The sequence below is a fragment of the Colwellia sp. E2M01 genome, assembly GCF_018860585.1.
Taxonomy (GTDB): domain Bacteria; phylum Pseudomonadota; class Gammaproteobacteria; order Enterobacterales; family Alteromonadaceae; genus Colwellia.
This window is the reverse complement of record NZ_JAHKPR010000022.1, coordinates 50,747-108,417: the sequence shown is the minus strand read 5'-3', so window position 1 is coordinate 108,417 and position 57,671 is coordinate 50,747. Positions and strand designations below refer to the sequence as shown.

Genomic DNA, 57,671 nt, shown 5'->3' with positions numbered 1-57,671 from the left:
TTCTCTTCACTACAAGAAGAAGAGAATGCATTGCAAGCACTCGCCGATAATATGTCTTTATTGGCATCTAGTGATGAAGATTTAATTATTCGCTATCAAGATAATTTAAGTGCATTCAAAGAATACCACCCTGAAATATTTGAGTTTTTTGAAAATTACACGCCTACAAAATATATAGTAGATGCTAGTGATGGTTTTGTTAATGCACTAGATGTTGAAACGGGAGAAATGTTTTATACATACCCATCTTTTTTAAGTACTAAATTACAGTTTGATAAATTTAGTGTTTCACCTAATATTAAAAAATTTAACTTTAACGCTGAAGAAGGCAATGAGGCTAACTTTATTCATGTAGATTATGTTGATGCAATGTTAGGTTTATTACCAAGTAAAGCAGAAGATCAAAAAAGCGTACTTAACTCAAACAACCTTAGTTCATTAATATTGTTTGGTGTTGGTGCTGGTTATCATATTGAATTATTTGCCCAACATTATGATGTGTCTTGTTTATATATTATTGAACCTGATCTCGATCTGTTTTTCTTATCTTTATTTAGTATTAATTGGGCATTTGTTTTAACTACTTTTGATAAAAAAGGTAGCCAAGTACATATTTCGTTAGGCGAGCAAAAAGACAGTTTTTTTGATGATCTTATGCAAAAATCTGCTTTTAATGGACGTTATCAAATGGCACATGTTGCCGGTTATATCCATTATCAGTCAGCAGCTATATCAGCATTATTAACTGAGTTTAATCTTCGTTATTTAGAAATGGGGCAAGGTTGGGGATTTTTTGATGATGCAGTGATGTCTATAGCTCATACTATTGAGAATATTGAACATCAAGTGCCTATTATACGTAAAGATGCTGTTCATAGTTCGGATCTTTTAGAATACCCAGTGTTTATTGTTGGCAATGGACCGTCGCTTGATAGTTTAATTGACGTAATTAAAGCACAACAAAATAAAGCCATCGTTATTAGTTGCGGCACGGCATTAAGTGCATTATATCAATATGGTATTATTCCTGACTTTCACTGTGAGCAAGAACGTACTTTCCCGGTAGCTGAAAAGGTTGAGCATTGTTGCCCTATTGAAACCTTAGAAGAAATGGTGCTGTTAGCTCCAACTACGGTACATCCTGCTGTATTTTCAATGTTTAAACGTTCAATTATGGCACCAAAAGCTAATGAACCTTCTTCTTCGTTATTATTAAGAGACGAAATAGGGAAAGATCTTTTTTCAGCTTATCACTTTATTAACCCTACAGTAGCTAACACTGCATTAGTCATGGGCTATAATTTAGGCTTTAAAAACTTTTATTTAATGGGGATTGACTTAGGTCATAAAAAAGGTGGCAACCACCACAGTAAAAAAAGTTTGTATTATAGCGAAGATGAGCAAGACCTTGATCTATATCGAATTAATAATGATTCTTTGGTGGAGTTAGATGGCAATTTTGGAGGTAAGTTTCTATGTGATTCTTTCTTTAATCAATCTAACGCAAACTTAAGAAAACAGATATTAGGCTTTGATGATTTACATTGTTTTAATTTAAGTGATGGCTCATTAATAAAAGGTAGCGTGCCAACGACGATTGCATCATTTAATGAAATATTTGCCTGTAAACCTATAATAGATAAAAAAAAGCTAACAAAAACCTCACTTGATAAAAAACTTTATGCAGATGAGGGACAATTATTAGCGCGGTTAACGACAGATTTAGATTTTCAATACTTTGATGAAGTTTGTGAGAATTTATTAACGTTAAATAGTCGAAAAGTAGAGTCATTTAAAGAAGCTAGCGTACTTTTATTGAATAATACTATTTTGTTAAACACCTTAACAGAACATGTACATGCTTTATTGCAAGGAACTGTTATGCATATACAGGTTGTTTTGACGCAGATACTCTATAGTTCTAAAACTGAGGCGGCAGCAATAGATAACTTTAATAAAGGTTTAAATTTTTATTGCCAATTTATCAAACATGCAGCGGTTTATTATCGGGAGAATGCAGAAAAGGCACATTATATTGAAGACAGTAAATGGATTGTTAAGTTAAGAAATAAGTCATAAAGAGGGAAGGTGAATAACGTGGATTTACTTCTTGAGCAGAGTGAGATTATAAAAAAGAGATGGCCTCAAATATTTGTTCAGTTATCAAAGGTAGTTGATAATGAACTAGCATTTGAGTTGATTGAAGGTCATCAATTATCACTGATTTTTAATAACATACAAATTGCAAGTAGTTATGACCAAACAACTGAAGCGCATGTACAATTACAGACGTTATCATCTCACGAGAAATCAGTTACTCTCTATGGTAGTGGTATTGGAACTTTAGCTAATTTACTTGTTCTAAATAATCAATTACAGACAATTAAGGTTGTTATATTAAATATTGCTTTATTCAAAGTATGCTTACATCAATTCCCTCATCAATGGTTGCAAGATAAAAGAGTAGAACTGTGCTTGCCAACGCTTGATGATAAGGTCAGTTTTCCCTTTATTGCATTACCCGCTGAACTATCTTTAGCTGAAGATGACAGCTCCCCTTTAAGAGATAGAATATGCTTAGCACTTGATCATCCTTTTATAGAAGCTAAAAAAGGCATAAAAAATGAAGATATATTACAAGCAATAAACAATAATATTCCATTTATTGAACGCGATAACAATGTTTCTGATTTGTTCTTAACCGGTAATAATAAACAATATATTGTTTGTGGTGCAGGCCCTACGTTAGAAGATCATTATCAATTATTAACGCAACAAAACATTAGGCAGCAATATATATTGATTGCTGTTGACGCTGCAGTTTTACCTTTGCTTAATCAAGGTATTACACCCGACATTATTGTTTCAATTGACCCTATCGCTAAGAAGTTGTTTGATGATATAGATATGGGAATATTAAAAAACATTCCCTTAATATATTTTCCTGTCGTTAAACCCTCGTTATTATCTCGTTGGCAAGGACCTAGATATACGGCATATTCTACCAGTAAACTTTATCACGATATTAATAATAAACATGCTAAAGGGCGGTTATATTGTGGCGGTAGTGTAATTCATCCTGCGATTGATCTTGCGGTAAAAATGGGGGCTAAAAATATCACCTTTTTAGGAGCTGATTTCTCTTTTCCGGGAGGTAAAACCCACACCCATTGGGTAGAAGATAAATCAACTAAAGCTGCACATGTTTCCTCTGAAAAATCACCTTATTGGGTCTTAAATAGCTTAAATGAACGAGTCCCCACATTGTTAAATTATCGTGGTTATTTACGAGACTTAGAAGATTATATTGCTTTGGTAACACACGTAACTTTTTATAATGGCAGTCAACGTGGAGCGTTAATTAAAGGCACTCAACTTTGGCCGCTTGTATCTTCAAAATAACAACGTAGAAATAAGATGATGAAATATAAAAAACTTTTTGACAGTATTGATCAAGCATCTACCGCACTGCTACAAGCAAAAGAAGGTCAAGGAAATGAATTGTTGAGCCAAGTTTTTGACGAATTATTAACGCTTTCCTCAACTTTTAATCAAGAAACACTTCACGTATTAGTACAACTAATAGAAATTATGCATGACGCACAGCAACGACGTGACTATGTATATTTAGTTGATATTCTACAATATGAGTTACCTAAACATATCTCTTTAACATAAGTTAAATGATTATTTATATTTTTTAATAGTAACCCCTTTAAAGTATTATTTATCTTATCCTTTGGCGCAATTTATGCTTTAATTTTAAAACATTACTCGGCGCGATGAATATATATGAAATATTTTGATTTTTATAAAGAAAAAGCAGTAGATAATAGCTTAACGACCACAGAAAAGTGCGGTCGCTATTTAAAACAAAGTGATGACGAACTGAATATTTTTGATGATGTATGTTCAAAACTTCCAGCGTTAACACAAGAAAATGCACTTATTATTGATATTGGTTGTGGCTGCTCTGATCCTGTTAAAAAGTTGATTAATAATAGCCAAACTTATAAAAACAACTTGGTATTGGTTGATAGTAAAGAAATGTTATCTTTACTGCCTGACGCTGATAATATTACGAAAGTGGATGTACAATTTCCAGATAACTCATTTGTCGACACCTATCAAAATAAAGCGGATGCTATTATTGTTTATAGTGTCTTTCATTGTGTTTATCTTGAAAATGATTTTATTATGTTTGTCGATTCTTTAGTTAAATTGTTAAAAAGTGGTGGTACTTTATTACTTGCTGATTTACCTAATGCGACCAAAAAGAAGCGGTTTTTATCGTCAGATGAAGGTAAGACCTTCCATAAAAATTGGAGTGGTGAAGAAAATGATCCCGAAGTAAATTGGAATCAATTTGAAGCGGGAAGTCTCGATGATTCATTAGTCTTAATGTTACTGATGAGATATCGTCAGATGGGCTATGAAACCTACCTTGTCCCACAAAATAAACAACTTCCCTTTTCAAATACTCGTGAAGATATTCTTGTCAGGAAGTGGTAATGAAAAATATTTGGATGTGGCCGCAAACAGAGATTAATAGTAAAACAATTACTGATAACATGACAAGGCTAGAAGAAATAGAACAATATTTCGCTAGTTTGTATGCACCATATAAAGTTGTCTATTTTTCACGCGCTAGAGTTGGCATGATGGCAATTTCCGCGGTAAAAGAGCTTGCAAGGCCACAGTTAACTTTTGTGCAGCCTTTTTCATCTCACTGTGTATTGTCTGCTATATCTCATTTAAGTACACCAACTACAACGGCTTTGTCACAATCTTCTCAGCAAGTTATTTACCACCAGTGGGGAGAAAAAACACAAATAAATCAGCAGATATATAATAAAGTATTGATTGAGGATGCTGTTGATTCACTTATATTAACTAACGATAAAAGTGAATTGTTCCCTAATAATGCACCTTTTTGTCTTATTTCTTTACCAAAAGTTATTCCTGTCTCTATAGGGGCGATAGTTGTTTGTCAGTTTGATGCAGACTACCATAAGTTAACAGCACAACGAATGTTGATGGAACAAAATATTGACAAAGTTTTGGAGCAAATTAATATAGCGCCTTTTAAAGAAGCTACATTGCAAGCCAAACCAATGCTTACGCCAGTGATGGAAAAAAGTATTAAAGAATTGGTTGAATTATCAGCAGAAAAAATAAAAGCTAACTTAGTAAGAATTCATCAAATATTTCCACAGATATTAAATAATGTTGACCAGTTTAATAAAAGACTACCGTCAAATGTTGTGATTTCTCAATCAACAATATCGCAATTAGCATTAACAGAAGAAAGCTTAGCTAAATTAATACCTTTTACTATTATTGAACAGCAAAGAAGTTATTTTGATTATCAGCGTCAGCAATGTGAAAAAGTATGGTTATTGCCTTGTCATGTCCAGGCTAATTGGACGGAATGAGCATGTGTGATCAGAGTGCTTTATTACAGAAAATAGTTGAAGATACATTTACAAAAGTATCGTATTTAAAAGATAACGTATTAGATTGGCAAGCAGTATTAGCCACAAGTCATAGTGCTACTTCAGAATATGTAGCTTCTACAATTCACTACCATAAAGCTTATTTATCCACAGCAACAGATCTGTCTATTACCATTTTTGAAAACAACATACCTGTAGCAATATGGCCATTAACGTTATATCAAATAGGCGATATCTATACATTACAAAGTAATTGTAAGCATATAATCCCTCCTGTTTTTGTTGTGAATACAAGTAAAAAAACAATAAAAAAAATATATCAGCAATGTTTTAATTCATTAAAAGCATTTAGCGCTAGTACAAATAACAATATTTTTTTGACTTATTGTCCGCTTACAGATGTTTTATGGCAGCGTATCTTTTCACCTGCGATTGAAGCGGTGAATTACCAACAATTTCTAATTGCTGATTTAAGTGATGATATTGTCAACATTAAAAAATCATTTAGAAAGAGCTATCGATCGCTCATTAATAAAGGTATGAAATTATGGCAGCCGCAACTACATACCCATATGTCTGATGATTTACTGAATCAATTCAGAGATTTTCATATACAAGTATCAGGTAAGGAAACGAGATCGTTTACAACTTGGAAATTACAACAGAAGATGGTTAATAACCAAGAAGCTTTTTGTATTTCTATACACGATGATAATAGTAAATTAATAGCAATAGGGCTTTTTAACATCAGTCCTCTGCAAGCTTCATACAGCGTTGGGGTTTATGATAGAGAGCTTTTTGATTTGCCACTGGGTCATATCATTCAATTTGAAGCAATTACCTATATGAAAAAATTGGGTGTACAACGATATTTTCTTGGACATCGCTCTCATTTATTTGAGCAACCAAAACCGACAGAAAAAGAACATTCTATCGGCTTTTTTAAGGAAGGTTTCAGTAACGAAATACATATAGAAGCCAACGTCACTTTAGTCTTTAGCTAATATTTAGATGATTTTTTATATATTGGTTAAGTATTAATATACTATTTTACTTACTTTAAAAGTTAAATTATGTCTGTTTACAACTGTTATATGCATCAATTAATAACTCAGACATAAAAAAACCTTTAGACGAACTACGACCTAATAACTTAATTTTAGGATAGCGAGTTTCTATTTCTCCATTTAACAGTTTCAATAGTTTATCGTTTTCTTTAGTTATAATGGGGAAACCTTCACTAATAAGTCTATATTGACGAAATATACATGTGTTGGTTGGTGCTATTAGTCCCATCTCGTTTAATTCTTCTGATACTTGCGCAACTAATTCGTTGTTATCTTTTGATTCATCAACAAGTACTTCTACGGTGACCGCATAAAATTTATTATTTGGTAACAAGTTTTGATAACAGGTCAATCTAGTTGAGACCTGGGTTGAGGAGTAATTATTAATATATTTACAATCAGAAAGAACCGGAAACTCGTAAACAAAATCAAGTAACACTGTTTTTCTAAATGTTGGTTTTTTAGTTTGACTTTTAAGTGGAATAAAACGAGGAAGTATCGCTGAAGATATAGTCCACACTATTTCGTCAAAGCTATGTTCGTTATCATCATAAGTAACTGTTATTTCTTCATTATTGTAATCTATTGAAGTGACAGTGGTATTAACTAGTACTTTGACACCTAATGAAAGTACTTGTTGGTAAAGATCTTGTGTCCAATTTGCAATACCGCCTTTTTTGGGGTAATACTTTTCAACGCCGGCAGTTGCTTTGTGAAAACCTATTTTATCGTTTATATAATCAACATTTTTTAATGCGCAACTTGTTGCTTCGTCAAAAGCAACAACACGATACATATCAAAAAAATGTATGTAATAGGCTGGGAGATCTGCTGGAGAAACACCAAATGTTTGATGAATAAATGGTAGAAAAGCTTTTTGGTAGACTGTTTCGCCGTAACGTACTCTTAATGCGCTTTCTAAATCATCAAAGTCGGTAAGTTGCTGTGCTGTGATTAATTCATAACTTGCATTTATTTTATCTTGCTCATTTAAAGAGTTGAAGTTTAAAAAAGGTGAGAACTCGGTAAGCTCTTGATTAAAAAAGCTTCCCGCTTGTTGAGTGTTAAAGGAATGTAAATGCTCATTGTTTGAGCCAAATAAAAAATTATCAAGTTCAGTTTGACCTGTACGACTAGCAATGTGAACACCATAGTCAAAGTAACCAAATGCAGACTTACTACTTTTAAGTAAGCCACCTATTTCATTTGATGCTTCAAGCAGAGTGACGTTGAAACCTTGTAATGCTTTAAAATAGGCAGCTGTAATCCCAACAACGCCACCACCAACCACTAACACACGTTTACTCATTTAACTTATCCTACTTAATTTGGCCTAAGATTTATATACAATCTCAGGTTAATACTTTAGTGATATCACCACTCGAATCTTTATTAGATATTTAAAATTAATTATTATTTTAAGAGTGAGAATATAGCCGCATCACTTTCGCTTCCAGCACTTTTTAATTGCTCTTCAATCCCTTCAATGAAATTGATTCTGTGTTGGCTACGTCTAGAGTAAGACTGAAATAATTGTGCTAACCATTCGTCAGTTAATTCACCTAAATTTACGGCAATACCCGATAAATAACTGGTTAACATAAAATAATCTACAAGCATAATACGATAAAATTGAAATGGTGTTTTATGCTCCTTTAGTAAAAACTGATGGTGGTATAGATAATACAAAATATAATTGACTAATATATGTGGATTCTTATCGAAATACTCTGGCAATAGGCTATTGTTTGCCTGCGCTAACATTTTATCGAACATCTCACCTGTATTATTGTCGTCGGTTTTACTGTGTTTTTTATTGTTTTTTTCATCTTTGTCATCACGCAAGGCGCTAAGTAGGTGTTCTCGGCAAGCTAAAAAGCGTAAATCAGAATTAGAGACCGTATAGTTTTTATTGTCTTTTTCATCCGTTATTAATTTAACTCCTGTGGTCGCTACAAACTTATTATCTTGATGTTGGAAGATATGCCATTTTAACGCGGGAATAGCGGGTAAGTTTTTATACATATTCTGTAAAGTATTATCTTCTGACATCGATATGTAGCTATTAATCATTTGTGCTAATTTTGCAGGGTTATTCAAATGGGGTTCAGCTTGCTTTAAATACATACCCATAATAAATAGTCTTTCATTAAAGCTTAACCCTTCACTTAACATAATATTGAAACAAAAATCTCGAATAGTAGGAAACCATACTGGTAAATTGTCTTCAGGTAAGCCTCCTATTTTACCATTATTAAGGTCTGTTATTAGCTTGGAGGATGATTCGAACATAAAAGCTTCAGTATTAAATAATACTTCATTGGTTACTGTTGGACATGACATTATCATGCTGGCTTCAACTTGGTCACCAAAAAAGTTAAAAGCTCTAGGGTACTCTTGACAGGTGTGCGGTAACGCCTGATGCCCGCAGTTTTTATGAATGTTACATAAGGTATTTTCATCAAGAAAAGGACAGTTATTATTGTCATCCATTTTTATATGCGCGTAATTCTCTACACTGGTACGTGTTAGCTCCATATTATCATTGGCTAGTTGACGAATAATGATGTTGCTGCTTTTTTTTAACTCTTTATAAGACTTTTTATTAACAGTTACTTTCCAAGAGTGACAACAATGATCTGGGCATGTTTCACCTGCACACTTAAAGCTTCTAACAAACGACGGTTCCATAACCTTGACTGAATTATTTAACATGCTTACTCTCCTGTGAAATGAATCGAGAAATTTTATTTTTAGTTATTGTTATGCTTCTGTATTTAGTTCAAGTATCAAATCGCTTGCTACGGGGGTGCCTCGTTTAATCGCTTGACTTGTTGTTTTACCGATAATGTCATTATAGTATTTGGGCGACAAACCAAAACCTGGTCTTATTCTGCGAATGTGTTGTGATGTTATTATTGTGTTTTTGGCAATATCTTCGACAAAATAAAGTGATCTACGAAAATTTTTATTTTGTTGCTCAGCAGGCTTTAATTCGTAGCCAGCACAGCCAATAGCTTGCCAAGCAGTTTTAGTTTCAGTACATAGTGAATTTAACTCGTTTGGCTCAAGTGAAAACTCACTGTCTGGTCCTTTATTTTTTCGTGATAACGTAACGTGTTTTTCAATAACACTGGCGCCAAGCGCCGTTGCGGTTATGGCTGCTGTATTACTTATTGTGTGATCAGACAGGCCAACAATCACATTAAACCTTTTGGCTAAATCTTGTATGGTTGCTAAGTTACACTCTTCAGCAGGCGCAGGGTAAGCGCTAATACAATGTAATATAATTAATTCTTTACAACCTGCTTCTTGGGCACAAATAATTGCTTGCTCTATCTCTTGTAAATTTGCCATCCCTGTAGACATAATCATAGGTTTTAATGTTTTTGCTACGTATTGAATTAAAGGAAGATCGGTTAACTCAAAAGATGCTATTTTATAGGCTGGCGCATCAAGTGACTCTAATAAATCAACAGCACTTTCATCGAATGGACTACTGAACAGGGTAATCCCAACTTCTTTTGCGTAAGAAAATAGTTTCTCGTGCCATTCAAAAGGAGTGTGTGCTTCTTTATAAAGTTGGTAAAGTGTATAACCGTCCCATAAACCACCACTGATTTTAAAATCTTCTTTATCGCAATCAATGGTCATAGTATCAGCGGTGTAAGTTTGAATTTTAACTGCATCGGCACCCATTTCTTTTGCCATTTTTATGGTTTGTAAGGCAAGTTCAATTGAGCCATTATGATTAGCTGATAATTCGGCAATGATATAAGGCTTGTGCTTTGCACCTATTTTAATGCCATCAATACTAACTTCTAAAGTATGCATAAAGTGATAATCCTATTGAGTTGGTGGCGTGTAAGCTGGTCTCAGGTAACTGTTAGAAGTTAACTTAATAAAGTTCGCCTGGGTAAATAAATGTTGCGAGGCTATATTGTCAGGGTGCACATGCGCATAAATTTCACAATGATCAAACGTTTTGGGAATGTTATGAATAGCACTAAGTGCTAGTTTTCTGCCTTGTGCTTCGGGTGCAATTAAAATAGATATTTCATAGCGAGTTATTTTTTGTGTATTTATTTGTTTGTCTAATCGTAGTATTCCCAATTTATTATTTTCACAACAAATTATATATAGATGTCTGTTTTTCATGGTTAAACTAGATAAAAACCATTGTTTATGCTCGTCGTATTGTATTGGCTGGGTATTACGAGAGTAACGTCTAATTTCGCTATTTGATTGCCATTTAAAGGTTGTTTTTAAATCATTAGTTTTCGCCAATTCTAACGTTACCCTAGGTAGCGTTAATCGAGCTAATAATTGTTGTACTCCTAATCCATCACAACTCTTAAAACAGTTACTTACTAAGTCTTTATATTTACTTGGCTCACTTTCAAGTAAGGCTATGGCATTGGCAATATTGTTGAAATTAAGTGTTTGATACGCACCCAAATTAACAATAGCTTGTTGATTTGTTAAGTTTTTATTTACCAACTGTTGATTATCAGCAAGAACAATAGCTAAGGTTGGTAATCCCAAGCTACAACGCTCCCAAGCCGTGGCACCTGAAGCGCCAATAGCTAAATCAGCCTTAAGCATTTTATTGGCCATATCGTTACAATCAGTTGTTAGTGTTAGCCAGTTATGCTTCGCGGTAAATGCTTGTATTTGTGAAGCATGTGGTGAATGACTAGCCATCACAATATCAGCGGTTAAATTATGGTTATTTTTTTTATATTCTATTAATGCATATATGATAGTTTCAGTGAAGTTGGTGTTATCTAAACCACCAAGGTTTACTAAAATGTTCTTTATTTCAATAACGTTATTTACGACTTTGACTTGTGCTCGTTTTTTTTTCGCACAGGGAATAAGTTGCGTAAACTCATCCCGTAAAAGCATAAACTTTTGTCCCAATAAGAGCTGACAAGATGGTGGTACTAATAAAGCGTAGTCATTGCCTTGACGGTTAAGTGTTTGATCAAGTAAAAAATCTGCAAGGTGTTTTCTGTTAGCCAAGTCATCAATAACGAGTAATTGATGACAACATGCCTTTACCTCTGCTTGCCACTGCCAATCAATAAGGTAGTGATCAACTATTAATAAGTCTATTTTTTTATTATTTGTTAATGTTTTAATATTTAAGGAGGTTATTGCTTCAATAGTTGCTTTAGCATCCTTAGCTTGTTGCCAATTTTCACTGTCAATATCAAAGGGCAATAAAATAACTTTTATTTTCGACTGTGTTAACCTCATCATTAAATTTTGTGGTAATTTATTTGTGATGAAAATAATATCGACATTAGGAAATTGTACTTTCAATGCGTGTGCTAACGTTAAGCAACGCATTATGTGTCCAGTGGCAAGTATTGGAGAAGCGTCAGCTCTAACAACAATATTTCTCATTAGCGTACTCTAAATACCGGCTCTAGTAATTTACCATGAAATACCATTGCAAAGCTTTTCTGTTCGATGGTTTCGATAAGCAATTTTATTGTTTGTTCATAAATGCGTAATAAGTTTTCAATATCTTGTTTTTTATGCGCATAATTTAAATTATGACTGGCATTAATCAAAATACCATTTTCTAACATATTTTGCAGAAATAATGATTTCAGTTCAATCGCAGAATAGTCTCCTTTATCTTTAATCATAAAAAATGACCAGCTTGCGTGCCCGCATACGCTGAGCCAATCATGTGCCTGATATTGTTCAATTAATGAATCTAGACCATCAATTAATAACTGGCCCATACTATGGATATGTTCAAGGATTGGTTTGTTCTGTAGTTCTGCTAATACAGATTTTGTAGCAACTAGCGATAAGGTTTCACCAGCAAAGGTGCCTGAGAAAAAGATATCTTCCATGAGCATCATAATATCTTTGCGGCCAACAACTGCTGATATAGGGTAACCATTTGCCATCCCCTTGCCAAAAGTTGCTAAGTCGGGAGTTACATCAAATAATGCTTGGGCGCCGCCTAAATCAAAACGAAAACCTGTGATTGTTTCATCAAAGATGAAAAGGGCACCATGGTGATGACATATTGCTTTTGCTCCTTCAAGAAAACCAGGCTCAGGGTAGGTTGTATTCATCGGCTCCATGATCACTGCAGCTATTTTATCTGGGTGTTCGGTAAATAATCTTTCTAATGAAGCTAAATCATTATAAGTAAAAGTATGAGTAAGTTGTTTGGTGCTCTCCGGTACGCCTAAGTCTCGTGTAGTTGAACCTATATACCAGTCTTGCCAACCATGATACCCACAAACAGCAATATGTTCCTTGTGAGTATAAGCGCGAGCTAGGCGAATGGCTGCAGAGGTGGCGTCACTACCATTTTTTCCAAAGCGTACCATTTCTGCACACGGAATTAATTCAACCAACTTTTCAGCAACTTCCATTTCAAGTTGGTGAGGCAAGGAGAAGGTTACTCCTGATTTTATTTGTTCAATCACTGCATCATCTACCGATGGTTCACAGTATCCTAAAGAAACAGAGAGTAAGCCGCTTACAAAATCTGTGTATTGATTGTCGTCGGCATCCCACACTTGGCAACCTAGCCCTCGTTTAATGAATAAAGGAGAGACACCTTTAGGGTATGCTATATGACTTTTACTGAAAGTTTGTGAGCCTAAAGGAATCGTTTTTTGAGCGCGTTCAAGCCATTGATTTGATGCTTGGTATGATTTAGTCATTAATATTATCCTTTTTTGTGCTGATATTACCTGATCTATTTTCTCTGACTTGAGTAAACCTTCATTGCGAATGATGTTTTTATTAATTTGTGCTAATGACGGGTTTTTCGTCATTAATGTTAATATATTTGTTAAGTTAAAAGTTGGATTATCAGGGTATAAGTACTGATAAACTTGGCAAACTAACTCAAAATCCTCAGGCTCATCTACCGTCCAGCGTAAATGTGATAAATCAACGGGATACATATAATTAGCTTGACTAAATAATTGCGGGTTATTACGAATAAATGGCGTAACATGCTCACGCTCAGAAGATTTACTAGCTTGCTCAAACGCTGTTTGTAAGGCTGCTAAGCTAAAAATTTCAACATCCAAGCCATCGGGTAATGTTGGCGGCGCGCAATTTGAGCAATAATCGACTTGTTCCGCTAAATAGTAAGTAATAACATTGTCAATAATTTCAGCGTCAATCAATGGGCAATCGCCGGTTACACGCACTATGTGCTTTATTTTCTTGTCTTGATTAACACTTTGTGCAGCGTGGTAATAACGTGAAAGTACATCGTTTAAATCCCCTCGGTAACAACTCACCTTAAGTTGCTCGCATAACCCTGCAATTGCGTCATCATCACTTTGTTCACTGGTCGCCACCAATAAATGATGAGCTGTTTTTATTTGTGATAAGCGCGCTAATTGATGTTCAAGCATAGGTTTGCCCAGTATTTTTTTTAATACTTTGCCGGGTAACCTTGAGGAAGACATTCGCGCTTGTAAAATAATTAATAGTTCAGCCACTATGTTGACCTTTTATTGTTTTTTTTTGCTGTATCGTTTTAAATTATGTATAAGTATTAATTTATTCAACTTGCCATAAACTTGGATTAATCAGTTCTAGTCGGTTATCGGCAAGCAAATTTATTTCTTCTATTGATATAGATAACTTTTTTGCTTGTTGATAAGCGTTAACCATTTCAATTAATTGTTCTGTATTACATACACCAACAACTATTTTATCTATGACGCTATTTATCGGTATACACTTATTATGCGAATCTTGTGCCAATACCGAAAGAGCAAGTGTTAGCTTTGAGCAAGAGAGATATTTTGCTAATTTATCAAAGGCAGATAGCTCTTCCTTGAAAGGATAAAAATAAGGTGGTAGTTTCTCAGCTTCAATAAGTAACAAACCTTGTAAAAATAACGATCGTGCATGTATTAATAGGGATGATTTTTGATATAGACTCAACATATCTGTTGAGATAAAGCGCTGATCAAATATATTAATAGGTGCTTGTACAATATCTAATGTGAATTGTTTACTTATTGCCTTTAATTGTTCAGGGCTGTAAACGGATATACCAATACGTTTAACTAAATTTTGTGCTTTTAACTGACTTATCTCACTGAAAATTTGCTCTTTATTTGGGTGGTTTAGTAAATTATCTGCTTGGTGGAATAGCAATGTATCGAGTTTATTACGATTTAAGTCTACTAAACTTTGTTCAAAAAAGGGCAGAATTGATATTTGCTGTGGCGTTAATGCAGGAATTTTACTTACAAGGTTAAAGTGCTCACTCTCTTGTAATTCACCGAGTACTTTCTCACTATTACCATAAGCACCGGCACAATCTAATGTGTTAATGCCTAAAGACTTTGCATGAAGTAATATTTGGGCAACCTCACTTTTAGGCACTTGGCCTTGCTGATTACTGATGCCGTAATCTAAACCAAATTGAACTGTGCCTAATGCTAGCTCCATATTTAGTTTTCTACAGAAATAAGGTTTTTCTCTATTGTCTGTATTTCAGCTAATAAAGTGTCAATAATGTATTGCTGTGCTTCGTTGCTTAAGTTTGGATACAAAGGTAGTGATATAGCGCGTTGGTAATAGTTTTCAGCAATGGGGTAATCGCCAGCCTTAAAACCAAGATTTTGATAATATGGCTGTAAATGTATAGGAATATAATGCACATGGGCAAAAACGTTTTTTGCTCTTAATTTACTTATAACCTCTTTATGGAAGTCTTGATAAGGTTGTGCCAATAATACGATATACAGATGATAACTAGAGTGAGTCTCGCTATTGGGTCTTAAATAGGTTAAGGAGCTATTCTTAAACGCTTGATCATATCTTTGGGCGAGAGCATTTCGTTGCTGCACAAAATCATCTAGGCGTTTAGCTTGACTAAGTCCTAATGCTGCCTGTAGTTCTGTCATGCGATAGTTAAAACCTAGCTCAATTTGTTGGTAATACCAAGGACCATGACTTGTTTCTGTCATCACCTTTGGATCATTAGTAATACCATGATTTCTGAGTAATTGTATTTTTTCAGCAAGCTCTGCCTCATTAGTTAATGCCATACCACCTTCTGCAGAAGTAATAATTTTGACAGGATGAAAACTGAAAATAGTTATATCGCTGTAGCGACAACTGCCAACTTTATGGCTGTTATAGCTGGCGCCGATAGCATGGGAAGCATCTTCGATAATTGAAAAACCATATTGCAGAGATAGTTGATAAATAGCCGACATTTCACAGCAATTGCCTGCAAGGTGTACAACAATTAGTGCTTTAGGTAATATATTGTTCAGTTTAGCGTGATGTAATTTATTAGTTAAGGCTAAAAGAGAAAGGTTACCGCTTTGTATATCGATATCAACAAAATCAACGTTTGCCCCGCAATAAAGTGCACAATTACTTGAGGCAACAAATGATATAGGAGAAGTCCACACTATATCCTCTTGACCTACACCTAAAGCTAAACAAGCAATATGCAGAGCAGAGGTTGCGCTATTGGTTGCTGTAGCAAATTGTGCTCCACAGTAGCTAGCAATAGCTTGCTCAAATTCAGGAACTTTAGGTCCTTGTGTTAAATAATCCGATTTTAATACATCAACGATAGCGGCAATATCATCTTCATTGAGATCTTGTTTACCATAAGGGATCATCGTTTTGGGATTATATGAGGTCATCACTTAACCTATAAAAAAGCGGTAATATTAAGCGATTGTATTTGCTTTATGCTTAAAAATTCATCATTATTTAAAGAGTCGTATTCAAATCCTTCGGGCACTAGCTTACCTTTTTCATCGAGAGCATTGACAGTAAAGTCATTACTACGACTACTGAATTTAATTGCTGGAGCAATGACAAAATGATCATTAAATTCATACGTCGTATAACAGATCTCAGCAGGGCACATTACTTCATGAAGTTTTTCGCCCGGGCGAATACCTACAATTTTTTGAGTTAGGTTTGGAGCCATTGCTGTGGCTAAATCAGTGATTTTAATCGATGGTATTTTAGGAACAAAAATTTCGCCGCCATACATTCTTGCGAAGTTTTTTAATACAAAATCAACCCCCTGTTGTAAGGTTATCCAAAAGCGAGTCATATCTGTATGGGTTATCGGTAAATGATCACTGCCATTGTCGATTAGTTTTTGAAAGAAAGGCACAACTGAGCCACGAGAGCCAACAACATTCCCATACCGAACGACAGAGAAGGTTGTACGATGACCGCCGCTAATATTATTGGCGGCAACAAATATTTTATCTGAAGCTAATTTAGTTGCGCCATATAAGTTTATTGGATTTGCTGCTTTATCTGTAGATAAAGCGATAACTTTCTCAACGTTATTATCTAACGCTGCATCAATCACATTTTCTGCGCCATTGATGTTGGTTTTGACACATTCCATTGGATTGTATTCTGCGGCAGGAACATGCTTTAATGCTGCAGCATGGATTACAAAATCAACGCCGCGCATAGCACGTGTTAAACGCTCTTTATCACGCACATCACCAATAAAATAACGCATACAAGGTTCATTGAAAATCTGCTCCATTTCATATTGTTTTAATTCATCACGCGAATAAATAATAATTTTTTTAGGGGAATACTGCTCAAGTAGTGTTTTAACGTACTTTTTCCCAAAAGAGCCTGTGCCACCAGTGATGAGAATGCTTTTATTGTTGAACATTTCTTGAGTACCTTTTGGGTTAATCACTATTATATTAGTTAATAATATCACAATATCATTAACTTACATTAAATTTGATTATGAAGTTACTAGCATAATTAAAAGTTTAACGTGTGAATTAAAAAACGCTTAATAAATTAGCTGGATTATCCAATAAGTTACTTTACAAAATAACAATGAGTAGTCATTTAACTACACAGAAAATCACAGTAGCATAAACCTATGCTGAGCTAATCTTTTATTGCTGTGTTGTTAACTACCGCACAAATCCCTTCAACTTGTGCTTTTTTGAATGCTTCGATTAACACAGAATGGCTGATTTCTTCAATATTTTCAATTAAGCCATTATCTGTGATCTCAATATTATCCCAACCTTTACCTACAAGATACTTTTCTATGTTGTCTAATTGGGCGTTTAAATCATCATTTTTGACAAACATATTAAAAGAATGTCTATCACCTTGAGTATATTGATCCGTAGTTAACATATATTCTGCACTTCCGTTTAATATTAGCATTTTCTTCTCCAGTTATTTGAAATATTTAAGTATTTAGCAATAATTAGCATTATATCTATATAGGTAAATATATAGTGATTCACAAATTATGCCATTAATTTTTTTGACAGCAATACTCACTGCAATTTAAGAGAGTGATATTTGCAAAATGAATAGTTATATAGGCTTCATGGGAAATGTTCATTTTAATAAAATCTATTTTGAAATCATTAGTTGAGTAGGCTTATATGTAGAATTTTTATCGGTGACAAATAAATGACAGCCAAACGTCAATTTTTTGTTGATAAATATTGGTTAAGGACTAAAATTGTCGTAATGCTATAAAAAATAGCCACTTTTCCAAAAGATGTTAAAAGCAGTAAAGAGTTTAATATGAGTGATGAATTAAAAGTAACGCCAGAAAATGTATCAGCAGTAAACTCCATAACCCCGTCGGTGTTAAGTGGTCAAAAGAATATAGTCATTATTGATAACAATACCGACAGAAGCCAACAAATTAGTACGGTACTGGCTTTTGTTGGTGAACACTTCATTCATTGCTCAGCAGAAAGCGCAGCACAAGTCTTAGCTGATAATAGTCGAGTTTTAACAGTGATCCTCGCTGGAAATGTCAGTGATAATTGCGCTGATTTAGTTAAAACGAACCCGAGTATTCCGTTTCTATTACATGATGTTGTTGATGGCAAAGCGTTAATAAGTAAAGTAAATGTTATTGGTACGCTAACAACGCCGCTTAATTATGCACAGCTCACTGAGCTTATTCATCACTGTCATCAATACCATAATAAATTACCGCGCAGTGGTACTAAACTTAAATCAACCGCTTTATTTCGTTCATTAGTTGGCAGTAGTGAGCCAATGTCACAAGTACGCTTTTTAATTGAGCAAGTGGCTAAAACTCCAGCTAGTGTATTGGTATTAGGTGAATCAGGTACAGGTAAAGAGGTGGTTGCACGTAATATTCATGACTTATCAGAGCGCAGCAAAGAGGCGTTTGTACCTGTTAACTGTGGTGCTATTCCTGCTGAATTATTAGAAAGTGAATTATTTGGCCATGAAAAAGGCGCGTTTACTGGGGCTATTTCGACCCGTAAAGGGCGTTTTGAATTAGCTGAAGGCGGTACCTTATTTTTAGATGAAATTGGTGATATGCCGCAACCAATGCAAGTAAAACTGTTACGTGTTCTACAAGAGCGTACTTTTGAACGAGTAGGTGGTAGTAAAAGTATTAAAGCCGATGTACGAATTGTTGCTGCAACCCATCAAGACTTAGAAACAATGATCAAAGAGGGCGGCTTTAGGGAAGATTTATTTTATCGTTTAAATGTATTTCCCATTGAAACTCCTGCATTGCGTGAGCGTAAAGAAGATATTCCACTGTTATTAAAAGAACTATTATCTCGCTTTGAACTTGATCAAGGTAAAACCGTTCGCTTTACCGATAAAGCGATTGAGTCTTTAATGGAGCATCCTTGGGATGGTAATGTGCGTGAGTTATCCAATTTAATTGAGCGCATGTTAATAATGTATGGGGATCAAATTGTTGATGTTGCTGAGCTACCGTTTAAGTATCAGCACATAGATGCGCAAGTCTATAACCCTGAATATCCAGAAGAATTACAAGAACAAGATGCGATTAATGAATTGTTCTCAGGTTTTGATTTTGACGATGAAGATGATGATAGCTCAACTGAAACCCCTGAAGCAGAAAATGCAGTTGTCGCTTCTGTCGATAGCGCTTTATTACCTGATGAAGGTATCAATCTAAAAGAACATTTAGCCGATCTTGAAGTATCTTTAATAAACCAATCATTAACTAAACATGATTATGTGGTTGCTAGAGCTGCTGAAACTTTAGGTATGCGCCGAACTACTTTAGTTGAAAAGATGCGTAAATATGATTTACAAAAACCAGCTGAGTAATTTATAGATGCTGTCTGATTATATAACAGATGTTAGCACTCGATTTAATGGTGACTTTTACACATTTAAGTCAATAGATTGACAAACCAACTTCTCCAAAAAGTAATAGTTTATACTGTTATCTAACTGAATTTAAAGGTTAAAAATAATGGCATAGTAAATGCTTTCTTATAGGTACTAGATAGTTTTATTCAGTACCTATATTAAGGCGTATATTATGGCACAAGCAACATTAGCAACAACACCTCAAAAGACTGAACCTAACGTCAATGTTAGGTTTGCTGCCGAGCATGTTTCGGTAAATGTCGCTGCTACTAAAAAGCCGACCTTACATAGACAAAAGCCCCATCATAGTCGCAATAGTGCTAAACCTCTTGCACAAGAGTCTTTTCCCGGAGAATTAGCAGCATTAAGAAAACAGGCGGCTAGCCAGCATTTTTCTCCGTATACTGTGCCTAATAATGTCAATGATTTTGCTAAGAAAAATAGCAGTCATGTGTTTGCTCACGATACAAGTAATAATAATTTATTAGCGGATCAGCTAATTGATGTGATGCCAACAGGCTTAGTTATGCTTGACGGTAATGGTATTGTGGTGAAAATAAATCAAGTTGCTAGAAACTTACTCGATGAGCCTATATTAGGGCAACCTTGGTTTAATGTTATTGCTCGCTCATTTACTCCGCGTGAAGATGATTGGCACGAAATATCTTTAAAAGATGGGCGTCGAGTAAAACTAGAAATTACTAGTTTAGGCTCACAACCGGGTCAGTTAATTATGATCACTGATTTAACTGAAACTCGTTTATTACAAGACAAAATTTCTCAAATGCAACGCCTTTCCTCATTAGGGAAAATGGTATCTACACTTGCCCATCAAATTCGTACACCGTTATCAGCAGCCATTTTATATGGCGAAAACTTAGCGACTAGTCACTTAGCAGAAGCTTCTCGTATTAAGTTTCAGGAAAAGTTAAATGCGCGTTTACATGATTTAGAACAACAAGTGAACGACATGCTACTGTTTTCAAAAAGTGGTACTGAGCAAGTTGTTTCACCTCTTGGTATTAATGAATTAATTACTGATACGGTAGCGTCTATGGAGGCGCTGTTTATCAAAGAATCAACTAATATAAAAATTAAACTAGCTGACGATGAACAATATATTTTAGGCAATAAAAATGCATTAACAGGTGCTATTCAAAACTTATTACAAAATGCTTTGCGTGCAATGAGTACAATTCAACAAAGCGATTTTGAACCGCAAATTACATTGCAAGTTTACAGTCAAGCCAATGATCTGTATTTAAGTGTTAAAGATAATGGTCCGGGCATTGACGCAAAAATTAGTGATAAAATTTTTCAGCCTTTTTATACCTCAAGTAGTAAAGGTACAGGGCTTGGGTTATCCGTGGTGAAATCTGTTGTTAATGCTCATCAAGGTGAGGTGAACTTACTTAATGAGAGTAATAAACAAAACTCAGGAGCACACTTTGTTATTAAGTTGCCTTTAATAGAGCATGGCGCTGTTGTTGAAAATAGTGGTAACAACGACAAACGTAACACTTTGCACAGTAATCAAGTGGGAGAACACTAATGACCGAACATAAAATTCTTGTTGTTGAAGATGATGCAGGTTTGCGAGAAGCACTAGTAGATACTCTTTCATTAGCTGATTATCGTTGTGTTGAAGCCGACTCAGGTGAAGCTGCACTACTTGCCCTAAAAACGCATCAAGTTGATATTGTGATCAGTGACGTACAAATGGGTGGGATGAGTGGTTTATCGTTATTAAAAAGTATTAAGAGTCAGCATCCAAACTTACCGGTATTATTAATGACCGCTTACGGCACTATAGATGATGCAGTACAAGCGATGCAAGATGGCGCCTGTAATTACATTGCTAAACCGTTTGCGCCACAAGTATTACTGAATATGGTCAGTCAATATATGCCAGCTGAGGTGATTAATAAAAACGATCCTATTGTCGCCGATAAGCGTTCTTTAGAATTACTGACTTTAGCTAAGAAAGTAGCAAGTACTGAAGCCTCGGTAATGATTTTAGGGCCAAGTGGCTCTGGTAAAGAAGTGTTAGCGCAATATGTGCATAATCATTCAAAGCGACATAGTGAATCTTTTGTTGCTATTAATTGTGCAGCGATTCCTGAAAATATGCTAGAAGCAACATTGTTTGGTTATGAAAAAGGTGCCTTTACGGGAGCTATACAAGCTTGCCCAGGTAAGTTTGAGCAAGCACAAGGCGGTACCATTTTACTTGATGAAATAACCGAGATGGACTTAGGGCTGCAAGCTAAAATATTACGGGTACTGCAAGAGCGTGAAGTAGAGCGCTTAGGTGGTAGAAAAACCATAAGCCTTGATGTGCGAGTTATCGCTACCAGTAACCGTGATTTAAAAGAAACGGTAAGAGAAGGGCTTTTCCGCGAGGATTTATATTATCGCTTAAATGTTTTTCCATTAACTTGGTTACCGTTAGCACAACGTGTTGATGATATATACGTTCTCGCTCAGCATTTGGTGTTGCGTCATTGTCAAAAAAATGGCGATGCAATTCCAGAGTTTACTGGTGCGGCGCGTAGTAAGTTAAATGCATACAATTGGCCGGGTAACGTACGTGAATTAGATAACGTTATTCAACGAGCGCTTATTTTACATACCAATCAATTAATTGATGCCAGTGACTTGTTGATTGAAAACTTTGATACAGCTGCAATTGTTGAACCTGAGAAGCAAGTGATCAGTGATGATAAGCTAGGTAGTGAGCTTAAGCTGCAAGAGCACCAGATAATTTTAGATACCTTACAAGCGTGTCATGGTAGTCGCAAAGATGTTGCTGAACGCCTAGGTATTAGCCCGCGCACATTACGTTATAAAATTGCCAAAATGCGCGATTCAGGTATTGAGATCCCTGCTTAATCTAGATCTTACAAGCTAGGGGATAGTTACTAGGCTCTAGGTATTTAGGTGCCAACCTATTATCTAGTACCTAGTGTCTAGTACCTAGTATCTAGTGTCTAGTATCTAGTATCTAGTACCTAATACCTAGCACCTAGTATCAAACTTACCTTAAATTCCTCTTACTTCCCTTTTAATAACCCCTTACAAATACTCACTTACCGTTAAATATCTATTTTTGGCACTATGTTTGCAGTATCACTGTTAACTCTTACTAAAACGTAAATAAATTGACAAAAGTGAGCGCACTATGGATATCAAAGGCAACTCTCTATATAGCCAAATGCAAAGTATGTCGTTACAAGCTATGGGCAACAAGCTACCTACTGTAGGTGCTGATGCTATGGACGTTAATGGTATACCTACTAATAGCGTTGGCAAAATCAATGAATCAAGCAGTAACTTTGGTGACATGCTAAGTAAAGCCTTAAATAATGTTAACGAACTTCAAGCTGAATCTGGTGATAAGAAAAAAGCATTTGAAATGGGCGATCCTAACGTAACCCTTGGCGAAGTAATGATTGCTTCTTCTAAATCAGGTATTGCTTTAGATGCAACCGTGCAAATACGTAATAAATTTGTTGAAGCTTATAAAGAGATTATGAGTATGCCAGTCTAACCTGTCTGGCTTAAATAATTTATAACCTGGTGCTTCAACTTTTATAATGAATAGCTAGTTGTTACTCAATAAAACACCTTTTTCTAAACGACTTACGCACAATAATATAACGATAAAAGAATTCTCCTAGACCATAGTTGATAACTTTTCTTAAAAAAAACAGTACAGCGGAGAAGTAACGTGTCCGATACAAACGCAATGGTAGCAGCTGATAACAGCGGCAATATGATCGCTAATGAAGATGATAATTCTGATATCGAAGATCAAAAATCAGGATTTGCTGCTTCATTAGGGAATGTTGATTTTTTAAGACAAATAACCATAGTGGTTGCCTTGGCTATTTGTTTAGCTATTGCTATTTTTGTGATCATGTTAGCGAATGAGCCAGAATATCGTTTTCTATCTAAGTTACCAACTAAACAATTAATCACTACAATGGATTTCCTTGATGCTAATCAAGTGGAATATCGTCAAGAAAACAACACCATCTCAGTACCTACCGATGAATATCAGCACGTTAAATTATTACTTGCTCGTGAAGGTTTAACAGACGAGCCTTCACAAGGTGAAGATATTTTAATGAAAGATATGGGCTTTGGTGTTAGCCAACGTCTGGAGCGTGAAAGATTAAAATTTGGTCGTGAACAACAATTAGCCAAAACAGTTGAACAATTACAAAGCATTAGTCGTGCTAAAGTTTTATTAGCGATTCCACGTGAAAATGTTTTTGCCCGCCGTGAAAAAAATCCATCGGCGACTGTTGTGTTAACGATGCAACGCGGTAAAATTCTTTCTGAAGAAGAAGTTGATGCTGTGGTCGACATTATTGCTTCAGCCGTACAAGGTTTAAGTCCAAACCGTGTTACCGTTACCGATCAAAATGGCCGCTTACTTAACTCAGGCTCACAAGACTCTATTTCTTCACGTTCACGTAAAGAATTTGAAATAGAACAAAAACGTGAACAAGAGTACATGGAAAAAATTGATAGTATTCTTATTCCGGTTGTTGGTTTAGGTAACTATACTGCGCAAGTTGATGTCACTATGGACTTTACCAACGTTGAAGAAACACAACGTCGTTATAATTCAGACTTACCAGCACTACGAAGCGAAATGAACGTAGAAAGCACTAATATTGGTGGTGGTTTAGGTGGCATTCCTGGCGCATTAACTAATCAACCACCATTAGAGTCATCTATTCCTGAAAATGCGGTGGGTGGCGAGCAAAAGAAAACTATGCCAAGCCGCAAACATTCAGAATCAACGAAAAACTATGAATTAGATGAAGCGATCAGTCATACTAAACAACAAGCGGGTGTTATTAGACGTGTAAGTGTTTCAGTTGCCCTTGATTATGTTGCTGGTAGCGACTCTGCACCAGCTGAAGATGGCACTACAACTACAGGTGCTTATGTACCAAGATCAGCAGCTGAAACAGCTAGTATTCGTCGTATTTTACAAGGCAGTATTGGTTTTGATTTACAACGCGGTGATGTTTTAGAAGTGATAACAATTCCGTTTAATAGACCTGATTACGGTGAAGAAGCGGTAGTACCTATTTGGCAACAACCGTGGTTTGTTAAAGTACTAAAACTAGTATTAGGTGCCTTGGTTATTATTGTGTTGATCGTTGCTGTTGTTCGCCCTATGCTTAAACGTTTAATTTACCCTGACCAATCACCTGATGACTATGGTGACAAATCACTTGATGGACATATTGATCTAGGTGATGAAACGATGGATATGCTAACCTCAGATTTTGATGCTGGCGCCGTAGGTTTTGCAGCGGACGGTAGTTTACAATTACCAGATCTTCATCGTGATGAAGATGTATTAAAAGCAGTTCGTGCCCTAGTTGCCAATGAGCCTGAACTATCCTCGCAAGTAGTTAAAAGTTGGTTGAACGAAGATGAGTGATGAAAAAAATGTAGTCGGCGAATTAGCCGCAGCCCCACAAGGCTTTGACGTAGAAAAATTAGAAGGTGCTGAAAAAGCTGCTATTTTATTACTTAGCTTGTCTGAAGAAGACGCAGCACAAATCTTGAAACACCTTGAGCCAAAACAAGTACAGCAAGTAGGTACGGTAATGGCGGCGATGGAAGACTTTACTCAAGAAAAAATTACCGCCGTACATAAGCAGTTTATTCATGAAATACAAAACTTCTCTACTATAGGTTTCCAAAGTGAAGAGTTTGTACGTAAAGCCTTAACAGCAGCGCTTGGTGAAGATAAAGCCGGTAACCTTATTGACCAAATCGTCATGGGTGGCGGCGCTAAAGGTTTAGATTCATTAAAATGGATGGACTCGAAACAAGTAGCCAATATCATTCGTAATGAGCATCCACAAATACAAACGATTGTATTATCGTACCTTGAACCAGAGCAATCGGCCGAGATCATGAGTCAATTTACCGACAAAGTACGTTTAGACTTAATGATGCGTATTGCTAACTTAGAAGAAGTTCAACCTGCAGCATTACAAGAATTAAATGAAATTATGGAGAAACAGTTTGCTGGACAAGCTGGTGCGCAAGCAGCGAAAATGGGCGGCTTAAAAGCTGCGGCTGATATTATGAACTACCTAGACACTAACGTTGAAGGCATGTTGATGGACTCTATTCGTGAAAATGATGAAGAAATGAGTCAACAAATTCAAGACTTGATGTTTGTGTTTGAAAACCTTGCCGATGTTGACGACCGAGGTATGCAAGCTATCCTGCGTGAAGTACAGCAAGAAGCCTTAATGAAAGCAATTAAAGGTACCGATGAAGCATTAAAAGATAAGATCATGAGTAACATGTCTAAACGTGCTGCTGAAATGATGCAAGACGATTTAGAAGCCATGGGGCCAGTTCGTATTAGTGAAGTAGAAGCCGCACAGAAAGAAATATTATCAGTGGCGCGACGTTTATCTGACGCAGGTGAAATTATGCTTGGCGGCGGCGGTGGCGGTGATGAGTTCTTATAACGAACTCTTTTAAGCAAAGTAACTAATCAGTAAAGGTATTGTCATGAGTAAACCCCCTGTTCGAATTATAAAAGCTTCTCAAGATGACTCGCCTGATGTGTGGTCTTTACCTGATGTGCAAAGCGCGCCTACAGTTCAAGAGAGTAATAAAACCAACGCTTTAGGTAAAAAAAGTAATTGGGTATATGAACCTCCTGAGCCTGAAGAAGTTGAGCCAGAGCCACTAACCGCACAAGAAATTGAAGAAATTAGACAAGCTGCCAGTGAAGAAGGCTTTAATCAAGGTAAAGAAGAAGGTTTTGCTAAAGGCTACGAAGAGGGCAAAGCGCAGGGTATAGAAGAGGGCAAAATTCAGGGTATTGAAGAAGGCACAGAGCAAGGTCTTGCTTTAGGTAAAGAGCAAATAGATGAACAAGCTGCAAACCTAAAAAAACTTATAGAACAATTACACAAACCATTGGCTAACGTAGATAAAAATGTTGAAGAACAACTGCTTAATTTAGTTTTACAATTAACCGAAGCGGTTGTGTTACACGAAGCAAAAACCAACCCTGACATTTTAATGGCGGCTATCGCTACAGGTATTAAAAGCTTACCTAGCAATGAAGCGCAAACTCAAATTTGTTTAAACCCGGCTGATATTAAATTGGTAGAGAAACAATTTGGCGCTGATCATATCGCCGAGCAAGGTTGGCGCTTACTGCCCGCACCACAAATAGCACAAGGCAGTTGCCAAATTGAAAACAGTACATCTAATATCGACTTGCAAATGAAAGCTCGATTAAAACAAGTGCTGGAACCTTTCTTGCAGGATGCTTTACATCAAACTGAAGAGTAAAGTCGTCACTTAGCACGACTTACTTAATACTCCTATGATAAGCACTACACTTTATCTTAGGTAATCTCAAGGTCACTAAATACTATGGTCGATACCTTACGCCTAACCGAGCGTTTAAAAAATAGTCAAAAATTTATCCACAACTTTAATGTGCCTGTTGCCGGTCGATTAGTACGTGTTGTCGGTTTAACACTTGAGGCTGTTGGCGTAAAAGCCCATGTAGGTAGTCAATGTTTAGTTGAAACAGCACATGGCGATTTATTAGCTGAGGTAGTTGGTTTTGCTCAAGACATTACCTATTTAATGCCAGAAGAAAGTTTACGTGGTGTTATGCCAGGCGCACGTGTATTACCAATTTCAAGTAAAGCCAAAGTACCAATGTCTATGAGCTTACTTGGCCGTGTTATTAATGGTGTAGGTAAACCTCTTGATGGTAAAGGCCCTATTAAGTCGGACGATAATTATCATCACGACACAAAACCTATGAACCCGTTATCACGACGCGCTATTAGTGAAGTACTTGATGTTGGCGTCCGCTCAATTAATAGTTTTATCAGTATTGGCAAAGGCCAGCGTATGGGCTTGTTTGCCGGCTCTGGTGTTGGTAAAAGTGTCCTGATGGGGATGATGACCCGCGGCACAACTGCTGACGTTGTTGTGGTTGGCTTAGTCGGTGAGCGTGGTCGAGAAGTAAAAGAATTTATTGAAGAAATATTGGGCGAAGAAGGTTTAAAACGTGCGGTAGTAGTCGCAGCTCCCGCCGATAATTCACCATTAATGCGCCTTAAAGGGTGTGAAACAGCAGTACAAATTAGTGAATATTTTCGAGACCAAGGCTTAAATGTATTGTTACTGCTTGATTCATTAACTCGTTATGCGCAAGCACAACGTGAAATAGCCTTAGCTGTTGGTGAGCCACCAGCAACCAAAGGTTATCCACCTTCGGTATTCTCTAAATTACCGCAATTGGTTGAACGCGCAGGCAATGGCGGAGAAGGGCAAGGCTCTATTACCGCATTTTATACAGTGTTAACCGAAGGTGATGACTTACAAGACCCAATTGCTGATGCCTCGCGGGCTATTTTAGATGGGCATGTGGTGTTATCTCGTGAGTTAGCTGATGCTGGGCATTACCCAGCGGTTAACATTGAAGGTTCAATTTCTCGTGTTATGCCCATGGTAACCACAGGCGAACATCAAGAGTTGGCTAAACAGTTAAAACAAATGTATGCCTTGTATCAGCAAAATAAAGATCTTATTGCTATTGGTGCTTATACCAAAGGTAGTGATCCGCGTATTGATCAAGCCATTAATGTATTACCAGTGATCAACTTTTTTCTACAGCAAAAAATTAGTGAAGTGATCCCTTATGAGCAAAGTATAACTCAGTTGCAAGAAATAATTGCTGCCGCACATGCGCATAATAATCAGCAATAAAAGTATATATAATTAACGGATTTAAAGAGTATTCAACATGGCCATGAAACAGCTTGATACCATATTAAAATATGAACAGGACAACGAACAACGTTGTGCTGACCAATTAAAGTTGGCCGAACATGAATATCAACAAAATATGTCTCGCTTGCAAGGTGTTGCTGATTACCGTTTAGAATATATGAAACGTTTAAGCCAACGCGCTGAACAAGGGTTAGATAGCGCCACTTATAGTCATTACCATGCTTTTATTGCAAAACTTGATACCGCTTCTGAACAGGTAGAAATAGCTATGAAACAAGCTAAAGCTTTGGCAGAGCAAAGTAGAACAATTTGGCTTAAACAAAGACAAAAAGTTCAAGCGGTTGAGCTACTTCGAGAAAAACGCTTGAAAGTGGTGGCTGCGGCAGAAGAAAAGTTAGAACAAAAAATGTTTGATGAAATTGCAACGCAACAATATATTCGTCGTCCTATTCGTTAATTATTTTCACCCTCACCTCTACTTATTTATTATCGGCTTTTAATTAATACTGGTTTATTTTTAAGTCTGTTTTAATTTTAGTTTAACTTAAATGGCTTCTAAGCATAGTTTATTGAGCCTTAGCTGTGTGATTTAGTTTAAAAAATTAATAACCCGCAAAGCTCAGTATCAATTTAATATACAGCAATTGGAATGAATATTGCTTTACTTTAACTATAAGTAAGTTACTTGCTTTTTTGTGACTATTAAAAATAAATTTTACAATTAATTTTAACTTCGCAAATGAAAACAGCGATACCAACTTAACGTCGTAATTTTAGGATTTTTTATCCATTAATCTACTGGGGTAATTATGCAATCAGTAAATGTTTTACCTAAATTTGTTTCACAAGATGCTGATTTAAAAGCTAAAGAGTCTATAAATGATTCTGGCAAGCGTGATGGAGAGTCAAGTTTTTCTCGATTAGTTGAACAACATGTCAATGATGATAAAAAACTTACTACTAATAAAGTAACTGACGATAGCAGAATAACAGAAACGGCAACACGTAGTAATGAGGCAAGTAAAGGCGGCAATTCTTCGGAGGATAACTCGAATCGCCAAGAAAATGACACGGATAACTCGGTAGCCTCAGCTAAAAATGCTAAAGTAGATAACAATGCAACAGAAAATTCACCGGTAGATACTGACGAAAAAACAGCTAAAGCAACGAGTGACATTAACAATAAACAAAATGAAGCGAGTACCGAGGTTGCGGATAACGAACCAGCGCAAGACAGCAATAAAAAAAAATCAGTAACAAGCAATGCTGCAACGCCGCAAGCATTAACTGAGTCTGAGCAGTTTATTTCATTATTATATAATAGCGATCAAACCTTAAAACACTCAGCCAATCACTCGGCACAAAGCTTAAACGGTACTACTCAATCATTATCTAATAGCGAGCAAACAACTCAAACAACAATTGATGGCGATTTAGAGCAAAATAAATCACTAACACTTGATCATAAGTTAAAATCATTCTCAAATGAAGAGCTCGCGACACGTGGTGTGTTAGTTAACAATCAAGAAGCTAACTCCGTAGAAACAAAAACTTTAGAAAAAAGTAGCGGAGAAACTAATACAGTAGAAAAAAGTGTCCCTACTAAAGTTGAGATGACAGCAGAAAGTAAAACCGCAAGCAATATTGGCGTAAGCCAGTCTAGCGAGCAATTAATGAAAAACCAACTAAGTACTGCGGATATTAAAAATAGCAAACTATCTGATGTGGCTGTTGGCGTTTCTCAAGCGAATAAAACCCAGGTAACGGAAGCTACTAGTCGTGTTTTATCTAGTGATATATTAAGTGAAGATATAACAGCAGAAGAGTTAGCTTTATTAACTAGACAAGCTGCAGCTAACACACAAAATGAAGTAAGCGATAAAGCCATAGCCCAAGAAAATTTAGTGAAAGACCCTGCAATAAAAGAGTCTATAGCGAAGGGAACTGTAGGCAAGGAAAGCGATAATCAGAGTGATTACAAAAATACTACCGTAGCTAATTCTATTACTGAAGGAGAAGTTAAAACTTCATCTGTTGAAAAAATTCCTACTAGTGAAACACCTAATGCTCAGTTAAACAATAACATCAACAGCCATGATAAATCGGTTACAGATAAAGTTGCTGTTACTCAAGCGGGAGATAACGTCGCCAAAGAGCAGTTTTTAGATGCAAAAAACCAGCAGAGAGCACAACAATCAGCCCGCAGTGAAAATACAGGTAACGATATTGACGTTGATGCTAATAGCACTGAAAACCTTGACGAAGAAATTATTGAGTCAATGCTTGCTAAAGATAAAATAACAGAGCAAGGAACAAAAAGTCCAACAAGCGTAACAGATGCTTTTGCTGCTCGTGCGACTGCCGAGACACAAGCACAAACATTGCAAGCATCACAAACTAAACAAAGTAACGATGCTTATATGGAACACCAGTCTTCTGAAGTGCTGAACCATACGGTGGCAACTGATACTGCACAAATACAAAAAAACAACGTACAACTGCAACAAGAAACTATTTCTATGTTCAGAAAAGACTTTGCTGATGCTGTTAAAGATAAAGTTATGATCATGATTAACCAAAAAATACAGCAGTTTGATATAACTCTCGATCCGCCTGAGTTTGGTAATATGCAAGTGCGTGTTAATTTACAAGGTGAGCAAGCAGCAGTTAATTTTATTGTGCAAAACCAACAAGCTAAAGAATCGCTTGAGCAAAATATGCATAAATTAAAAGAAATGCTTGCTGAGCAAGGCGTTGATGTTGGTGATGCAAATGTTGAGCAGCAAAACCAAAAAAACAGTGATAATAGTGCAGAAAACAGATCAAATTTAGCTTCAGGCAGACAAAATAGTAGTAATGGATTATTAGCAGAACAGAATCAAGATGAGCAGATTTTATCGACAAACTTATTTGGTACTGTTGAAACTGGAGTAGATTACTACGCATAATTTACTTAAATAAAGCTAAAGTTAAGCTAGAATTCAGTTAAAAATCAGTTAAGTTAATGAAAACACATTGGCTCAAAGGCTATTCAAGGATATAGTCTACATCCATAAAGTAAGTAATTATTTATCACGCCTCATAATAGGTTACTGATTGTAAATATTAAGGATTATCATGGCAGACGAAAAACCAGGTGAGTTAGAACTAGATAAGTCGAGTAAAAAGAAAAAAATGATGATTATCATCATTGCTGTTGTTGTTCTACTTGGCGGTAGTGCAGGCGCTTACTTTTTCTTAATGGGTGATAGTGGCGATAGTCAAGATGCTTTAAATACTTCATCAAATAGCGATAGTGGTAACAGTAGCAGTTCAGATTCAGCAGCGTCTCCAAGCTCTGATGCTAAGTTGGGTACGGCTTTATATGTACCTATGCCTAGACCTTTTCGCTTTAATGTTCCTGGTGCAGTAAGAGATCGTTTTGTGGAAATTAGAGTGCAATTACTCGTTCGTGGCTCGCAAAACGAAGAAAACGCAAAAATGCATATACCTTTAATTGAAAGTACTTTACTTGCGGTTTTCTCTCGTGCCAATGCCGATGATTTAGCAACAAGTGCAGGTAAAGTGGCCTTAAAAGAACAAGCATTATCGGCTGTGCAACAAACAATGAAAGAAATTGAAAGTAATGAAACAGTAGAGAAAGTTCTCTTTACTGGTTTTGTTATGCAGTAACTGAGCTAACATTAACAAAGCTAGCAAGAACAGAGTTGGCATTAACCGACCCAAGTACTGATTGAACTGCATTAGGTAAACTCGCAAGTAAATAACGATCAAATAGATAAAATAAGAAGAGTGTATTGAGTGAGTGATTTATTATCCCAAGACGAAATTGACGCCTTATTACACGGTGTTGACGATGTTGAAGAAGAAGAAATAGTTGAGGATGTCGTTCAACGACGTGACGGCACCTCAGATTATGACTTTTCTTCACAGGATCGTATTGTTCGTGGTCGTATGCCAACGTTGGAAATGGTCAACGAACGCTTCGCTCGCCATATGCGTATTAGTTTATTTAATATGATGCGTCGAACTGCGGAAGTCTCAATTAACGGTATTCAAATGATTAAGTTCGGCGAATACATCCATACTCTATTTGTTCCAACAAGTTTGAATATGGTACGTTTTCGTCCACTAAAAGGCACAGCGTTAATTACCATGGAAGCACGGTTAGTGTTTATCTTGGTAGATAACTTTTTCGGTGGTGATGGCCGATACCACGCAAAAATTGAAGGCCGTGAGTTTACCCCAACTGAGCGCCGTATTATTCAAATGCTGTTAAAGCTTATTTTTGAAGATTACAAAGAAGCATGGTCGCCAGTAATGGACGTTTCATTTGAATATTTAGATTCTGAAGTAAACCCGTCGATGGCAAACATTGTGAGTCCTACCGAAGTGGTTGTTATTAGCTCTTTTCATATTGAATTAGATGGTGGCGGCGGTGATTTTCATATTGCTTTACCTTATTCAATGCTCGAGCCTATTCGAGAGTTACTTGATGCCGGTGTACAGAGTGATAAAGAAGATACCGACATGCGTTGGTCGAAAGCATTACGCGACGAAATTATGGATGTGTCGGTAAATATAAATACCAAGTTTATCGAAGTGGATATCCCACTTAGCCAAGTCATGGAATTACAAGCGGGTGATATTATCCCAATTGAAATGCCAGAGCATATTACGGTGTTAATTGAAGATTTACCTACTTTTAGAGCTAAATTAGGGCGCAGTCGAGATAATGTTGCGTTAAAAATCGAATCAAAAATTAAGCGACCAGAATCAGCTAAATCAGAATTAACTATTTTAACTAAAGGCGGAAAACGCCTTGATAATGATGCAGAGCTTCATCTGCTAGAAGACGACTTGTAATCCTTTATATGTGGGAAAGTTAGTTTAGATATTTGAACAAATTATAAATTGAGGCCAGTGTTATGAGCAACGAAAAAGATGAAGACCTAAGTATGTGGGATGAAGCGCTTGACGAACAAGCTGAAGCGCTTGCCTCTAGTGAAGGGGCAGAAGCTGTTGAACTAGAAGAGCTAACTGAAGATGAAGCACCAATCAGCGGTGAAGAAAAACGTAAGCTTGACGCTATTTTAGATATCCCTGTGACTATTTCGATGGAAGTTGGCCGAAGTAATATTAGTATTCGCAACTTATTACAGTTAAACCAAGGCTCTGTGGTTGAATTAGATCGCGTTGCGGGTGAATCTCTTGATGTATTGGTTAACGGTACGTTAATCGCGCATGGTGAAGTTGTTGTCGTTAATGATAAGTTTGGTATTCGTTTAACTGACGTGGTTAGTCAGGTTGAGCGTATTAAAAAACTAAAATAAACAATAACAATCTATTTCTTAATTGAACGTTACTTCTGAAAATATAAGATGATAAAAAAAACGCTTGGTATCTTGTTTGCCTGTAACTGCTATTTATTACCTTTAATGGCAATAGCAGTTACAGACATAGCTGATACTGATAATTCAGCTCATCCAAACGTAAACCATGCTAATGCAACGGTTAATGCGTCAGGTAGTATTGCCGATAAAACACTAGAAAAGATAACCATTGATACTCCCACTAAAGCTCTATTTGATAATACGGCTACGGGGCAGTCTAAACAGACGCCAGTAAAAAATGCCTTATCAAAAGAAACATTACCGGAAGAAAAAGTAACTACAACTATTGAATCTCCCCCTACTACTCCAAAAAATACGGTAACAGAGCAACCAGCACCGCAAGTGGGTAAGCATGTAATGGCTAACATGAACCCAGGCAGTATGATTTTGTCTTTATTTATGGTGTTAGGGTTAATCATTGTTTGTGCGTTAATACTTAAACGTTTTAATTTAACTCAGCAAAGTGTTAATCAACTTAAAGTGGTTACAACCTTGAGATTAGGTACTAAAGAGCGAGTGCTCGTAGTACAAGTAGGTGAGCAGCAACTATTGTTAGGTATTACGGGGCAACAAATCACCTTGCTTGATAAGCTAGCTGAGCCTTTAAAAACTCAAGCTGATAACAATGTTGCACTACCCAAAAATATTTTGTCTTTTCTATCATCTAAAAAACTGTGATCATTGGGTTATCTAACGATGACAACAAATATAAAGGTTACTTTTAAATAGGGAATATCAGCGAACCATGAAAAGTATTTCGTTCATTATAATTATTACTCTGTCTTTGCTTGGTTTGAGTTTTGGCGCTGCAGCCGAAGACTTATCGTTATCGGCATTAAAGTTGACAACAAACCCCGATGGCTCGCAAGAGTATTCCGTAAATTTACAAATATTAATATTTATGACCGCGCTCAGTTTTATTCCTGCTGCGGTTATTATGATGACATCATTTACTCGTATTGTGGTTGTGATGGCCATTCTTCGACAAGCTTTTGGTTTACAACAAACGCCTTCAAACCAAGTGATTATTGGCTTAACTTTGTTTATGACCTTATTTATTATGACGCCAGTTTATAATCAAATAGATAAAACGGCTATTCAACCTTATATTTCAGAACAGCTCACCTCGGTTGAGGCCATTGATTTAGCTAAAGTACCTCTACGTGCTTTTATGCTTGAGCAAACCCGCGTTAAAGATCTTGACACCTTAGCCGAAATGGCTGGCGTTGGTCCTGTAGCTCAACCAACCGACTTACCTATGACGGTTATTATCCCTGCTTTTATTATCAGTGAATTAAAAACCGCGTTTCAAATAGGCTTTATATTATTCATTCCATTTTTAATTATTGATTTAGTTGTAGCGAGTATTTTAATGGCAATGGGTATGATGATGTTATCGCCAATGATAGTGTCACTACCATTTAAGTTAATGTTATTTGTGTTAGTTGATGGTTGGAATTTAGTGATAGGTACAATCGCTACCAGTTACGGTATGGGTAGTTAGCTAAGTAAAAAGAGAGTAAATTATGGGTCCAGAAATCTATATAGATATGTTAGGTGACGCCTTATTGCTAGTGATTATTCTAGTTTGCGCTATTATCCTGCCAAGCTTAGCCGTAGGTTTGATTGTTGCAGTTTTTCAAGCTGCGACCTCAATTAACGAACAAACGTTAAGCTTTTTACCACGATTAGTTGTTACCTTACTGGCCTTGATTATCGGTGGTCATTGGTTGGTGCAAAAAATTATGGACTACACTATTCGGCTTATTTCCAGTATTCCAAGCGTAATTATTTAATAAGTCATTATTTAATGAATAATCAGTTAGAAATTCGTTACCAACACAGTCAAACAACGCGTAGTTTATAATTATGGAGTTTACCGAGTCAGTTATTAATCAATATTTAGCAGATTTTATTCTGCCATTTAGTCGTATCTCGGCATTGGTTATGACCATGATCGGTTTTAGCGCAAGAACTATTCCCGGGCGCGTTAAATTATTTTTATGCCTCAGTGTTACTGTTGCCGTTATGCCCGCTATACCGCCAGCTGCCGTTGATGATCTTTTCACATTAACAACCGCTATATTATTAGGGCAACAGATGATTATCGGGGTCATGCTTGGCTTTGTTACTGTAATGGTGGTTAATACGTTTACCCTTGCTGGACAAATTATTGCAATGCAATCAGGCCTTGGTTTTGCTTCATTAGTTGATCCTGCCAGTGGAATGAATGTGCCTGCTATAGGTCAGTTCTTTTTGATTTTATCTTCTTTGTTATTTTGGGTGATGGATGGGCACTTGGCTTATTTGCAGTTTGTCGTCGCCAGCTTTGACACTTTACCTATTCCAACAGAGCATTTATCAAGTATCAAATATCGTGAAGTTGTAGAGTGGGGCGGTTGGATGTTTGCTACGGCTTTATCGCTTTCATTAGCACCAATTACGGCAATGTTATTAATTAATTTTTCTTTTGGTGTTATGACTCGTGCTGCGCCACAACTGAATATTTTTGCTATTGGTTTCCCTATCACCATGATGGCTGGTTTAATTATTATGTGGTTAACTTTTGGTAACTTCTTTACTCACTTTGAACTACAGTGGCAACGTGCGCTTGACTTTAGTTGCTACCTCATTGACTGTCAGGCACCATAATGGCTGATTCAGATAGCGGTGAAAAAACCGAAGAACCCACGGCAAAAAAACTTACCGATGCCCGAAAAAAAGGTCAAATAGCCAGATCTAAAGACTTAGGTACTTTTTTTGTTTTAGTAGGTTGTGCCTGCGGTATGTTATTAGTCGGTGGTAGTCTAGCAAGTGCTATGGCTGATATGATGAGTCATTTGTTTAGCATAAATCGGCAAGAAGCGATGGATGTTAATGCCTTATTTAAAGTAATAAACGACGGCATATATCAAATTACAACGCCATTACTTTGGTTGTTTTTTATTGTAATGATAGCCGCATTTGTAGGGAATACTATGCTTGGAGGAATTAACTTCTCGTGGGAAGCTATGGCGCCTAAAGCTAGTAAACTATCACCAATGGCTGGTTTTAAACGTATGTTTGGTGTACAAGCCGCCGTTGAACTCCTTAAGTCAATTTTAAAATTTTTTGTCGTTTTTATTGTCGCATTTTTACTGCTCAGTGGTTTATTTGAAGAAATTCTAGGTTTAAGCCGTGAAACCATACCTGCTAACTTTGCACATGCCGTTAATATGTTAATGTGGATGTTTTTGGTTTTAGCTTTATCTATCGGTATTATCGTAGTTGTCGATGCGCCTTATCAAATTTGGAACCATACCAAGCAATTAAAAATGACTAAGCAAGAAATTAAAGATGAATACAAAGGCACAGAAGGTAGTCCTGAAAATAAAGGTCGTGTACGTCGTGCGCAATATGAAATATCACAACGTAGAATGATGCAAGATGTACCAGACTCAGATGTGGTTATTACCAACCCAACACATTTTTCTATTGCCCTTAAATACGATCCTGCAGGTAATGGGGCGCCAATAATGACAGCCAAAGGCATTGATGAAATGGCATTGCATATTCGTACTATTGCTAAAGAGCATCAAGTTGAAATTATACAATCACCTGCGCTAGCGCGTTCGTTATATTATACCGCGGAAGTAGGGGAAGATATCCCTGAAGAATTGTTTGCAGCGGTTGCACAAGTGTTAGCTTTTATTTTTCAACTTAATGAACATAAAAAAGGTAAAGCTCAAAAACCTACCCCTCTTGCTAAAAAATTACCAATCCCAGACGATTTTAAGTATTAGCAAATAGGGTTTAATCGTTTGTATTAAGCTAATTATATTTTTAATAATCGCGCGGTTTTATCTTTTCCTTTCCTCAAAAATCTAATGATTAGAGAAGTGTTAAAAAAGCGTTCAGACAAGTTAATACTAAGCCAATAATATATTTAAATGAGTCTGAATGTTATTGGTATAAGAATTGCTAATTCATGAGTACTGTCAAAAAAACATCATGAAGTAATAATGCAACAAATAGCCTCTTATTTTAATCAGTTAGATAAATCGAAACTACGTTATTTTAGTGGTTTAGGCACTCCATTATTAGTAATGGCAGCACTAGGTATGATTATTTTACCTATGCCTGCCTGGTTATTAGATATTTTATTTTCTTTTAACATCGCACTTTCTCTCGTTGTATTACTTATCACCGTTTATACCTTAAAGCCTCTTGATTTTGGCTCTTTCCCTGCTGTTTTATTAGTAGCAACTATTTTAAGGTTAGCACTTAACGTTGCCAGTACTCGTGTTGTTTTACTCGAAGGTCATGAAGGCCCTGAAGCTGCAGGTAAAGTCATTGAAGCTTTTGGTTCAGTGGTTATTGGTGGCAACTATGCTGTAGGTTTAGTGGTATTCCTTATCTTGATCATTATTAACTTTGTTGTAATAACTAAGGGTGCTGGACGAATCGCCGAAGTAACAGCACGCTTTACTTTAGATGCAATGCCGGGTAAGCAAATGGCGATTGATGCTGACTTAAATGCGGGCTTTATTACTCAAGAACAAGCAAAAGAACGCCGTACTGAAGTAACTAATGAAGCTGATTTTTACGGCTCTATGGACGGTGCTAGTAAATTCGTAAAAGGTGATGCAATTGCCGGTATTTTAATTTTATTCATCAATATTATTGGTGGCTTAATTATTGGCATGGTGCAACATGACTTATCGTTTGATAGTGCCGTTGAAATATACACACTGTTAACTATTGGTGATGGCTTAGTAGCACAAATTCCAGGCTTATTATTATCTATTGGTACTGCAATCGTTGTAACTCGTCAAAATACTTCTGAAGATATGGGCGAGCAGGTTAGTAGCCAATTAGGGCAAGAGAGATCTCTTTATATTGCTGCTGGTGTAATGCTTATTATGGGTGTTATTCCTGGTATGCCACATTTTGTATTTATTTTATTTGCAGCCATTATCGCAGCTACCGCTTTTATGGGAGCAAGAAACAAAGTAAATAAAACTAATGAATTAGCGCAAATAGCTCACGAAGAGCAAGCATTAAGCCAACAAAAAGAAGAAGAAGTAAAAGAACTAGGTTGGGATGATGTTAACCACGTAGATGTGATTGGTTTAGAAATAGGTTACCGTTTAATTCCTCTTGTTGATAAAGCGCAAGGTGGCGAGCTATTAAGTAGAATAAAAGGCGTTCGTAAAAAATTATCACAAGAATTTGGATTTTTAGTACCTGCAGTGCATATTCGCGATAATTTAGACTTAGACCCAAACAGTTACCAAATATCATTAATGGGCGTAGTGGTTGGTACTGCACAAATTCGACATGATCAAGAGTTAGCCATTAATCCGGGTCAAGTTTTTGGCTCACTTGAAGGGGTAGCTACTAAAGATCCTGCTTTTGGACTTGATGCCACTTGGATCCAGAAAAATCAACGCGACCAAGCACAAACACTTGGTTATACGGTTGTTGACTCGGCAACTGTATTAGCTACGCATTTAAGCCAAATACTAAGTAATAATGCATCACAATTATTAGGCCATGAAGAAGTCCAAAATTTATTAGATTTGTTAGAGAAAAATTATCCGAAACTTGTCGAAGGTTTTGTGCCAAATATTTTGACACTAGGTACGGTTGTTAAGGTACTACAAAGCTTAATGAATGAAGGTGTAGCAGTGAGAGATATGCGTTCAATTGTGCAAACATTGGTGGAATACGGCCCTAAAAGCCAAGATCCTGAAGTGCTTACCGCTGCCGTTCGTATTAGTTTAAGAAAATTTATTGTGCAAGACCTTGTCGGTGGTGCACCAGAAGTACCCGTCATAACTTTGGCTCCAGAATTGGAACAGATGTTGCATCAGTCTATGCAAATGGCAGGAGATGATGGTGCCGGTATTGAACCGGGGTTAGCTGAACGCTTACAACAATCATTAACTGAAGGAGCTAACCAGCAAGAAATGGCTGGTGATACACCAATACTTTTAACATCAGGTATTTTACGTCACGTTTTAGCTAAATTTGTTAAACATACAATACCTAGCTTACGTGTTATTTCTTATCAAGAAATACCAGATGATAAGCAAATTAAAATTGTTAGCGCTATAGGTCAGTAAAATTAAGTGCAGCAGTAATAACTTGTTTAATAAAAGTATCGGGTTGTTAGCTATAATTCATAGTTGAAAGTAGAGGTTGGATATGAAAATTAGACGTTTTGTTGCCAAAGATATGCGCACAGCATTAGCTGAAATTAAAAATGAACTTGGCGTTGATGCAGTGATAATGTCCAATAAAAAGATCCCAGAAGGGGTCGAATTAATGGCTGCTGTGGATTATAACCAATCTGTTCCTACCGCTCAATTGGCTAATAAACCAATACAAAGTGCAAATAACACAGCAAACGAGCATCGTGAAATTAGTAACGATGTTGTTAGTCTTGGTCAAAGTAGTGCCGGAAGAGCTAACGCTGAAGCTGCGCAGATGGAAAACGCTCAAAACTTAACAGCGACAGACATAAATGCAACAACTCATGAGTCAAGTATGAGTGAAACTGTGCAAGCACCAGCAGATAGTTTATCTGCCTTACTTGGTCGTCAGGTACAGCAAGCACCCCAACAAGCAGCAGCTGTATCTAACTTAGATGAAGGCTCCATTGAGCAGCAATTGAAAGATTTTACCGATCGTCTTAGTCAACCTAATGTTGAGATGGCAACTCAGTCACAACAGCAAGCAACTTATAATCAAAGTGACAGTGATGATATTACTGCAAATGTTAAGTCATATAACTCAGCAACTAGCGACAATAATCAAGGCACAGGCGTTAGTGATAATGCACAAGTCTCTTCACAAGAATTTAGCAAAATGCAGCAAGAGATGGCCTCTATTCGTTCATTACTTGAACATCAAGTATCAGGTTTAATGTGGCAAGACATGGCGCAAAAAGATCCGCAACGTGCAGTGCTAGTAAATCGCTTACTTGCTTTAGGATTGAATGATCAAATTGCCGATCAAATTGCCGGTTATGTACCTGAGCAATCACATGAAGCAGAAGCGTGGTCGCAAGCTACTCAACTTATTGCTAAACAAATTAATACTACTCAAAATGATATTATTAATCGTGGTGGTGTTGTCGCTTTAGTGGGGCCAACAGGTGTCGGTAAAACAACAACTATAGCTAAACTTGCTGCAGGTTTTGCTCAAGTTCATGGTCATGATCAAGTGGCGCTTATTTCTACTGATACCTTTCGTATCGCAGGTTTCGAGCAATTAGCAACGTATGGAAAAATCATTGGCTGTCAAGTCAGTTTAGCTAAAGATAGCCAAGCATTAGATACCTTGTTACAGCAATATGCGAAAAAGAAATTAATCTTAATTGATACCGCAGGAATGGGACAACGTGATATGCGCTTGGCTGAACACTTAACCGCATTAATCTCTAATTCTCGTGTAAGAATTCGTAATTATTTAGTGATTGCTGCTAACTCTCAACAAGGCGTTATGCAAGAAAATGTAGATCGCTTTAAAAAAGTCCCTTTGTCTGGCTGTATTTATACTAAACTTGATGAAAGTATTAGTATTGGTGAAATAATTACCACTTCTATCCAAAATGGTTTACCGATTGGATATCTTACTGATGGACAAAGAGTTCCAGAAGATATTAAAGTTGCAAATGCTGAAAAATTAGTTACTCTTGCAGATAAGATGGCAACAAAGTCAGTTAACAACAATGTTAGTGTATCTCGACCAATGCCTGTTGCACGAGCAGCAATAGCTTAATATGCTAAATTTTGAGCTAAAATATATAACTAGCAGCATAAATTAGAAGTAATAAAATGATAGATCAAGCGAGTGGCCTAAGAAAAATGCAAGACCTACAGCAAGTTAAAGTGGTAGCTGTTTCAGGAGGAAAGGGCGGTGTTGGTAAAACAAACACGTCACTTAACACTGCAGTTGCCTTAGGACAACAAGGTAAAAGAGTATTAGTACTTGATGCCGATTTAGGTCTGGCCAATGTTGATGTTATGCTCGGTTTAAGAGTAAAACGTAACTTATCACATGTATTATCAGGTGAGTGTGAACTTGATGATATAATTATTGATGGACCCGCAGGTATTAAAATTATTCCTGCAACCTCTGGTTCACAATCTATGGTTGATTTAACACCAGCAGAACATGCCGGGCTTATCCGTGCTTTTAGCGAAATGCAAACACAGTTTGATGTATTGATTGTTGATACCGCAGCCGGCATTTCTGATATGGTATTAAGCTTTACTCGTGCTGCACAGGATGTGATGTTAGTGGTTTGTGATGAACCAACATCAATTACTGATTGTTATGCATTAATGAAGTTACTAAGTCGTGATCACGGCGTATATAAATTTAAAGTCGTTGCTAATATGGTTCGTAGTTCTAAAGAAGGGCAGCAACTTTTTGCCAAATTAACCAAAGTAACGGATAGGTTTCTTGATGTCGCATTAGAATTAGTCGGTGTCATACCGTTCGATGAAAATATGCGTAGATCTGTGCGTAAGCAACAAGTGATAGTAGAAGCTTTTCCACAATCACCCGCAGCGATAGCCTATATTGACTTAGCAAATAAAGTGAGCAAATGGCCAATACCTAAGCAAGCTTCAGGGCATTTAGAGTTCTTTATTGAACAGCTACTAGCAAACTAAAGCCTTAGCATATTAAAATCTAACCCATTTAGCCTACCTTAAATGAGAGCGAGAATACGTGGTAAAAGCGAATAGCTATAATAGCCAAATAGATAAAACGTCTTTGCTTGAACAACATACTGTTTTAGTTAAACGTATTGCTTATCATTTATTAGCAAGATTGCCCGCGAGTGTTTTAGTCGACGATTTAATCCAGTCGGGTATGATCGGCTTATTTGAAGCCGCTAATAATTTTGATAACAGTAAAGGTGCTAGTTTTGAAACCTTTGCAGGAATTCGTATTAGAGGCGCAATGCTCGATGAAATGCGTCGAGGTGATTGGACACCTCGTTCAGTTCATAAAAACAGCAGAATGATTAGTGAAGCGATTAAGCAACTAGAGTCAGAATTAGGCAGAGATGTTTCAGATGTTGAAGTTGCTGAAAAACTTGATATTTCATTAAATCACTACCATCATATGTTAAGTGAAGTTAGTTCAGGAAAAATACTTGGAATTGATGATCTTGGTGTTAGTGAAGATGCCATTAAAATAGGTGATGAATCCCTTGGCAATGACCCCTACCAAAATATTGAACACAGTGCATTTAAAAAAGGACTAGCAGAGTGCATTAAGTCGCTACCAGAAAAAGAAGCTTTAGTATTGTCGTTATATTATGATGAAGAGCTTAACTTAAAAGAAATAGGTCAAGTACTTGATGTAAGTGAATCAAGAGTTAGTCAAATACACAGTCAAGCAATGCATCGACTTAAAGCACGTATGAAATCTTGGCAAAGTTAGTTAAACTAGCGCATATTCAGTAAAAAGAATAAATGAATACTAGTTAATAATGTTTACTGTTAATCACAAATTATTTGAATTAACGGTAAATTACAGTAAAAATATAACTACCTACTTAGGTAAAAGATAAACCAATTTATTTAGAATGTTTCTCCGGAGGGTGCCTTGGATAAAAATATGAAAGTACTTGTTGTTGATGATTTTTCAACGATGAGACGTATAGTAAAAAACTTATTGCGCGATTTAGGATTTACCAATATTCAAGAAGCTGATGATGGTAGTACTGCCTTACCTATGCTTCAAGGTGGTGATTTTGATTTTGTGGTAACCGATTGGAATATGCCAGGTATGCAAGGAATTGACTTATTAAAAGCTATTCGTGCTGATGCTAGTTTATCGCATATACCTGTTTTACTTATTACAGCAGAGGCAAAAAAAGAGCAAATAGTTATGGCAGCTCAAGCAGGTGTTAATGGTTATATTGTTAAGCCTTTTACAGCCGCAACATTAAAAACTAAGTTAGATAAAATTTTTGAGCGCTTAGCTTAATGTGCGTACTTTAGCTGATCTAATACATACAGCTAAAGTAAGGTTTAAATAACTTATTGTATTAAGGACTTTGCATGAGTATACCCACTACAAGTCGGATCTCGTTAGAGCAAGCAAGATCTTTGGTTGATCTTTTAGAGTCGGGAAAGCAAAAAGAAGCCGATGCTATCATTTCTGGTATTCAGAGCCCTATTAACTCTGAGCTGTTTGCTGAAATTGGTAAGTTGACACGACAACTTCATGATTCTTTAACTAATTTTCAAGTAGATTCCAGGTTAAATGATTTAGCTAAAGCTGATATTCCCGATGCTAAAGAACGTTTGAATTATGTCATTACCCGTACTGAAGAAGCGGCAAATAAAACAATGGATGCTGTTGAAGCTATTTTTCCTGTTGTTGATACTATTTCCGATCAAGTTGCTGCGGTAAATCCGTCATGGACAAAGTTAATGAATAACGAATTAAACCTAACAGAGTTTAAATCGTTATGCCTAGATATAGATACGTTATTAAAAAACACAGGTAAAGAAACACGCCATATACATGACTTAATGACTGATGTGTTAATGGCACAAGACTTTCAAGATCTTACTGGGCAAGTAATTCGTAAAGTTATTGAATTAGTGATAGAAGTTGAAGAAAGTTTAATAAATATGCTGACAGCTTTTGGGTTATCAACAGAATTGGCTAAAGATAAAGAGACTCCTAAAGTAGGTGAAAATCTTGTTGAAGGACCAATTGTTGATACTAAAAAACGAGATGATGTAGTAGAAGATCAAGATGATGTTGATGATCTTTTATCAAGTTTAGGATTTTAAGGGGAGTTACTGCATGTCTTTTGAAGCAGATGAAGAAATTTTACAAGACTTTTTAGTTGAAGCGGGTGAAATATTAGAATCGCTCTCAGAGGAGCTCGTTGAACTCGAAAATGACGTAGATAATGCGGAATTATTAAATTCAATCTTCCGCGGCTTTCATACTGTTAAAGGCGGGGCTGGCTTCTTAGGGTTAAGCCATTTAGTTGACGTATGTCACGGTGCTGAAAATATATTCGACTTATTGCGTACTGGTAAGCGTTCGGTTAATGCTGAGCTAATGGATACTATTTTATCGGCATTAGATACCGTTAATGATATGTTTGTCTTAGTGCAAAATAAAGAAGAGCTTGAGCCCGCAGACCCTAATTTACTTGCCGAACTACACCGATTAAGTAAACCTGAAAGTGAAAGCACTGAAAGTATCACTCAAGACATTGACGTTGCGCCCGTAACGAGCAATGACGTTCTGGACGCTTATGAAGAAGAATCAGCAGTAGATGATGACGATTCAAATGATGAGATGAGTGAAGAAGACTTTGAAAAATTATTAGATGAATTACATGGCTCAGGTAGTATGTCGGCCTCTCCTACTATTGAAGATGATGTTGTTCAGCCAGCAGCTGCAACGCCATCTAATATTGATGATTCTAGTGATGAAATTTCAGATGATGAGTTTGAATCATTACTTGATGAATTACATGGTCAGGGGGCATTTTCAACGGATACCTCGTCTACAACAAATAACGATTTAACTAGTTCAAGTGATGACATTGACGATCTTGAATTTGAAAAACTTTTAGATGAACTTCATGGTAAAGGTAATGCTCCTAAAGCGAGTGCGGCTGACTCTTCAAATGATGTTGATGAAAAGGTATCTGAAACCTCTGCTAACTCAACTCCTGCGCCTAAAGTTGAGCCTATGAAAGCAAAACCGGCACCTGTAAAAGCAAGTGCCGCTAAAAAATCAAGCAAAGCTTCAGCAACAAATATTGCAAAAGATAGTGCCAAAAAACCAACACCACCGCCAGCTCCTCCAGCTGAAACAACCGTTCGAGTAGATACCAAAAGACTCGATCAAATCATGAATATGGTCGGTGAATTAGTTTTGGTGCGAAACAGGTTAACCAGCCTAGGTTTGGTTTCAGACGATGAAGATTTAACAAAGGCGGTAACTAACTTAGACTCGGTTACTACCGATTTACAAGGGGCTGTTATGAAAACACGCATGCAGCCAATTAAAAAAGTTTTTGGTCGCTTCCCTCGAGTTGTTCGTGATTTAGCACGTAGCTTACAAAAAGAAATCTCTTTGATTTTGGAAGGTGAAGAAACCGATTTAGATAAAAACCTAGTTGAAGCACTTGCCGATCCGCTAGTGCATTTAGTGAGAAACTCAGTAGATCATGGTATAGAAGCCCCAGATGTTCGTGAAGCAATGGGTAAACCACGAGAAGGAACTGTGTTACTTTCCGCTTCGCAAGAAGGTGATCATATTCTACTAACCATTAAAGATGATGGTGCTGGGATGAATGCTGAAAAACTAAAAGAGATTGCCATTGAACGCGGAGTACTTGATGCTGACTCCGCTGCTCGTATGTCAGATAAAGAAGCGTATAGCCTTATTTTTGCACCTGGCTTTTCGACCAAAACTGAGATTTCAGAAGTCTCTGGTCGTGGCGTTGGAATGGATGTTGTTAAAACTAAAATTACTCAATTAAATGGTACGGTTAATATAGATTCAGAGCTAGGTGTTGGCACAATACTTGAAATAAAAGTACCGTTAACATTAGCTATTTTACCCACATTAATGGTGGTCGTGGGTAAACAAACATTTGCTTTACCATTAGCTTCTGTTAATGAAATATTCCACCTTGATTTATCAAATACGAATAGTGTTGATGGACAGTTAACTATCATTGTACGCGACAAAGCTATCCCGTTATTCTACTTAGACCAGTGGTTAATTCGTAATCATGTTAAAAAATCACATGATAAAGGTCATGTTGTTATTGTACAGCTGGGTAATCAGCAAATAGGTTTTGTGGTGGATAGTTTAATTGGCCAAGAAGAAGTTGTTATAAAACCGTTAGATAGATTACTACATGGTACACCAGGTATGGCTGGTGCAACAATTACCAGTGATGGTGGTATTGCATTGATTTTAGATATAGCGAATTTACTGAAGTTTTACGCTAAAAAATCACCTGTAAATATGAAGTTACGCAGTTAATTTCAAGCGTAACTTATCTAGGTAACTACGTTGATCGTTAATTTTTATATGTTGAAAATGTCATATACATAACGTGAATAGACACGTTATCAGAGAGGTTAAATGGCCTACAAGGTACTTGTTGTTGATGACTCAAGCTTTTTCAGACGAAGAGTTACAGACATTTTAAATAAAGATCCGCAATTAGACGTTATTGACGTAGCTGTAAATGGCAAAGAAGCTGTTGAAAAAGTTATTTCGTTAAAACCTGACGTGATCACTATGGATATAGAAATGCCAGTGTTAAACGGTATTGATGCCGTTAAACAAATTATGGATAAATGCCCTACAGCAATCCTTATGTTTTCATCATTAACACACCAAGGCGCTAAGGCAACAATAGAAGCTCTTGAGGCCGGAGCATTAGATTTTCTTCCTAAAAAATTTAGTGATATTGCAAAAGACAGTGATGAAGCAGGTAACCTCTTACGCCAACGTGTCATAGGAATAGCACGCAAACCTAGGTTTATGAAACCTAAGTTGGCAGCAACAATGTCATCAAGTTCAGCTTCCGCAAGAACGAGAGAGGTACCAGCAAGTACAACTGTTAATAGTACTAGTGTGTCTGCAAGTGCTTCGGCTAACATATCTAAAGGAGTGACTCGCAGTTCAGGAAAAGAATATAAGTTAATGGCAATTGGTACTTCTACAGGTGGTCCCGTAGCACTACAACAAATATTGACAAATTTAGATCAAAACTTCCCTCTACCTATTATAATTGTGCAACATATGCCTGCGGCTTTTACTGCAGCATTTGCCAGCAGACTTAATAAGTTATGCAAAATATCGGTTAAAGAAGCTGCTGATGGCGATGTATTAAAGCCGGGACATGCCTATTTAGCTCCAGGTGGTAGGCAGATGATTATCACAGGTAATGAAAATGCTGGGAAAATAAAAATACTTGATGATGATTCCCCCAAAATAACATTTAAACCGAGTGTAGATATCAGTTTTGGATCTGCAGCAAAAACATTTGGCGGTAAAGTGCTCGGTGTTATATTAACGGGTATGGGATCTGACGGAAAAGAAGGCTCTCGAATGTTAAAATCTAAAGGTGCTACTATTTGGTCTCAAAACGAAGATACCTGCGTTGTTTACGGTATGCCGCAAGCAATTGATAAAGCGGGTTTAACTGACTTGTCATTACCTTTAGAGTTGATGTCAGCATCAATGATTAAGGAAGTTTTTCGTGGATAAGTTAAGTATTGTCGGCTTATTAACTGCTATTTTAGCTATTTATATTGGCTTTAGCCTTGATGGTGGTCATCTTTCTGCATTATTTGAACTACCTGCATTTATTATTGTCTTTGGCGGCACTCTTGGTGCCATTATGTTGCAATCATCGTTAGTTCAGTTTAAACACGCACTTTCATTGTTAAAATGGATATTTTATCCGCCTTACTATGATATGGAACGTGGTATTATTGAAATAGTGACTTGGTCTACCAAAGCGAGGGAGTCTGGTTATCTCGCTTTAGAAGATACGGCATTAGAAATAGAAGATACTTTTACTCAAAAAGGCTTAAATTTACTTGTTGACGGTACCGAACTTGATAACTTACGTGTCACTTTAGAATTAGATTTAGAACTATATCGAGAGCATAACCTACGTTCAGCCAATATTTATGAAGCGATGGGTGGTTATAGTCCAACAATTGGAATTCTTGGCGCTGTACTTGGTTTAATTCATGCGATGAGTAATTTAACTAATCCAGACTTATTAGGACAAGGTATTGCAACAGCCTTTATAGCGACTATTTACGGGGTTGGTTTTGCAAATCTTTTGTATATTCCTATTGCTAATAAAATTAGAGCCATCGTGCATCAACAAACGTTATATCGCGAAATGGTTTGTGAAGGGCTAATCGCTATTGCTAATGGTGAAAACCCTCATGTTATTGAAAATAAACTATCGGCATTTAGGTTAGCGCAATGATCCGTAAACGTCAGAGAAGAGATACTACTGAGCATGACAATGTTCACCGTTGGTTAATTTCTTATGCTGATTATATGACCTTAATGTTTGCCTTATTTGTTGTTTTATATGCTATGGCAATGGTTAACGAAAACCCTTTTGAAAGTATTACCGAATCTTTTGGGCGAGTCTTTCAGGCTGATAATGAAAAGTCTAAAAACCGTGGGCATGGCGATGGTCTACTAATGGTTAATACTTCGAAAACTAACAAAAAAATTTATGGTAATGGAGTGTTAGAGATTGCTGGGCCAGAGCTACTTGATGATGAAAAAAGTCTTTCAAATATTTCCGATGCACAAGTAGGTAGTAATTTATCTTCCCTTGAAAAAGAACTTCACAGCGCTTTATATGATTTAGTTGAATCTGGTTTTGCCCAATTACAAATAGATGGTGATTGGCTTGAAATCGAACTTAATAGTGGTTTGTTATTTCCAAGTGGCTCAGCATCAGCTACCAAATCAGCAGATGTTATTTTAAGTGCAATTTATGGTGTCGTAGGCCAAGGAACAAACTTTATTCGTATTCGTGGTTATACAGATAATGAAACGATTAGTAATGAAATATTTGCATCAAATTGGGAATTGTCAGTATTTAGAGCGACAAATATTTTACACATTTTAGAAAAACTTGGATTAAATCCTGCGCGTATGGCCATTGAAGGTTACGGTCAATATTACCCCAGTGCAGATAATTTAACTGAAGAAGGAAGAGCCAAAAACAGAAAAGTAGTTGTGGCTATTTCAAAATATGGATTAGACAAGCAGGATTTAGTTGATACACCAACCATCAACTTGAAAGATATAGGCAATGTTAATCCAGAAGAGCAGGGCAATAAGCCAAAATCAAAAGTTGAAATGCCTGAAAGTACAGATAAGATAAAAGTGATTCGCTTAGATAATGGTGGCATTAGAATAACGACTCGCTCGGAAAGTGAATAACATTAGATTTATAAAAGTTAATTCTGTAGCTAAGTATCAAGATTTACAAAGATTAAAATAGCTAAAAATATTAAAGTGGTATGTAATTAGCCATTTTTGAGAATAAATAAAGTTAACGAAACTAAGTGAGTAATGCTCTTGATAGTGTGGACTGTAGCAAATCAAAAAGGTGGTGTTGGTAAAACCACTACAACTATTTCAATTGCAGGCATACTCGCTGAGCAAGGGCATAGAGTGTTGTTAGTTGATACTGATCCTCATGCTTCATTAAGTTATTATTTTGGTATCGAATCAGAAGATCTAGATCTTAGTGTGTATGAACTTTTTAGCCAAGTATCATCTAGGGAACAAATTCTACAAACCTTGTGTCCAACTAAATACCCTAATATTGATATTTTACCCGCGACTATGGGGCTGGCAACTTTAGATCGTTCTATGGGGGCGAAAGGCGGTATGGGGTTAGTGCTTAAAAAAGCAATGCAAAAAGTAGCGGACTGTTATGATTATATATTAATTGATTGTCCACCTGTGTTAGGTGTACTTATGGTTAATGCTTTAGCAGCTGCTGATAGGATTATTATTCCAGTACAGACTGAGTTTCTTGCCTTGAAAGGACTTGATCGTATGATAAAAACAATGGAATTAATGCAAGGTGAACAAACAGAAAAATTTCAATACACCATAGTGCCAACAATGTTTGATAAGCGAACTAAAGCTTCTATTTTAGCCTTTAAAAAATTGCAAGAAATTTATACTAACAAAATATGGCCAGGGGTTGTTCCTGTTGACACTAATTTGAGAAATGCTAGTTCAGCACAACAAGTACCTTCAGATTTTGCGCCTATTTCTCGAGGAACCTTAGCGTATAAAAGTCTATTAAGCTTTTTAAAGAAACAACAAGCGAAGTAATTATGAGGTTAAATGCGAGATGAGTAAGTCGTTATCCGCTAGTAAAAATGTAATGAGAACTTATTTATCAGAGTTATTAACAGATCCTGATGTAAGTCATGAATTAATAAAGCAACGTACGGTTAAACAAGCGTTTAATAAACCACTCGCGCACAAAGAAAATAAATCCTTAGAGAAGCTTTTAAAAACTGTTAGTGAACAAAAAGAAGTTGATGTAAATAAAGAAATAGCTACAAAAAACAATAAACCTCAGCCTCATCAACTGAAAGAGCCTTTAACGCCAGCTCTTTCTCAAGCAATAAGCAATAAAGCGCAAGATAAAACTAAGTTAACAACTGAACATAACGCATCTAGTGTTATTGAAAATAACAACAATGAATTAGCCAAACTTAAAGAGAAAAGTTATAGACAAGGTAACTTTCAAGCGATGTACTTTGATGTCGCTGGTTTACTTATTGCGGTTCCTTTAATTGAATTAGGCGGTATTCACAAGGTTGATAAAACAACAAGTTTAATGGGAAAACCTGATTGGTTTAAAGGCGTTATGCTGCATCGGGAAGAGAAAATTAATGTAGTCGATACCGCTCTATGGGTTATGCCAGAAAAATGTGACGAAAAGTTAAAAAATTCGCTAAACTATCAGTATGTTATTATGTTAGATGAAAGTCAGTGGGGGTTACTTGCTGAGAACTTAGTTGATACAGTAGTATTATCTCAAGATGAAGTGAAATGGCTAGATACCAGTAGCAAAAGACCATGGTTAGCAGGTTTGGTTAAAGAAAAAATGTGTGCATTACTTGATGTAAGTGCGTTAATTGACTTGCTAAATAAAGGCAGTGATATTAACCAAAAATAATAAATTATCCCTGTCTATGCTAAGTTAAGCTAAGCTAATAAACATAGACAGTTTAAAAGTAAGTAATTTAAGAGGCGAATAATATGTCTGATATAAGACGCAGTACAAGTGATAAAGCAGAAGCAAACGACGAAGTATTACAGTGGGTTACCTTTAAGTTAGAAAATGAAACTTACGGTATTAATGTAATGCAAGTACAAGAAGTTTTACGATACAGTGAAATAGCACCCGTTCCAGGCGCACCACTTTATGTACTTGGTATTCTTAACTTACGTGGTAATGTCGTTACCGTTATTGATACCCGATCTCGTTTTGGTTTAGAGCCTTGTGATATTACTGATAATACGCGTGTTGTTGTGATTGAGTCAGAAAAACAAGTTATTGGTATCCTCGTTGATAGTGTTGCTGAAGTGGTTTATTTAAAGTCGTCTGAAATAGATATTGCACCGAATGTTGGTAACGAAGAAAGTGCTCAATTTATTCAAGGTGTTTCTAATCGTGATGGTGAATTACTTATTTTAGTTGATTTGGATAAATTATTATCTGATGATGAATGGGATGAACTAAAGCAGTTTTAGTCATTTTATAAAGTAAAGTATATAAGTTAAATTGCGTTAAAGTAAAAGTCTGTCATTCAGGCTTTTTCTCTTTAAAAATAGACTAAATTTATTAAGGCACATGGTACCAATGTCATTATTAGCTATTCCTATTATTGCTATTTTAGCGCTATTTTTAGTGTTATTAATGAGTACTATTTTTTTTATTCGTTTAAAACAACATAAAGAAAAATTAGCGCTGTTAGACGCGCAAGTGCAAAGTACTTTACTTCTCATTAATGAACTACAATTAGTCAATGATAAAGCTCAACAGCAAGTAGCTCTTATTAAAGCTAATTACGAACAAGAAACCTTTGAAAATAATCAAGTCTCTAAACAATTAGAGCTTCGTATTAAAAACCTAACAAACCAAGTTGTAGAACAAGAGCAGCGCTTATTGCAATGGCAAGAGAACCAAGGACAAGATAAGTTTTATAACCGAGCCTTTAAGCTTGCAGCTAAAGGTGCAGACGTTGATGAAATTATCAATGAATGTGAATTACCACGAGCAGAAGTTGAAATGTTACTTTCGGTATATCAACAACGAAAGCGCAGTTAAGCGTAATCTAATACCCATTCCGATAATTTTTTGGTCTAGCTGTGCGAAGGGAAAATATTTAAAGAACTACCAACATCACTGTCATAAGCCTTAAAAACTTAAATAAAAATTTTTTAGACTAACACTATTCACTCAAATTTTCTTTTCATGCTAAACTGCTTTGTTTTCAAATCGATATTTAATGCCAAGGATAAAGCTATAGTGAGCTCTGTCATAACGTCCATTTTCAGACCATTATTAGTTACGCTAATAATGACACTTTCTGCGTGCTCTTCTACACCAGAGCAACAAAACAACGATAATCCCCCTACGGTGGGTGACTCAAGAGATCCCTTAGAAGTTATTAACAGACCTTTTTGGACGTTTACTTGGGATTATGTAGATAAATTTATTGCAAAACCAGCATCCGAAGTTTACACCACTTATACACCACCATTTTTACGTTCTGGTTTGTATAATATGGCATTAAACTTAAATGAGCCTGCTAGTGTTATTAATAACTTATTACAACTAAAGTTTACAGATGCCGCAAAGAGCACAGGTCGTTTTGTACTCAATTCAACTATTGGTTTATTAGGATTTTATGACCCTGCAAGTGACTTTGATTGGTCAGGTGATCAAGAAGAATTCGGTGAAGTACTTGGTGTATATGGCGTTCCTGATGGTCCATATTTGGTGATTCCAGCCTTAGGGCCTAGCTCTATTAGGGAAGAAGTAGGCGATTATGTTGATGGTTTATATTGGCCTCTTGCCGTAATTGATTTTTGGCCGAACATGGTACGGTTAGGTATCATAGGTTTAGAAAAAAGAGCGGCAATTCGTGATCAAGAACAACTACTACTTGAATCTGAAGATCCGTATTCACTTATTAAAAATGCTTATTTTCAAAATATGAATTATAAAGTCCATGATGGCTCACCTCCTATTATAATCAATGAAGCTCAAGAAGCAGAGATAGACGCATTACTCGATGATTTTTGATGAATTTTATTTCTATGAAGCAATAATCTAATAAACGAGTACCTAAGCGGGTCACAATTTGTTAGAATTGCGGCAAATTTTATAGACACACTATATTGGAATTATTAAATGAATATTATTGAAGGTTCGTTTGAAGCGAAAGGCAAAAAATTCGCTATTGTTGTATCACGTTTTAACCACTTTATTGTTGACAGTTTACTTGAAGGTGCTATCGATGCACTTAAACGTCACGGTAACGTAAATGATAATGATATCACTGTTATTCGTGTACCAGGTGCTTATGAATTACCATTGGTTGCTAAAAAAGTTGCAGCTAAAGGTGATGTAGATGCCATTATTGCCATTGGTGCTGTTATCCGTGGTGGTACACCTCACTTTGATTTTGTTGCGGGTGAAAGTAACAAAGGTCTAGCGCAAGTTTGTTTAGATTCAGGTATTCCTGTTTCATTTGGCGTGATCACGACTGACTCTATTGAGCAAGCTATCGAGCGTGCTGGTACTAAAGCTGGTAATAAAGGCGCTGAAGCTGCACTAGGTGCATTAGAAATGGTTAATGTATTAGCACAAATCTAATTAGCTAATTAATTTACTATCTTAAAGAAAAGTGAAAACATATTTTGAAACCGTCTCCTAGAAGAAAAGCCCGTGAGTTAGCTGTACAAGCTGTATATTCATGGCAAGTTAGCCAAAATCCAGTTAACGATGTTGAAGTTAACTTTATTACGGATAACAGTAAACGTCGCTTTGATATTGAGTACTTCCAATTATTATTACGTGGTGTAACGGGTAATATTACTGATATCGATTCAGCAATATCTCCATACGTAGATCGACCACTTGATGATATTGACCAAGTAGAGAAAGCGATATTACGTGTTGCCGTTTTTGAATTAAAAGACTGCACTGAAGTGCCTTATAAAGTTGTTATAAATGAAGCGATAGAGTTAGCTAAAGCTTTTGCAGCTGATGATAGCCATAAGTTTGTCAACGGTGTATTAGATAAAACCGTTAAAATAATTCGCCCTCAAGAGTAGTTTCTACCTAGTAATCCAAGTGATGAAAAATGTCACTAACATCGTTCATAACAGCAATATGTTTTTATCAATATTGTTTTTAGTTATAACCTTGTTAGTGATTTATTATGTTTATTCCTTTGGTTCTATTTAGGTTAACTATACTAAAAATTCATTGGTATAACGGAATAATATCAATACATGTGTAAGTAAAGGTTTAGTATGAAAGAATTCGAGCTAATTAAGCAGTTCTTCAGTAAGCAGTCGGTCAGTCGAAAGGATGTAGTACTGGGTATCGGAGACGATTGTGCTGTTTTAGCACCGATTGAAAATCAAAATATTGTTGTTACCACAGACACTTTAGTTGCCGGTGTACATTTCCCCTTAGATACAAATCCCAAAGCTATTGGCCATAAAGCGGTTGCTGTCAATTTATCTGATATAGCGGCTATGGGCGCTAAGCCTAGCTGGATATCTTTAGCAATCACCGTACCAGAGGTTGATGAGGCATGGTTAGAAGCCTTCAGTGAGGGGGTTTTTGAGTTATGCGAATTTTATAACGTACAGCTTATTGGCGGTGATACCACTCAAGGGCCATTAAGCATTACTATTACCGCACAAGGTTTAGTGCCCAAAAATAGCCATTTATCTCGTTCTGGTGCTAAAGCTGGTGATTGGTTATATGTTACGGGCAATTTAGGTGATGCAGCGTTAGCGTTACAAAATATTTTAGGCAAAGCAGAAATAGACCCTGAGTTTACTGACAAAATCAGAAGTAAACTTGATTACCCTAAACCAAGAGTTTTAGGTGGACAAATATTACGTGAGTATGCAACGTCCGCTATTGATCTTTCAGACGGTCTTATTGCTGATTTAGGGCATATATGCCAAGCTTCAAATGTTGGCGCTAATGTTGTGCTTGATGCAATACCGCTCTCTACTATTATGCGCAATAGCTTGTTAACAGAAGATGCTATTAATCTAGCGTTATCGGGGGGTGATGATTATGAATTATTGTTTACCGTTAGCGAGGACAATAAAGTGGGTATGGAAACAGCAATGTCTCATGCTGCGATCCCTGTAACTTGTATTGGCCAATTAAATGCCTCACAAACTATTTCTACAACCTTAAACAATAAACCTACACCGATTAATACTGTTGGTTTTGAGCACTTTAGCGAATAACACCTTTGTTATTCGTTATATTTATCCCTTAGATAGTGAGTTAATTGACTCACTTTATTAACTTATTGAAAAGTATTGATATGCCAGGTAAAAATAGCCATGTTCAGTTTAAGCTTACAGATCCTATTCAATTTTTAGCGCTAGGTTTTGGTAGTGGTTTAGCACCTAAAGCTCCTGGTACCTTTGGCACGCTGGCAGCTGTTCCATTATTTTTATTGATGAGTGGACTCACACCATTAAATTACGCATTACTAGTATTACTTGTTTGTATCACAGGTGTTTATATTTGTGGCAAAGCCGCAAGTGATGTTGGCGTGCATGATCATGGTGCTATTGTTTGGGATGAGTTTGCTGGCTTTTTTATTACTATGTTTATGGTACCGGTAAGCTGGCAAAGTGTACTGATAGGCTTTATTTTATTTCGACTTTTTGATATTGCTAAACCTTGGCCAATATCAATAGCAGATAAAAAGCTAACCGGTGGTTTTGGTATTATGTTTGACGATGTGCTGGCAGGTTTTTTTGCTCTGGCAATAATGCATATTATTTTTTAACATTCTGATTTATAAATATTTCATTAAATATGTTTCCTTTAGAGATCTAAAGTATGTGCTACTTTAATCTGAAGGATTCCCACAACTTTTTGTACTTTTAGTTCCTCCTCATATCTGATTGCATCCTTAATTTCTATGCTGCCGCGGTGGCGACGACACCAAGCAAAATAATAGGATACCGCCTCCGTTTATACCCCGGCTTTTAACTCATTTGGAGTTGCTACTTATACCAAGTCCGTTAAATTACTGATCACCTGTACTGGTTAAAATACTTAAATCCTACGTTCCTTTCAATCGCAATAACCAGTTATTGACGCGAAATTTGCCTTGCTTATTTTACCAAGGAACTTAAAGAAACTATTAAGCTGGCGTGTTAGATAAAATAATATTGTAAATTATTTCGATAGGTTAAAAGTATCTTACTGTTGCAACCTAAGAAGTTATTGACTCACGTTATTTTAAAGACGCAATAGCGTTTCTATTTTAAACAAATAAATGTATATAATATTTACAATTATTGTATACTGTTAACAATTGCGACTTAGGTTTTACAATTATATATCCTATGTATTGATATTAGAGTTTAAAAAAATAGGCGTTTCTGATCTTGTTATAGCTTAAATTAACCGAATGGTAGTCGTTTGAGGTTTTGACTCTAGCCTCCATATTCGTACAAGTCATTACACGTCTCATTTCTTTAATTGTTTCGGTATTGAACAACTTGTTGTAAAAGTAACTTCTAAAGCTCAACAGCCTCTAACTTTATCAAAAAAAATTAACAATAATAAACAGTAATCGGTGCATTTTTATGTGCGAGAGTATCTCGTAATAACGTCTAATTGAGTTTGGGGTCATAAATTTGCATACATTACGGAGTCAATATGAAAAATAAATTTTTACTCGTCTTGTTAGCGCTGACAATTTTTCTGGGCGGGTGTGGTGGCTCTAATAATGAACCTAGCAATAAACTAATCGATGATGGAATTTCTGATAGTGAAACTCCAGAATTACCTGATCCCACACCAGATCCGACACCTGAGCCGACACCAGATCCTACGCCAGATCCGATACCTGAGCCTACGCCAGATCCGACACCTGAGCCTACACCAGATCCGACACCTGAGC

At 36.4% G+C, this 57,671-nt stretch carries 53 protein-coding genes (1 of these 53 cut by a window edge); 44 read left to right on the top strand and 9 right to left on the bottom strand.

Annotation, left to right across the window (positions count from 1 at the left end; all coding sequences use genetic code 11):
- The 6 genes from KO502_RS04635 to KO502_RS04610 all read left to right on the top strand — a co-directional run.
- Positions 1–2,079, top strand: the 3' portion of a protein-coding gene (locus KO502_RS04635; protein ID WP_216021393.1) for a 6-hydroxymethylpterin diphosphokinase MptE-like protein. Its footprint begins 84 nt before the window's first position; the window shows 2,079 of its 2,163 coding nt (coding positions 85–2,163); its start codon lies off the left edge, out of view; its stop codon occupies positions 2,077–2,079.
- 18 nt (positions 2,080–2,097) lie between these two features.
- Positions 2,098–3,402 (top strand): 6-hydroxymethylpterin diphosphokinase MptE-like protein, encoded by a 1,305-nt coding sequence (locus tag KO502_RS17045; RefSeq protein ID WP_216021392.1) that lies wholly within the window; start codon positions 2,098–2,100, stop codon positions 3,400–3,402.
- Between the two features lie 18 nt (positions 3,403–3,420).
- Entirely contained in the window at positions 3,421–3,678 is a 258-nt protein-coding gene (locus KO502_RS04625) for a hypothetical protein (protein ID WP_216021391.1), read from the top strand.
- 114 nt (positions 3,679–3,792) lie between these two features.
- On the top strand, positions 3,793–4,512 hold the full coding sequence (locus tag KO502_RS04620) for a class I SAM-dependent methyltransferase (RefSeq protein WP_216021390.1): 720 nt from the start codon (positions 3,793–3,795) through the stop codon (positions 4,510–4,512).
- Positions 4,512–5,435, top strand: a complete 924-nt coding sequence (locus tag KO502_RS04615; RefSeq protein ID WP_216021389.1) for a hypothetical protein — start codon at positions 4,512–4,514, stop codon at positions 5,433–5,435. Before KO502_RS04620 ends, KO502_RS04615 begins: the two co-directional genes overlap by 1 nt.
- A 2-nt stretch (positions 5,436–5,437) precedes the next feature.
- Positions 5,438–6,460 carry a hypothetical protein gene (locus tag KO502_RS04610; protein ID WP_216021388.1) on the top strand — a complete coding sequence of 341 codons (1,023 nt, stop codon included), beginning with the start codon at positions 5,438–5,440 and terminating at the stop codon, positions 6,458–6,460.
- Between the two features lie 67 nt (positions 6,461–6,527).
- Here the strand turns inward: KO502_RS04610 and KO502_RS04605 are convergent, their stop codons facing one another.
- From KO502_RS04605 to KO502_RS04560, 9 genes are all read right to left on the bottom strand, one after another.
- Positions 6,528–7,832 carry an FAD-dependent oxidoreductase gene (locus KO502_RS04605; RefSeq protein ID WP_216021387.1) on the bottom strand — a complete coding sequence of 435 codons (1,305 nt, stop codon included), beginning with the start codon at positions 7,830–7,832 and terminating at the stop codon, positions 6,528–6,530.
- A gap of 104 nt (positions 7,833–7,936) precedes the next feature.
- On the bottom strand, positions 7,937–9,238 hold the full coding sequence (gene fliB, locus KO502_RS04600) for a flagellin lysine-N-methylase (protein WP_216021386.1): 1,302 nt from the start codon (positions 9,236–9,238) through the stop codon (positions 7,937–7,939).
- 48 nt (positions 9,239–9,286) lie between these two features.
- Entirely contained in the window at positions 9,287–10,357 is a 1,071-nt protein-coding gene (pseI, locus tag KO502_RS04595; protein ID WP_216021385.1) for a pseudaminic acid synthase, read from the bottom strand.
- Positions 10,358–10,369: 12 nt separating this feature from the next.
- On the bottom strand, positions 10,370–11,935 hold the full coding sequence (pseG, locus tag KO502_RS04590; protein WP_216021384.1) for a UDP-2,4-diacetamido-2,4,6-trideoxy-beta-L-altropyranose hydrolase: 1,566 nt from the start codon (positions 11,933–11,935) through the stop codon (positions 10,370–10,372).
- Entirely contained in the window at positions 11,935–14,019 is a 2,085-nt protein-coding gene (locus KO502_RS17295) for an aminotransferase class III-fold pyridoxal phosphate-dependent enzyme (protein ID WP_354668300.1), read from the bottom strand. Before KO502_RS17295 ends, pseG begins: the two co-directional genes overlap by 1 nt.
- A 61-nt stretch (positions 14,020–14,080) precedes the next feature.
- Positions 14,081–14,983, bottom strand: a complete 903-nt coding sequence (locus tag KO502_RS04575; RefSeq protein ID WP_216021383.1) for an aldo/keto reductase — start codon at positions 14,981–14,983, stop codon at positions 14,081–14,083.
- Between the two features lie 2 nt (positions 14,984–14,985).
- Positions 14,986–16,173, bottom strand: coding sequence for a UDP-4-amino-4,6-dideoxy-N-acetyl-beta-L-altrosamine transaminase (pseC, locus tag KO502_RS04570; RefSeq protein WP_216021443.1), 1,188 nt, complete (start codon positions 16,171–16,173; stop codon positions 14,986–14,988).
- A gap of 32 nt (positions 16,174–16,205) precedes the next feature.
- Positions 16,206–17,207 (bottom strand): UDP-N-acetylglucosamine 4,6-dehydratase (inverting), encoded by a 1,002-nt coding sequence (pseB, locus tag KO502_RS04565; RefSeq protein ID WP_216021382.1) that lies wholly within the window; start codon positions 17,205–17,207, stop codon positions 16,206–16,208.
- Positions 17,208–17,437: 230 nt separating this feature from the next.
- A complete protein-coding gene (locus KO502_RS04560; RefSeq protein WP_216021381.1) occupies positions 17,438–17,725 on the bottom strand; it encodes a hypothetical protein in 288 nt (95 codons plus the stop codon).
- 372 nt (positions 17,726–18,097) lie between these two features.
- Here KO502_RS04560 and KO502_RS04555 point away from each other — a divergent pair, with 372 nt between their 5' ends.
- The 38 genes from KO502_RS04555 to KO502_RS04370 form a co-directional block, all read left to right on the top strand.
- Complete coding sequence (locus tag KO502_RS04555) at positions 18,098–19,648, top strand: sigma-54 dependent transcriptional regulator (RefSeq protein ID WP_216021380.1); 1,551 nt, start codon at positions 18,098–18,100, stop codon at positions 19,646–19,648.
- A gap of 217 nt (positions 19,649–19,865) precedes the next feature.
- Positions 19,866–21,245, top strand: a complete 1,380-nt coding sequence (locus KO502_RS04550) for a HAMP domain-containing sensor histidine kinase (protein ID WP_216021379.1) — start codon at positions 19,866–19,868, stop codon at positions 21,243–21,245.
- Positions 21,245–22,585: a sigma-54 dependent transcriptional regulator gene (locus tag KO502_RS04545; protein ID WP_216021378.1), complete on the top strand. Its 1,341-nt coding sequence runs from the start codon at positions 21,245–21,247 to the stop codon at positions 22,583–22,585. The genes KO502_RS04550 and KO502_RS04545 overlap by 1 nt, the downstream gene beginning before the upstream one ends.
- Positions 22,586–22,874: 289 nt before the next feature.
- A complete protein-coding gene (fliE, locus tag KO502_RS04540; RefSeq protein ID WP_216021377.1) occupies positions 22,875–23,243 on the top strand; it encodes a flagellar hook-basal body complex protein FliE in 369 nt (122 codons plus the stop codon).
- 225 nt (positions 23,244–23,468) lie between these two features.
- Positions 23,469–25,160 carry a flagellar basal-body MS-ring/collar protein FliF gene (gene fliF, locus KO502_RS04535; protein ID WP_216021442.1) on the top strand — a complete coding sequence of 564 codons (1,692 nt, stop codon included), beginning with the start codon at positions 23,469–23,471 and terminating at the stop codon, positions 25,158–25,160.
- A complete protein-coding gene (fliG, locus tag KO502_RS04530; RefSeq protein WP_216021376.1) occupies positions 25,153–26,211 on the top strand; it encodes a flagellar motor switch protein FliG in 1,059 nt (352 codons plus the stop codon). Before fliF ends, fliG begins: the two co-directional genes overlap by 8 nt.
- 43 nt (positions 26,212–26,254) lie before the next feature.
- The gene (fliH, locus tag KO502_RS04525) at positions 26,255–27,049 is read left to right on the top strand and encodes a flagellar assembly protein FliH (RefSeq protein WP_216021375.1); all 795 of its coding nucleotides are present in this window, start codon (positions 26,255–26,257) and stop codon (positions 27,047–27,049) included.
- A gap of 84 nt (positions 27,050–27,133) precedes the next feature.
- Positions 27,134–28,486, top strand: a complete 1,353-nt coding sequence (gene fliI, locus KO502_RS04520) for a flagellar protein export ATPase FliI (RefSeq protein WP_216021374.1) — start codon at positions 27,134–27,136, stop codon at positions 28,484–28,486.
- A gap of 37 nt (positions 28,487–28,523) precedes the next feature.
- Positions 28,524–28,967 carry a flagellar export protein FliJ gene (gene fliJ, locus KO502_RS04515; protein ID WP_216021373.1) on the top strand — a complete coding sequence of 148 codons (444 nt, stop codon included), beginning with the start codon at positions 28,524–28,526 and terminating at the stop codon, positions 28,965–28,967.
- Between the two features lie 352 nt (positions 28,968–29,319).
- Positions 29,320–31,458: a flagellar hook-length control protein FliK gene (locus KO502_RS04510; RefSeq protein ID WP_216021372.1), complete on the top strand. Its 2,139-nt coding sequence runs from the start codon at positions 29,320–29,322 to the stop codon at positions 31,456–31,458.
- A gap of 169 nt (positions 31,459–31,627) precedes the next feature.
- Positions 31,628–32,182 (top strand): flagellar basal body-associated protein FliL, encoded by a 555-nt coding sequence (gene fliL / locus KO502_RS04505; protein ID WP_216021371.1) that lies wholly within the window; start codon positions 31,628–31,630, stop codon positions 32,180–32,182.
- A gap of 129 nt (positions 32,183–32,311) precedes the next feature.
- A complete protein-coding gene (fliM, locus tag KO502_RS04500) occupies positions 32,312–33,376 on the top strand; it encodes a flagellar motor switch protein FliM (RefSeq protein ID WP_216021370.1) in 1,065 nt (354 codons plus the stop codon).
- A gap of 62 nt (positions 33,377–33,438) precedes the next feature.
- Entirely contained in the window at positions 33,439–33,843 is a 405-nt protein-coding gene (fliN, locus tag KO502_RS04495; protein ID WP_216021369.1) for a flagellar motor switch protein FliN, read from the top strand.
- A gap of 48 nt (positions 33,844–33,891) precedes the next feature.
- On the top strand, positions 33,892–34,581 hold the full coding sequence (gene fliO / locus KO502_RS17035) for a flagellar biosynthetic protein FliO (protein ID WP_252730508.1): 690 nt from the start codon (positions 33,892–33,894) through the stop codon (positions 34,579–34,581).
- A gap of 67 nt (positions 34,582–34,648) precedes the next feature.
- A complete protein-coding gene (fliP, locus tag KO502_RS04485; protein ID WP_216021368.1) occupies positions 34,649–35,407 on the top strand; it encodes a flagellar type III secretion system pore protein FliP in 759 nt (252 codons plus the stop codon).
- A 22-nt stretch (positions 35,408–35,429) separates the two neighbouring features.
- Positions 35,430–35,699, top strand: a complete 270-nt coding sequence (gene fliQ / locus KO502_RS04480) for a flagellar biosynthesis protein FliQ (RefSeq protein ID WP_216021367.1) — start codon at positions 35,430–35,432, stop codon at positions 35,697–35,699.
- Positions 35,700–35,772: 73 nt separating this feature from the next.
- Positions 35,773–36,555, top strand: coding sequence for a flagellar biosynthetic protein FliR (fliR, locus tag KO502_RS04475; RefSeq protein WP_216021366.1), 783 nt, complete (start codon positions 35,773–35,775; stop codon positions 36,553–36,555).
- Positions 36,555–37,685, top strand: a complete 1,131-nt coding sequence (flhB, locus tag KO502_RS04470) for a flagellar biosynthesis protein FlhB (protein WP_216021365.1) — start codon at positions 36,555–36,557, stop codon at positions 37,683–37,685. Before fliR ends, flhB begins: the two co-directional genes overlap by 1 nt.
- Before the next feature lie 219 nt (positions 37,686–37,904).
- A complete protein-coding gene (flhA, locus tag KO502_RS04465; protein ID WP_216021364.1) occupies positions 37,905–40,010 on the top strand; it encodes a flagellar biosynthesis protein FlhA in 2,106 nt (701 codons plus the stop codon).
- An 82-nt stretch (positions 40,011–40,092) separates the two neighbouring features.
- Positions 40,093–41,670 carry a flagellar biosynthesis protein FlhF gene (gene flhF / locus KO502_RS04460; RefSeq protein ID WP_216021363.1) on the top strand — a complete coding sequence of 526 codons (1,578 nt, stop codon included), beginning with the start codon at positions 40,093–40,095 and terminating at the stop codon, positions 41,668–41,670.
- 56 nt (positions 41,671–41,726) lie between these two features.
- A complete protein-coding gene (locus tag KO502_RS04455) occupies positions 41,727–42,569 on the top strand; it encodes a MinD/ParA family protein (RefSeq protein WP_216021362.1) in 843 nt (280 codons plus the stop codon).
- A 58-nt stretch (positions 42,570–42,627) separates the two neighbouring features.
- On the top strand, positions 42,628–43,347 hold the full coding sequence (locus tag KO502_RS04450; RefSeq protein ID WP_216021361.1) for an RNA polymerase sigma factor FliA: 720 nt from the start codon (positions 42,628–42,630) through the stop codon (positions 43,345–43,347).
- Between the two features lie 165 nt (positions 43,348–43,512).
- Entirely contained in the window at positions 43,513–43,896 is a 384-nt protein-coding gene (gene cheY / locus KO502_RS04445; RefSeq protein WP_081967698.1) for a chemotaxis response regulator CheY, read from the top strand.
- Between the two features lie 74 nt (positions 43,897–43,970).
- Positions 43,971–44,714 (top strand): protein phosphatase CheZ, encoded by a 744-nt coding sequence (locus KO502_RS04440; RefSeq protein WP_216021360.1) that lies wholly within the window; start codon positions 43,971–43,973, stop codon positions 44,712–44,714.
- A gap of 13 nt (positions 44,715–44,727) precedes the next feature.
- Entirely contained in the window at positions 44,728–46,941 is a 2,214-nt protein-coding gene (locus tag KO502_RS04435) for a chemotaxis protein CheA (protein ID WP_216021359.1), read from the top strand.
- Positions 46,942–47,043: 102 nt separating this feature from the next.
- Positions 47,044–48,177 carry a chemotaxis response regulator protein-glutamate methylesterase gene (locus KO502_RS04430; RefSeq protein ID WP_216021358.1) on the top strand — a complete coding sequence of 378 codons (1,134 nt, stop codon included), beginning with the start codon at positions 47,044–47,046 and terminating at the stop codon, positions 48,175–48,177.
- The gene (locus KO502_RS04425; RefSeq protein ID WP_216021357.1) at positions 48,170–48,916 is read left to right on the top strand and encodes a flagellar motor protein; all 747 of its coding nucleotides are present in this window, start codon (positions 48,170–48,172) and stop codon (positions 48,914–48,916) included. The genes KO502_RS04430 and KO502_RS04425 overlap by 8 nt, the downstream gene beginning before the upstream one ends.
- The gene (locus tag KO502_RS04420; RefSeq protein ID WP_216021356.1) at positions 48,913–49,893 is read left to right on the top strand and encodes a flagellar motor protein MotB; all 981 of its coding nucleotides are present in this window, start codon (positions 48,913–48,915) and stop codon (positions 49,891–49,893) included. The genes KO502_RS04425 and KO502_RS04420 overlap by 4 nt, the downstream gene beginning before the upstream one ends.
- A gap of 138 nt (positions 49,894–50,031) precedes the next feature.
- Positions 50,032–50,802 carry a ParA family protein gene (locus KO502_RS04415; RefSeq protein ID WP_216021440.1) on the top strand — a complete coding sequence of 257 codons (771 nt, stop codon included), beginning with the start codon at positions 50,032–50,034 and terminating at the stop codon, positions 50,800–50,802.
- Between the two features lie 19 nt (positions 50,803–50,821).
- Complete coding sequence (locus KO502_RS04410; protein ID WP_252730507.1) at positions 50,822–51,658, top strand: chemotaxis protein CheW; 837 nt, start codon at positions 50,822–50,824, stop codon at positions 51,656–51,658.
- Between the two features lie 83 nt (positions 51,659–51,741).
- Entirely contained in the window at positions 51,742–52,236 is a 495-nt protein-coding gene (locus KO502_RS04405; protein ID WP_216021355.1) for a chemotaxis protein CheW, read from the top strand.
- A 109-nt stretch (positions 52,237–52,345) separates the two neighbouring features.
- On the top strand, positions 52,346–52,813 hold the full coding sequence (locus KO502_RS04400; protein WP_216021354.1) for a DUF2802 domain-containing protein: 468 nt from the start codon (positions 52,346–52,348) through the stop codon (positions 52,811–52,813).
- 252 nt (positions 52,814–53,065) lie between these two features.
- On the top strand, positions 53,066–53,794 hold the full coding sequence (locus KO502_RS04395) for a VacJ family lipoprotein (RefSeq protein WP_252730506.1): 729 nt from the start codon (positions 53,066–53,068) through the stop codon (positions 53,792–53,794).
- Between the two features lie 108 nt (positions 53,795–53,902).
- Entirely contained in the window at positions 53,903–54,367 is a 465-nt protein-coding gene (ribE, locus tag KO502_RS04390) for a 6,7-dimethyl-8-ribityllumazine synthase (RefSeq protein ID WP_216021352.1), read from the top strand.
- A gap of 44 nt (positions 54,368–54,411) precedes the next feature.
- Positions 54,412–54,828 (top strand): transcription antitermination factor NusB, encoded by a 417-nt coding sequence (gene nusB, locus KO502_RS04385; protein ID WP_216021351.1) that lies wholly within the window; start codon positions 54,412–54,414, stop codon positions 54,826–54,828.
- Between the two features lie 201 nt (positions 54,829–55,029).
- Entirely contained in the window at positions 55,030–55,992 is a 963-nt protein-coding gene (thiL, locus tag KO502_RS04380) for a thiamine-phosphate kinase (protein ID WP_216021350.1), read from the top strand.
- Between the two features lie 80 nt (positions 55,993–56,072).
- A complete protein-coding gene (locus KO502_RS04375) occupies positions 56,073–56,546 on the top strand; it encodes a phosphatidylglycerophosphatase A (protein WP_216021349.1) in 474 nt (157 codons plus the stop codon).
- Positions 56,547–57,427: 881 nt separating this feature from the next.
- The coding region (locus tag KO502_RS04370) for a hypothetical protein (protein ID WP_216021348.1) at positions 57,428–57,671 on the top strand (244 nt) is incomplete at its 3' end.

What these genes read in the sequence shown, in the direction of transcription:
- KO502_RS04625 (WP_216021391.1), top strand. Translation starts at nt 3,421, where the DNA reads ATGAAATATAAAAAACTTTTTGACAGTATTGATCAAGCATCTACCGCA.
- KO502_RS04620 (WP_216021390.1), top strand. Translation starts at nt 3,793, where the DNA reads ATGAAATATTTTGATTTTTATAAAGAAAAAGCAGTAGATAATAGCTTA.
- KO502_RS04615 (WP_216021389.1), top strand. Translation starts at nt 4,512, where the DNA reads ATGAAAAATATTTGGATGTGGCCGCAAACAGAGATTAATAGTAAAACA.
- KO502_RS04610 (WP_216021388.1), top strand. Translation starts at nt 5,438, where the DNA reads ATGTGTGATCAGAGTGCTTTATTACAGAAAATAGTTGAAGATACATTT.
- KO502_RS04605 (WP_216021387.1), bottom strand. Translation starts at nt 7,832, where the DNA reads ATGAGTAAACGTGTGTTAGTGGTTGGTGGTGGCGTTGTTGGGATTACA.
- fliB (WP_216021386.1), bottom strand. Translation starts at nt 9,238, where the DNA reads ATGTTAAATAATTCAGTCAAGGTTATGGAACCGTCGTTTGTTAGAAGC.
- pseI (WP_216021385.1), bottom strand. Translation starts at nt 10,357, where the DNA reads ATGCATACTTTAGAAGTTAGTATTGATGGCATTAAAATAGGTGCAAAG.
- pseG (WP_216021384.1), bottom strand. Translation starts at nt 11,935, where the DNA reads ATGAGAAATATTGTTGTTAGAGCTGACGCTTCTCCAATACTTGCCACT.
- KO502_RS04575 (WP_216021383.1), bottom strand. Translation starts at nt 14,983, where the DNA reads ATGGAGCTAGCATTAGGCACAGTTCAATTTGGTTTAGATTACGGCATC.
- pseC (WP_216021443.1), bottom strand. Translation starts at nt 16,173, where the DNA reads ATGATCCCTTATGGTAAACAAGATCTCAATGAAGATGATATTGCCGCT.
- pseB (WP_216021382.1), bottom strand. Translation starts at nt 17,207, where the DNA reads ATGTTCAACAATAAAAGCATTCTCATCACTGGTGGCACAGGCTCTTTT.
- KO502_RS04560 (WP_216021381.1), bottom strand. Translation starts at nt 17,725, where the DNA reads ATGCTAATATTAAACGGAAGTGCAGAATATATGTTAACTACGGATCAA.
- KO502_RS04555 (WP_216021380.1), top strand. Translation starts at nt 18,098, where the DNA reads ATGAGTGATGAATTAAAAGTAACGCCAGAAAATGTATCAGCAGTAAAC.
- KO502_RS04550 (WP_216021379.1), top strand. Translation starts at nt 19,866, where the DNA reads ATGGCACAAGCAACATTAGCAACAACACCTCAAAAGACTGAACCTAAC.
- KO502_RS04545 (WP_216021378.1), top strand. Translation starts at nt 21,245, where the DNA reads ATGACCGAACATAAAATTCTTGTTGTTGAAGATGATGCAGGTTTGCGA.
- fliE (WP_216021377.1), top strand. Translation starts at nt 22,875, where the DNA reads ATGGATATCAAAGGCAACTCTCTATATAGCCAAATGCAAAGTATGTCG.
- fliF (WP_216021442.1), top strand. Translation starts at nt 23,469, where the DNA reads ATGATCGCTAATGAAGATGATAATTCTGATATCGAAGATCAAAAATCA.
- fliG (WP_216021376.1), top strand. Translation starts at nt 25,153, where the DNA reads ATGAGTGATGAAAAAAATGTAGTCGGCGAATTAGCCGCAGCCCCACAA.
- fliH (WP_216021375.1), top strand. Translation starts at nt 26,255, where the DNA reads ATGAGTAAACCCCCTGTTCGAATTATAAAAGCTTCTCAAGATGACTCG.
- fliI (WP_216021374.1), top strand. Translation starts at nt 27,134, where the DNA reads ATGGTCGATACCTTACGCCTAACCGAGCGTTTAAAAAATAGTCAAAAA.
- fliJ (WP_216021373.1), top strand. Translation starts at nt 28,524, where the DNA reads ATGGCCATGAAACAGCTTGATACCATATTAAAATATGAACAGGACAAC.
- KO502_RS04510 (WP_216021372.1), top strand. Translation starts at nt 29,320, where the DNA reads ATGCAATCAGTAAATGTTTTACCTAAATTTGTTTCACAAGATGCTGAT.
- fliL (WP_216021371.1), top strand. Translation starts at nt 31,628, where the DNA reads ATGGCAGACGAAAAACCAGGTGAGTTAGAACTAGATAAGTCGAGTAAA.
- fliN (WP_216021369.1), top strand. Translation starts at nt 33,439, where the DNA reads ATGAGCAACGAAAAAGATGAAGACCTAAGTATGTGGGATGAAGCGCTT.
- fliO (WP_252730508.1), top strand. Translation starts at nt 33,892, where the DNA reads ATGATAAAAAAAACGCTTGGTATCTTGTTTGCCTGTAACTGCTATTTA.
- fliP (WP_216021368.1), top strand. Translation starts at nt 34,649, where the DNA reads ATGAAAAGTATTTCGTTCATTATAATTATTACTCTGTCTTTGCTTGGT.
- fliQ (WP_216021367.1), top strand. Translation starts at nt 35,430, where the DNA reads ATGGGTCCAGAAATCTATATAGATATGTTAGGTGACGCCTTATTGCTA.
- fliR (WP_216021366.1), top strand. Translation starts at nt 35,773, where the DNA reads ATGGAGTTTACCGAGTCAGTTATTAATCAATATTTAGCAGATTTTATT.
- flhB (WP_216021365.1), top strand. Translation starts at nt 36,555, where the DNA reads ATGGCTGATTCAGATAGCGGTGAAAAAACCGAAGAACCCACGGCAAAA.
- flhA (WP_216021364.1), top strand. Translation starts at nt 37,905, where the DNA reads ATGCAACAAATAGCCTCTTATTTTAATCAGTTAGATAAATCGAAACTA.
- flhF (WP_216021363.1), top strand. Translation starts at nt 40,093, where the DNA reads ATGAAAATTAGACGTTTTGTTGCCAAAGATATGCGCACAGCATTAGCT.
- KO502_RS04455 (WP_216021362.1), top strand. Translation starts at nt 41,727, where the DNA reads ATGATAGATCAAGCGAGTGGCCTAAGAAAAATGCAAGACCTACAGCAA.
- KO502_RS04440 (WP_216021360.1), top strand. Translation starts at nt 43,971, where the DNA reads ATGAGTATACCCACTACAAGTCGGATCTCGTTAGAGCAAGCAAGATCT.
- KO502_RS04435 (WP_216021359.1), top strand. Translation starts at nt 44,728, where the DNA reads ATGTCTTTTGAAGCAGATGAAGAAATTTTACAAGACTTTTTAGTTGAA.
- KO502_RS04430 (WP_216021358.1), top strand. Translation starts at nt 47,044, where the DNA reads ATGGCCTACAAGGTACTTGTTGTTGATGACTCAAGCTTTTTCAGACGA.
- KO502_RS04420 (WP_216021356.1), top strand. Translation starts at nt 48,913, where the DNA reads ATGATCCGTAAACGTCAGAGAAGAGATACTACTGAGCATGACAATGTT.
- KO502_RS04410 (WP_252730507.1), top strand. Translation starts at nt 50,822, where the DNA reads ATGAGTAAGTCGTTATCCGCTAGTAAAAATGTAATGAGAACTTATTTA.
- KO502_RS04405 (WP_216021355.1), top strand. Translation starts at nt 51,742, where the DNA reads ATGTCTGATATAAGACGCAGTACAAGTGATAAAGCAGAAGCAAACGAC.
- KO502_RS04400 (WP_216021354.1), top strand. Translation starts at nt 52,346, where the DNA reads ATGTCATTATTAGCTATTCCTATTATTGCTATTTTAGCGCTATTTTTA.
- KO502_RS04395 (WP_252730506.1), top strand. Translation starts at nt 53,066, where the DNA reads ATGACACTTTCTGCGTGCTCTTCTACACCAGAGCAACAAAACAACGAT.
- ribE (WP_216021352.1), top strand. Translation starts at nt 53,903, where the DNA reads ATGAATATTATTGAAGGTTCGTTTGAAGCGAAAGGCAAAAAATTCGCT.
- thiL (WP_216021350.1), top strand. Translation starts at nt 55,030, where the DNA reads ATGAAAGAATTCGAGCTAATTAAGCAGTTCTTCAGTAAGCAGTCGGTC.
- KO502_RS04375 (WP_216021349.1), top strand. Translation starts at nt 56,073, where the DNA reads ATGCCAGGTAAAAATAGCCATGTTCAGTTTAAGCTTACAGATCCTATT.